Source organism: Streptosporangium sp. NPDC049644 (assembly GCF_040675205.1).
Lineage (GTDB): Bacteria > Actinomycetota > Actinomycetes > Streptosporangiales > Streptosporangiaceae > Streptosporangium > Streptosporangium fukuiense.
Genome location: NZ_JBFAOJ010000075.1, coordinates 1 through 50,034, shown reverse-complemented (window position 1 = coordinate 50,034; position 50,034 = coordinate 1). Strand labels below are relative to the sequence as shown.

The following is a 50,034-nucleotide window of genomic DNA, read 5'->3' as shown; positions in this document are numbered from 1 at the left end:
GGGTTCGGTCGCCAGACGGGCAAGTGCACCCGCACCCCCCGCGCCCGCCGCCCCGGGGGGGGCGGCGCTCTCGGTGTCCCATGGTCGGTCGTCGGCCCCGGTCAGCCGCTCGCCCCGGTGTCGATGTCGCCGTCGGGCGCGGTCGGCGGGGCACCGGGCGTCTCGGGCGCGGAAAGGGGACTCTCCTGCTTGGCGGGCTGGGCGGCCGCCTCGGCCGCGGGGGCCCCGTCGGACAGCAGGCGCTCCAGCCTCGGGCCGCTGAGCCGCAGGAACTTGCGATGCGGCCGGTTCCGGTCCAGGACCGCGACCTCCAGCTGGCTCGCCGGGAAGCGTTCGCCGCCCGGCTCGGTCAGGGCGAACAGTGCCGCCTCCAGGGCCTCGGCCAGCGACAGGCCGTCGCGGTAGTGCTCCTTGAGCCGGCCGGCCACCGCCTCGGCCTGGCCGCCCATGGCCACCAGACCCGCCTCGTCGAAGACCGAGCCGTCGAAGGTCAGCCGGTAGATGTGGTCCTCCTCGGAGGAGTCACCGACTTCGGCGACCACGATCTCCACCTCGAACGGCTTCAGCGACTCGGTGAAGATCTGGCCGAGATTCTGCGCGTAGAGGTTGGCCAGGCCGCGGGCGGTGACGTCGTCACGGGCGTAGGTGTAGCCGTTGATGTCGGCGTAGCGGATGCCGCCGAGGCGCAGTGCCTCGAACTCGTTGTAACGGCCCACCGCGGCGAAGCCGATCTTGTCGTAGATCTCGCTGATCTTGTGCAGGGCGCGGGACGGGTTGGGCGCGACGAACAGGATGCCGTCCTCGTACTGCAGGACGACGACACTACGGCCCCGCGCGATCCCCTTGCGCGCGTAGTCCGCCTTGTCTCGCATCTGCTGCTCGGGCGAGACATATCCAAAAGGCATGGACACCTGGGGTGATCCTCTCGTGTTAACGCAGCGGGGCGATGGGGCCGTCGGGGAAGTTCGTTCTGGCGTCGATCACGGCCCGGGCGAACTCACCCACCTCCTCGTCGGGAAGTCGGCGGTATCCGTCGGCGGTGATCACCGCGACGACGGGCCAGATCTTGCGGATCACATCGGGGCCGCCGGTCGCCGAGTCGTCGTCGGCCGCGTCGTAGAGGGCGTGAATCAGCGTCAGCACGGTGTCCTCGGGCGAGGCGCCCTCGCGGTAGAGCTTCTTCAGCGCACCCCGTGCGAAGATCGAGCCGGACCCGATCGCATGGTGCTGGTGCTGTTCGTAGGGGCCACCGCCCACGTCGTAGCTGAAGATCCGGCCACCGTCGACATCGGGGTCGTAGGCGGCGAAGAGCGGCACGACCGCGAGTCCCTGCATCGCCATCGGCAGGTTGCCGCGGATCATCGTGGCGAGCCGGTTTGCCTTACCCGCCACCGAGAGTGTGCGGCCCTCCCGCTTCTCGTAGTGCTCGAGTTCCACCCGGTAGAGGCGGGCCATCTCGATCCCGGCGCTCGCCACCCCCGCGATGCCCATGCCCGAGTAGTCGTCCGTGCGGAACACCTTCTCCATGTCACGCTGAGAGATGATGTTTCCCGAGGTCGCCCGGCGGTCTCCCGCGATCACCACGCCACCGGCGCATATCGCCGCGACGATCGTGGTGGCATGCGGGATCTGGTCACCCACCGGGGTCGCCAGGGTCTCGTTACGGCCAGGCAACAAGTCCGGCGAATGGGACCTGACGAACTCGGTGAACGAGGAGCTCCCGGTGTCGGTAAAGATATGGTTCACCATGCCGGCGGGCAGGTCCCTGTGCGATCCCACGCGACTCCCTCCAAAGGTGCGGTCCTTTAAGGCCCGACCTTACTCATCTTGCCGTCCTGCTTGCACTTCCCTGGATCAGCTCAGCGCGAACCCACCTCCGCCGGGCTTTTGAATCTTTACGGGCGACTACATCCGTGTAGTGGCCGAGTCTTCGCGACATGCCCGCTCCCCGGCCCGCCTCCGGGCGCGCGGGCGGGCGAACCTTGGTGTCGACGCCGGGCGCGAGCCGCGCGGCCCGCCTCCGGGCGGGCGGGCGGGCCGGAGACCCACCCGGTGCCCGGGCCCCCTCCTCCCGCTGCTCCGCTCTCCCGCCCGGTGGATCGAGCGGAAGCCACCTCGCTCGGCGAACACCCGACCGACGTCGGCCTCGATGACGTCTCTCGGTGATGCCATGGCCCGGTTTCGCCGGTAGCCGCGCTCGCCGCCGTGGTTCTTGACTTCGCCTGCCCTCTTCATCCGGTCGCGACAGGGCCTGCGGTGAGAAGTCAGTCCATCTGGTCGTGCTCGGTCACGGCTGAATTCGGCCTACGGCCTGGCCGCCCGTCATCTCCGGCGATATTCGCGGCCGGTGGAACCCTCCGGCCGCTCCACGCCGGCTTTTCCCGCGCGGCCCCCTACTCTCCGCCCTTTTGCACGTAGCTCCTAACGAATTCCTCCGCGTTCTCCTCAAGAACCTCGTCGATCTCGTCGAGGATCGCGTCGACGTCGTCGGAGAGCTTCTCGTGACGCTCCTGGACGTCGGAGGTCTCCGCCGCGGCGGTCTCCTCGACTTCCTTGTCGGTACGGCCGGTCTGCTTCTGGCCGCCGGTGTCCTTACTTGCCATCTGTGGCACCTCCGCCTGGGGGACGCATCTGACTCATATCTTCCCCGAACCGGACGACATTGCGCGCGGATCGTCCCGCGATCTTTACGGGAGCTCCCCTGCTCCGTCCCGGGGTACCTCCCGCCAGGAAACCTCCCCAGGGGCTCCACGGCAAACCCCCTCCGGCCCGTTCTCCTGGACGAGATGCCGCCCGACTCGGGCAGGCCACCGCCCTGGTCGGCCCTGTGTGACCACCATCACCCTCGAATCGGGGCTTATCCGGCGCCCACGGGAAGGTGGGGAACGTTCCAAGTAGGCCTATCGGATTGAAAACTGCGATCATTGAGGGGTGAGCACCATCATCGCGCGCAGGTACAAGCTCGTCTCCCGCGTCGGCCAGGGGGCGACCGGCGTCGTCTGGCGCGCATACGACCTGCTTCTGGAGCGAGAGGTGGCCCTCAAGGAGATACCCCTGCCACCTGGACCCGCCGCGGCCGAGCAGCGGCGGCGGGTGGTCCGGGAGGCGCGGATGGCGGCACGGCTGAGCCACCGTGGCATCGTGACGGTGCACAACCTGACCGAGGAGGCCGAGCGCCTCTGGATCGTCATGGAGTTCCTGGAAGCCCTCACGCTGCACGACACGCTCGTGCAGGCGGGCCCGCTCCCGGTCGACCTGGTGGCCGCGATGGGGTGCCGCCTGCTTGACGCGCTGCGGCACGCGCATGACGGCGGAGTGATCCACCGCGACATCAAGCCGGCCAACATCATGCTGACCGGTGATCGGGTGGTGCTGGCCGACTTCGGGTTCGCGGCACCGGAGGGCGCGGCCACGACCTCGATGCGGGGCACGCCGGCCTTCATCGCGCCGGAGGCGCTGCAGGGCAGGGGGGGCACCCGCGAGGCGGACATGTGGTCGTTCGGCGCGACGCTCTACATGGCGGTGGAGGGCAGGACCCCGTTCCGTACGGTGAACTCGATGGCGTCGCTGGTGGCGGCGCTGCGGGAGCCGCCGCGCGCACCGAAGCGGGCGGGCGCCCTGGAACCCGTGCTGCGAGGGTTGCTGCGCAAGGATCCACGGGCTCGGCTGAGTGCCGAGCGGACGTCGAAGATGCTGGAGGACGTGCGCTGCTTCAGCGCGGCCTGACGCGTGTCCCGGCGTTTTCCGGCACACCCACCGGCTTCTGGGCAGTTTCTCTGAATACAAAACAGGGATTTAAGGACGCGAAACAAAATTCCACCATGCCTGCGCGACTAAATTGTTACACTTAATCACCATAAGTAGCCATATAGTGCACCGTTCCAGGTGAAAATATGAATCAGCTGAGGGGCCCGGCTTCTATGTGCAACGGGTGATTCATGGGAACAGGCGCAGAGAAGGCACGTCCACTGGGTGATCGTTATCACCTGACCTCGCCGATCGGGCAGGACGGCATGGGCATTGTGTGGCGTGCCCATGATTCCCTGCTCAGGCGGAATGTGGCGATCAAGGAGATCCAGCCGCGGTTCGGCGAATACGGGGCGGACATGCGTGACGCGCGGCGGCGAGCCCTGCGCGAGGCCCGCTCGGCCGGGCGGCTCAACCATCCGGCGGTGATCTCCGTGCATGACCTGCTCGAGGAGGACGGACGGCTCTGGATCGTCATGGAGCTGCTGGAGGCCCTCACGCTCAAGGAGACGGTGCGGCACATGGGCCACCTGCCGATCCACTGGGTGGCGTGGATCGGCTTCCAGTTGCTGGGCGGGCTGCGCCACGCGCACGGGGCCGGCGTCCTGCACCGGTCCATCAACCCGCGCAACATCCTGCTGACCGGTGATCGGGTGGTGCTGGCCGACTTCGGAATCGCGGCGCTGCACCGCGACTCGGGCACCTCCACGACCCTGCCGCTCACCCATGCTCCCGCCTTCATCGCGCCGGAACGGCTACGGGGCGGCCTGCCGACCCCGGCGGGCGACCTGTGGTCGTTCGGGGCGAGCCTGTACTTCGCGGTGGAGGGCCGGCCACCGCGCTCCGGTCACCGCCCGACGCCCCATGGCCCGGCCGCCGGCAGGAACCCGGAGGCGATGGTACGGGCGGGAGCGCTGCGTCCCGTCCTGGAAGGGCTGCTCCGGCGCGACCCGGCGGCCCGCATCAGCATGGGCCAGGCGGGTCGCATGCTGTCGGCGGTCCTGCACGCGGAGGGCGTGGCTCTGGCCCGGCCGCGACTGCCCGCGGCCCGGCTGCCACCGGACGCTTACGCGTAGCGCCTACGCACGCTTCCGGCCAGGATCGCCATCGGGCCGGACCGCCGCTTCCGCATGGACCTCGGATCGAGGGAGAGGCGGCCGGGAGCCTCCCCCTCGCGAAGCGTCACTACTCGCCGGTCAGCGCCGTCACCAGCTCCGCGGCGCTACGGCAGCGGTCGAACAGCTCGCCCACGTGGGCCTTGGTACCGCGCAGCGGCTCAAGGGTGGGCACACGCTGCAGCGACTCGCGGCCGGGGATGTCGAAGATGACCGAATCCCAGGAGGCCGCGGCCACCGACTCGCTGTACTGGCTCAGGCAGCGGCCTCGGAAGTAGGCGCGGGTGTCGTTGGGCGGCACCTCGACAGCCCTCTGGACCTCTTCCTCGGTGACCAGGCGCTGCATGCGCCCCCGGGCGACCAGCCGGTTGTAGAGCCCTCGGTCAGGGCGGATGTCGGAGTACTGAAGGTCGACGAGTTGCAGGCGCGGATGCGACCAGGAAAGACCGTCGCGGGTGCGATAACCCTCCAGGAGCTCCAGCTTGGCCACCCAGTCGAGCTCCCTGGACAGCTGCATCGGGTCGTCCGCCAGGCGGGTGAGAACCGACTCCCAGCGCTCCAGGACGTCCTTGGTGGGCTCGTCCATGCCGTTGACGCTGCGTTCCTCGGCGTACTTGCGCGCGAGTTCCAGGTATTCCATCTGGAGCTGCACCGCCGTCAGCCTGCGGCCGTCGCGCATGGGGATCTCGTACTTGAGCGTCGGATCGTGCGACACCGCGCGCAGCGCCTGGACCGGGTTGTCCACGGTGAGGTCGCGGGTGAAGTACCCGTCCTCGATCATGGCCAGGACGAGCGCGGTGGATCCCAGTTTCAGGTAGGTCGAGATCTCCGACATGTTGGCGTCACCGATGATGACGTGCAGGCGGCGGTACTTCTCCGGGTCGGCGTGCGGCTCGTCCCGGGTGTTGATGATCGGCCGCTTGAGCGTCGTCTCCAGGCCCACCTCGACCTCGAAGAAGTCGGCCCGCTGGCTGATCTGGAAGCCCTCACCCCGGGAGTCCTGGCCGATGCCGACCTTGCCCGCGCCGGTGACGACCTGCCGGGAGACGAAGAACGGCGTCAGGTGCCTGACGATGTCGGCGAACGAGGTCGCCCGGCGCATGAGGTAGTTCTCGTGGCAGCCGTAGGAGGCGCCCTTGTTGTCGGTGTTGTTCTTGTAAAGCTGGATCGGGGCGTTGGCCGGCATCGCCGAGGCGCGAACCGCCGCGTCGTGCATCACCCGCTCGCCTGCCTTGTCCCAGATCACCGCCGCCCGAGGGTTGGTGCACTCGGGCGTGGAGTATTCGGGGTGGGCATGGTCCACGTACAACCGGGCCCCGTTGGTGAGGATCACGTTCGCCAGGCCGAGGTCCTCGTCGGTCAGCTGGCTCTGGTCGGCCACCTCCCGCGCGAGGTCGAACCCCCGCGCGTCGCGCAACGGATTCTCCTCCTCGAAGTCCCATCGCGCGCGCCGCGCTCTGGCCGCCGAGGCCGCCAGATAGGCGTTCACGACCTGAGAGGAGGTCACCATCGCGTTGGCCCCCGGCTGTCCGGGCACGGAGATGCCGTATTCGGTCTCGATGCCCATCACCCGCCGTACCGTCATGCGCACCCTCTGTTCATCAGGGACTGTTTCTCTCCGAGGTATCTATTCCCGACCCTAGACCCTTCACTATGCCCGGTGGTCGGACAGTTATGGCACCGAAGCCTTTTCGCCCGTTGCGAGGGGGATCGAGGAGAACCCGGGAGGCTGTGCGGGCGACGCCTGTCCGGCCTTCCCGCGCCTCCTCGACTTGACGAACTCCTGGAGGGGACGCTCGGCCACCCGGTACACCAGGTAGGAGAACGCCATCGCGGCCAGCACGGTGACCAGAGCGGTCAGCGGCGGTGGCAGCGTGTCCCGCAGGGCCGGGACGATCAGGACGGCGGCCGCGGTGTGGAAGAGGTAGAGCGGGTAGGTGAGCGCTCCCAGGACCACCAGGCCGCGCCAGCGCAGCCGACGCAGCCAGCCGAGCGCCACCATCGCCATGAGTACGTAGAAGCCGACCACCGTGGCGACGACGGCCCAGTCGGGCACGGGCATCGCGGCGTAGCCGACCTTCTCCACCCGCCCGGCCACCCGATCGAGCGCCGCGCTGACGGCCAGGCCGCCGCTGATCCCGGCCAGACACCACAGGACCAGCCTGGGACCGAATCTGGTCATCAGGAAGAACGCCATGCCACCGACGAAGTAGGCCGCGTACTTGGGCATGATCACGAGTTCGACCCACGCCTCATCGCTTCCCGCGAAGAAACCCGCGGCCAGGAGCCAGACGCCCATGAAGGCCAGGCAGCGGTTGAGCGTGACCCCGGTGATCACCAGGATCGAGATCAGCACGTAGAAGCGGAGCTCCACCCAGAGCGACCAGTAGACACCGTTGGCGTCATAGACGCCGAAGGCCCGCTGAAGCATGGTGAGATTGACTCCGTACTCGCCGAGGCTGAGTTTGGGGTCCAGGGCCGTGGCCGCGGTCAGCCCGTAGACCGCGGCGGTCACCACCACGCTGACCCAGTAGGCGGGAAAGAGCCGCACCAGCCGGGAGAGGGCGAACGCCCCCAGCCCCCGGCCCCAGATGCTCATCAGGATCACGAAACCGCTGATCATGAAGAACAGCTCGACACCGAGGATGCCGAGTCCGGAGATCGTGGAGATCGCCGGGAACAACTTGGCGGGACGGTCGCCCCACACCGAGGCGAAGGCGATGAAGTAGTGGAAGGCGAGCACCGCCATGGCGGCGGCGAAGCGCAGGAGGTCGAGTTCGGCGAGGCGGCCGCTTCCCCGAAGCGCCTCGCGAGACCCCGTGCCGGTCACCTGGCGGCCGGGCCGGAATGTTCACGCACGCCACTTGGACGGCGCTTCGATCATTCGGGTTCCCTGTGACGGCTGTTGATTTCCGATCGCTTTCGGGACGGATGTGACCGAAGGTACGGATGGGGACGGATCCGCACCGCCGAATACGAGCAACAAAGGGCAAAAAAGCGACAAAATTCTTTTAAAGCCGCAAAACATAGCAAAGCTGGGCAAAAACCTGGCGAGACGCCGACGGCGCGGCCTCCCGGGGGAGGTCGCGCCGTCGATCGGCACGCGTGCCGCCGTTACAGGTACTGACCGGTGTTGGCCACCGTGTCGATGGAACGCCCGGCCTCGGTGCCCTGCTTGCCCGTCACGAGGGTGCGGATGTAGACGATCCGCTCGCCCTTCTTGCCGGAGATGCGGGCCCAGTCGTCGGGGTTGGTGGTGTTGGGCAGGTCCTCGTTCTCGGAGAACTCGTCCACGCAGGCCGCCAGCAGATGCTGGATCCGCAGACCCTTCTGCCCGGTCTCCAGGAACTGCTTGATCGCCATCTTCTTGCCGCGGTCGACGATGTTCTGGATCATCGCGCCGGAGTTGAAGTCCTTGAAGTACAGGACCTCCTTGTCCCCGTTGGCGTAGGTCACCTCAAGGAAGCGGTTCTCCTCGCTCTCGGTGTACATCCGCTCGACGACCCGCTGGATCATCCCGAAGATGGTCTCCTGGCGGTTCCCGCCGTGCTCGGAGAGGTCCTCGGAGTGGAGCGGGAGCTCCGCGATGAGGTACTTCGAGAAGATGTCCCTGGCCGCCTCGGCGTCCGGCCGCTCAATCTTGATCTTGACGTCCAGGCGGCCGGGCCGCAGGATCGCCGGGTCGATCATGTCCTCACGGTTGGAGGCGCCGATCACGATGACGTTCTCCAGGCCCTCGACGCCGTCGATCTCCGACAGGAGCTGGGGAACGATGGTGTTCTCGACGTCGGAGGAGACGCCCGAGCCTCGGGTCCGGAAGATCGAGTCCATCTCGTCGAAGAACACGATCACCGGGGTGCCCTCGGAGGCCTTCTCCCGGGCCCGCTGGAAGACCAGGCGGATGTGCCGCTCGGTCTCACCGACGTACTTGTTGAGAAGCTCGGGCCCCTTGATGTTGAGGAAGAAGCTCTTTCCGGACTGGCCGGTCTTCTCCGCGACCTGCTTGGCCAGGGAGTTGGCGACGGCCTTGGCGATGAGCGTCTTGCCACAGCCGGGCGGTCCGTAGAGCAGGACGCCCTTGGGTGGGCGGAGCTTGTGCTCACGGAAGAGGTCGGCGTGCAGGTACGGGAGCTCGATGGCGTCCCGGATCTGCTCGATCTGCCGCATCAGCCCGCCGATCTCCTCGTAGGAGATGTCGGGCACCTCCTCCAGGACGAGCTCCTCGACCTCGGACTTGGGGATGCGCTCGTAGACGTAGCCGGAACGGGGTTCGAGCAACAGGGAGTCGCCTGCCCGGATCGGCTGGCCCACCAGCGACTCGGCGAGCTTCACCACCCGCTCCTCGTCGGCATGCGAGATCACCAAGGCGCGCTGGCCATCCTCAAGAAGCTCCTTGAGCATCACGATCTCGCCGAGTTCCTCGAAACCGAGGGCCTCGACCACGTTGAGCGCCTCGTTGAGCATGACCTCCTGGCCGCGCTTCAGCGAGTCGACGTCCACCGCCGGACTGACGTTCACCCTGAGTTTGCGGCCCCCGGTGAAAACCTCCACCGTGCCGTCTTCTCTGGTTTCGAGGAACACGCCGAACCCGGATGGCGGCTGCGCCAACCGGTCTACTTCCTCCTTCAAGGCGACGATCTGGTCTCTGGCCTCCTTGAGGGTGGCCACCAGACGCTCGTTCTGGCCGGTTACGGCCGCGAGGTTCGCCTGCAAGTCATGGAGACGCTCTTCAAGGATCCTGGCCTGCCGGGGAGACTCCGTCAGCTTCCGACGCAACACGGTGATCTCCTCCTGCAGGAAGGAGACCTGTGTTGTGAGGTCAGCGACCTCCCGTTCGCGCTGCGCGGCTCGAGCCTCAGCGTCGTCGCGAGCTGCCACGGCGTCACCTCCTTCCCAGTCGAGACCGACTACTCGAAACCCTACCCATCTAAGGGCTGTCCCTTACCTGGCTGAGCAGTGTTCGTATGACTACATTAAGTGCGCGATGATTAATCCCTTTTGGTGCTTTTAGTACTAGAAGCATAAGAACACGAAGGTCCGCTCTCGTGTCACTCCCTCACGGACCGTCGTGGCCGAATCGTCATCATGTGGCGGAAGACGTGGACTCCTCACCCTGTGCACCCTTCGCCGGACGTCTACGTCGAGGTGGCGGCGTCACCCCGTCGGCCATGCGACGGGCCGTGACCAGGAAGCCGGTGTGGCCGACCATCCTGTGGTCGGGCCGCACAGCCAGCCCCTCGACATGCCAGTCACGAACCAGGGTCTCCCACGCATGGGGCTCGGTGAAACTCCCGTGCTCCCGGAGAGTTTCGACCGTACGCGACAGCTGGGTTGTGGTCGCGACATAACAGCAGATCACACCGCCAGGGGTGAGCGCCTTGGCCGCGGCGTCCACACATTCCCACGGGGCGAGCATGTCGAGGATGATCCGGTCGACGTCACTCTCGTCGAGGTCCGCGACGAAGTCGCCGACCACCAGACGCCACTGCGACATTGGGCCGCCGTAGAACTTCTCCACGTTCTTGGTGGCGATCTCGGCGAAGTCCTGGCGCCGCTCGTAGGAGGTGACGGTGCCCTCGGAACCCACCGCGCGCAGCAGGAAGCAGGTGAGCGCGCCGGAGCCGACCCCCGCCTCCACCACCCGGGCACCCGGGAAGATGTCGGCCATGGCCACGATCTGCGCCGAGTCCTTGGGGTAGATGACCGCCGCGCCGCGCGGCATGGAGAGCGTGTAGTCCTGAAGCAGGTGCCTGAACGCCAGATACTGGGTGCCCCCGGACGAACGCACCACCGAGCCCTCGGGCCGGCCGATCAGCTCACTGTGCGGGATCCCGCCCTTGTGCGTGTGGAACACGCCGTCTTCCTTCAGCGTCACCGTATGACGCTTGTTCTTGGGGTCGGTGAGCTGAACCTGATCCCCGGCCTGAAACGGCCCATGCCTGCGAAAACCCATGACCGCAAGGTTAACGGCGCGCGACCGCGGCCGATCCCGCCTCGATCCGGGAGCGGCGATCGAGCAGGGGGAGAGGGACACGACTGTCCGTAACAGACGGAGAGCTACGATCCGTAAAATAGTTAGCCCCGCTATAGGAGAACTGGTAGCTGTTGTCGCATGTTTCCCCAAGATGTGGTTCCGGCAGGCCCCGTCGTGCTGAGGCCGCTCTCCCCCGCCGATACCGAAGCGATCGTCCGCGCCTGCGCGGACCCGGAGATCGTCCGTTTCCTCCCCCTGGTGCCCGTGCCCTACACCCGGGACGACGCGCTCCAGTACCTGGAGGTGGCCGAGGAGGACTGGAAGGCCGGGGGAGCCGCGTTCGCCATCGCGGACGCGGAGACGGACGAGTGGCTGGGCAACATCGGCCTCAAGCCCTCCCGCCTGCGGAGCACCAACGAGATCGGCTACCTGGTCGCCCCATGGGCGCGGGGCCGGGGGGTGGCCACGGCCGCCGCCGCCGCGCTGGCCGGATGGGCCTTCGGCCACGGGGTGGAACGCGTCGAACTCCTCGCCGACGTGGAGAACCTGGCCAGCCAGCGGGTGGCCCTGGCCGCCGGCTTCCAGCGCGAGGGCGTGCGACGCGGGGCCGAGCAGCAGCGTGACGGCACCCGCCGCGACCTGGTGTCCTTCGCACGCCTGCGGGGCGACTCCGGCGAGCGCGTGGCGCCGCTCCTGCCGGACTTCCCCGGCGGCTCGCTGACCGACGGGGTCGTACGGCTGCGGCCGCTCACTCCCGCCGACGCCGCCGACTACCTGGCGCTGCGCAACCTGCCCGACGTCGTGAGGTACAGCGTCCCGCCCGAGCCCCACAGCGCCGAGGACGTCGAGGAGCGGTGCCGCACGGCGGGCGCGAACCAGCTGGCCGGCCGGGGGGTCGAGGCGGTGATCGCGGACGCCGCGACGGGCGCGTTCGCCGGGGAGATCCAGCTCTCCAACGTGATCCCGCCACTGGGGCAGGCCATGACGGGTTACAGCCTGCTGCCGGCGTTCCGCGGCAGGGGTTTCACCACCAGGGCGGTGAACCTGCTGGTCGACTGGACCTTCGAGCACACCTCCCTGAGCCGGATCATCGCGGGCACCTCCCCCGCCAACATCGCCTCGCAGCGCGTGCTGGAGCGCGCGGGCTTCACCCGCGAGGCACTGCTGCGCGGGCTGCTGCCCGGCCCCGACGGCACCCGCCTGGACGACCTGCAGTGGTACCGGCTGCGGGACGCCCCACGCTAGGGGCCGCGTTCAGTCGGCGCCGAAGTGGGCCCTGAGCCTGGCGTAGGCGGCGTCGGTGCCCTGCAGCACCCGGTCGATGTCGGCGTCGGTGTGGGCCGCGGACAGGAACCAGTTGTGCCACGGGTGGAGGTAGACGCCCTCCTGCAGGCAGGCCGCCGCCCAGAACATGCCCTTGTCCAGGGTCGCGTCCCCCTCGAAGGAGAGCCAGGGGATCTGCACCGGGCCGGTCTGGTTGACCGTGAAGCCGTGGGAGGCGGCCTGGGCGGCGAGGCCCTCACGCAGGCGGGTGCCCGCGCGCTCCATCAGGGCGATGCCGTCGATGTCGCGCAGCGTCTCGATGGTGGCCTTGGCCGCGGCCATCGGAGCGGCGTTGAACCAGAAGGAACCCGTGGAGTAGAGCGTCTGGGCGGGTCCCCGCAGGGCGTCCACCCCGGTGACGGCGGCGATCGGGTGGCCGTTGGCCATGGCCTTGCTGAAGGCGTACAGGTCGGGGCGCACGCCCAGCGGCTCCCAGGAGCCGCCGAGGTCGATCCGCCAGCCACCGCGCACGTCGTCGATCACCAGGGCGGCGCCGATCCGGTCGGCCAGCGCCCGCACCCCCCGGGCGAACTCCGCGGCGACGAGTTCCTGGTCCTCGAACGAGTCGTGCTTGAACGGCGTCACGATGATCGCGGCGACATCGCCCTCCGCCTGCGCCGCGGCGGCCTCGACGCTGGCGAGGTCGTTGTAGGTGAACTCGACCAGGTCCGCGCGCTCGCTGGGGGTGGTCCCCGCCGTACTGGGCGTGCACCACGGGTCGGCCCCGTGGTAGGCGCCGTGCGCCATGAGGACCTTAGTCCTGCCGGTGGCGGCGCGGGCCACCATCAGGGCCTGGGTGGTGGCATCGGTGCCGTTTTTGGAGAACATCGCCCAGTCGGCCTGCGGGACGGTGTCCACCAGGAGTTCGGCGAGCTCCACATAGACGGGGCCGGGGCCGTTGAGGCAGTCGCCCACGGCGAGCTGGGCCGTGACGGCGGCCTCGACCGCGGGGTGGCGGTGGCCGAGCACGACGGGACCCCAGGAGCACATGAGGTCGACGTACTCGCGCCCGTCGGCGTCCCGCTGGCGGCAACCCTCGCCGCCGACGAAGAACTGCGGGTAGGCGGGGCCGTGCAGGGCCGCGTTGAGGTGGCCGTACATGCCGCCGGGGACGACCTTGGCGGCCCGCTCCCTGAGTCTGGCGTCGATGGACATGCGGCGTCCTTTCAGATCCGGATCGGTTCGTGCGCTTCGCTGCCGTACCCGGCCGCGAGCGGCGGGATCACTTCTCCTCACGTAGTGCGCGCGCCCCGTCCAGGCCGGCGTCCGACCCCAGGCCGCCCGCGACGCGGGCGGCCAGCTCGGTGCCGAGCCGTGCCGCGCCGGCCACGTCACGGCCGTCGACCAGACCGGCGATGAACCCGGCGCAGTAGGCGTCACCGCACCCCGTGGTGTCGACCACTTCGACGTCGAGGGCGGGAACGCGGGTGACGCCCTCCGCCTCGGCTATCAGACTTCCGTCCGCACCGAGCGTGACCAGGACCGCCGAGGGCCCCTCCCCCAGCAGGGCCAGCGCGGCCTCCTCCGCACTGCCCGCGCCGCTCATCAGCAGTGCCTGCTCCTCGTTGGGCAGAAGGTAGTCGACGTGCGGGAGAAAGCTCCGAACCCCCTGCATGAGGTCCGGCATATTAGACAGAAGGTCCATTGTGATGATCGTGCCCGCCGCGCGCGCCTCGTCGAGCAGCGCGAAGAAGGCGGGGTCGTACAGACCCCAGGTCACGTCCATGCCCCCCAGGTGCACGACGCGCGCGCCGAGGATCCGCTCGCGTCCGACGTCGGCGACCACCAGGCCCAGGTTGGCTCCGGGGACGTGGAAGGACGGGCGCCCGCCGTCCGGGCGGATGGGCAGGATCGAGGCGGCCGTCTGCTCTCCCCGCCTGCGGACCACCCCGGTCACGTCGACGCCGCGCCGCCCCATCATCATGACGAGCAGGTCTCCGAGCTCGTCGTCGCCGACCGCCCCCACCGAGGCCACCGGGACACCGAGCGCGGCCAGGTCGACGGCGGTCGCGGCCGCGGCACCCGCGGCCGTGACGCGGATCTGCTCCAGCAGGTGGGTGTCCTGCCCGGCGGGAATCGACTCCACCGGCCTGGCGAGCACGTCCACGATGTGCACCCCGAGGGCTACGACGGTCATAGCGAGTCCTCCTCATGTCTTCAGCGGATAATAGACGGGCGACCGACTACAATGTCAACGGATTCCGTTCGGGAGGGAACCGAGTTGCCAAAGATCGTCGATCATGGGGAGCGTCGCGAGGAGGTCATCGAGGCCGCTCGCCGCATCATCCTGCGCGAGGGCATCGAGGCCGCCACGACCAGGGCGATCGCCAAGGAGGCCGGCTACTCCAACGGCGTGCTGACCCACTACTTCGCCGACAAGGACGACATCATGCTGTCGGCGCTGCGCTCCTCGCACCGGCGCATCGTGGAGCGCCTGCGCGGCAAGCTGGCCGGCCTCACCGGGCTGGCGGCGCTACGCGAGCTCCTCCTCGACAACCTGCCACTGGACGAGGAGCGCACCCGGGAGAGCGGGCTGGAGGTCGGCTTCTGGGGTCGCAGCATGACCAGCCCGGCGATGCTGGAGGCGCAACGCGCCGAGGCCGAGGAGCTGCGCTACCTGGTGCGCAGCCTGCTCGGCGCCGCGGTCGCCGGTGGGGAGATCTCCACCACCGAAGACCTCGACGACGTGACCGAGCGGCTACTCGCCCTGGTCGACGGGCTGAGCGTGCACCGCCTGCTCTATCCGGACAGGGTCGGCACCGCGCGCCTGGAGCGAGTGCTCAACGCCGAACTGGACCGCCTGCGTCCCACCGGCGCGTAGCGCCCGGTCCCGTACCCGCTCGCCCCCCGTGCCCGCTCGGCTCCCGGCACGTACGCTCAGGGAGCCGAGGTCCCGGTCCGGGGCACGGGCGGAAGCTCAGGCCAGCAGGGCGTAGAGCCGGTCGGCCACCCCTCTCGCGGTGGGCCGCTTGGCCACGTCGCCGAGGCATGCCTGGACCAGATCCGACAACTCGGGCTCCAACCCCGGATCGATCGACGGCGGCGTGCTGTACACCTTTCGCAGGGTCAGCAGCGGGTCGTGGGTGGGCAGTTCCCCGTAAAGCCCGACGCCGCTCACCGCCCAGTGCAGCGTCGCGCCCAGCGACCACACGTCGCCCGCGGGGGTGGGCGTCTCCCCCTGCAGCAGCGTGGGGTCGGTGAACTCCACCGAACCGATGTCCCCCATCCCGGTCACCGTCACGCCCGGCGTCAGCACCTGCGACAGGCCCAGGTCGGAGAGCTTGCCCCCGCCGTCGGCGAGCAGCACGTTGCCGGGGCGGATGTCGCGGTGGACGATGCCCTCCTCATGCAGTGCCTGCGCCGCGTGGGCGACGCAGGCGATCGAGCGCAGCACCCGCTCACGCGACGGCCGCTCCGCAGGATGCGCCAGCGAGCCGTCCGGCAGGTACTCCATCGAGTAATAGAACACCCCGCCCTGCTGGCCGGCGTCGTAGAGCCGCACCAGATACGGGGAGCGCACCGCGGCGAACGCCTTCAACTCTCTCGTGGCCCGGCGGAAGGCGTCGTTCCCCGTACCCCCCACCACCTTCACCGCGACCAGATCCACCTCGATGGGTAACCGCTCGGGCCTTTTCGCCAAGTAGAACTCACCGTGATTACCGGCTCCCAGTGACCGGATGAACTCGTAATCGGCGATACCTTCCACAACGGTCTCCCTCCATGCCTGCGCAACGTTCGCGACGACATCCCACACACGGTAACGTCGCCTTCGCCATTCTCGGGGCTTTTCTTTGCATACGGAAAGCGTGCTCGCAAGTGCTGCACATGGATCTGCTCCTGCTCGACCTTGTCATCGTCCTCGCGGCCGCGCGGCTCTTCGGAGCGCTGGCCAGATGGCTCGGCCAACCTCCGGTCATCGGCGAGATCGTGGCCGGCATCCTGCTGGGCCCCACCCTGCTGGGCCCCCTGATCGGCGACGAACTGTTCGGTTCCGAGATGCGGCCCCCGTTACAGGCCCTGGCCAACGTCGGCCTGGTGCTGTTCATGTTCGTCGTCGGCCTGGAACTGGACCAGAAGCTGGTCAGGGGCAAGGGACGGATCGCGATGACCGTGGCGCTCGGCTCGACCGTGGTGCCGTTCGTCCTGGGCTGCGTGCTCGCGCTGGCCATCGCGGGTGAGCACGTGGGAGGCGACAAGACCCTGCCGTTCGTGCTGTTCATGGGCGCGGCGATGGCCGCCACCGCCTTCCCGGTGCTGGCGCGGGTCCTCACCGACCGGGGAATGCAGCGGATCACGCTCGGCGGCCTCGCCCTGGCCTCGGCGGCCGTCATCGACGTGCTCGCCTGGACCGTCCTGGCGGTGGTGGTGGGCATCGCGGGGGCCGGAGAGTCCGAGGGGCAGTGGAAGGTCCTGCTCGCCCTGCCGTACGCCCTGGTGATGTTCCTGGTCGTCAAGCCCCTGCTGGCCCGGCTGGTGCCCGCGTACGAGAAGGCCGGGCGGCTGACGCCCGGCCTGCTCTCCCTGGTGCTCCTCGGCCTGATCGGATCGGCCTGGGCCACCGAGTGGATGCACGTCCACTTCATCTTCGGCGCGTTCGTGTTCGGCGCGGTGATGCCCCGCGAGGGGGCGGAACGGCTCAACCACGAGATCCTGGAGCGGCTGGAACAACTCGCCGTGCTGCTGTTGTTGCCGATGTTCTTCGTGGTGGCGGGGCTCAACGTCAACCTGCGCGAACTCGACCTGTCCAGCCTCGGCACGCTTTCCGCGATCCTGGTCGTCGCGATCGGCGGCAAGCTGCTCGGCTCCTACGCCGCCGCGCGGACCCAGCGGCTGCCCAACCGGCAGTCCTGGGCACTGGCCTCCCTACTCAACACCCGAGGGCTCACCGAGATCGTCATCCTCACCGTCGGCCTGCAGAAGGGCGTGCTCGACGACGAGCTCTACTCGCTGATGGTGGTCATGGCCCTCGTCACGACCGCGATGACCGGCCCGCTGGTGCGCAGGATCTACCCCGACAGGCGGGTGGCCCGCGACATCGCCGAGGCCGAACGTGCCGCCCTCGGCGTGACCGCCGCCCACCGGATACTGGTGATCGTGCCCGATCCGCCCGCCGAGCAGGCCCCGTTGGTCGGCCTGGCCACCACCCTGGCCCTGTCCAGATCGCCGTCCGAGGTGGTCCTGGGCCACCTGCGCCCCTACCCGGCAGGCCGCCTGGAGGTCGGCAGCGGCCTCTCCTCGGAGCTGGCCGAACTGGCCGAGACCCTCCACGACCTGGAGGCGCTGGCCGGCGGTGCCCGCGAGCGCGGCTCGGAGACCAGGGTGGTGAGCCGGTTCAGCGCGGATGTGGCAGGTGAGTCGCCGGAGCTGGCCGCCGGCGCCCGAGCCGACCTGCTGGTGCTGCCCGCCGGTGTCCCCGGCTATGCCGCCGTGCGTGACGGCGCGCTCTGCCGCGTGGTGACCGTGTCCTTGCCCGTGCCGGAACAGTCCGAGCCCGGTTCCGAGCCGGGGCCGGTCGCGGTACGTTACGGCTCCGGTGACGACGCGGCCGCGCACGTGGCGCTCATCCTCGCGATGCTGTGGAACCGGCCACTGGTCGTCACCGGCGGGAACCGGGCCTCAGCCCTGGCCCAGCGGCTGTCCAAGCTCGGCGTCGCGGCCGCCGCGGGTGCGATCCCCGGGAACGCGCTGGTCGTGGCCGCCGACACCGGGACCGCCCCGGAGGGCGCGCACCTGCTGGTCCGCGCCGAGCAGGACCCAGACCCGGTCGACTGGGCCGAGGCCGTCTCCGCCCTGCGCGCCCCGGCCCCGCGGCTCTGAGCGCGAGCGGCACGGCAAAAGAGCCGGGTGGTACGGCCCTGGCCGCACCACCCGGAAACCACTCGGAAGGCGTTCTCAGCCGTTGCGGTGTGACTCGTAGCGCATGGTGCGTGAGACGCCGATCCGCACGGTGGTGCCGGGCATGATGGTAACCGGCTCGTTCGGCGGGATGTCGTAGAAGTTGGGGTCGCCGGGCGGCTGGATCTGGGTGCCGTTGACAGATCCCAGATCGACCAGATTGACGTCCCAGCCGTCCAGCGCCACCCGCAGATGCCGGCGGGAGACCGAACCGTCGGGGCTGGTGACCTTGGCCGGGCGCACAGAGCCGTCGGCCACCTCGGGTGCCCGCTCAGGGTCGCGGCCCACCAGATAGTCGGTGTCGAGCCGCAGCGTGAGACCGTCGTCCAGGAGCAGGACCCCCAGCGGCGGGCGCGGTCCCTTGTAGGGAACGAGGGTGCGCTGGACCAGTGCGATACCGCAGACCGCGCAGTAGGGCACGCGAGGGTCGTTGAAGTGGTCGTTCTTGCAGTCGACCCCGTAGACCAGCGGCCGTGCCTCGGGTTCGGCCCCGGAGCTCGGCGCGGGCCCCGGCGGCTCGGCCGCGCCGGGCGTCAGCAACTCATACTCGAACGGCTGGTCGCGGACGTCGACGGGATCCCCGCCCATCCCGCTGGCCCTGGCCGTGTCGATGTCCTCGTGACGGACCTCTTCATGGTGGACCATCGCGGGGGCGGGTCCGGCGGAGGGCATCTGCCCCTGCGGTGAGGCCCCGGGGGGCGGCTCGGAGTGCCACGCCTGCGGCTGCGGCTCCATCGGCGGCGGGGCGGTGACCGGCGGGTAGGGATCCGCCGGGCCCATCGGATAGGGCTCGGCCGGGCCCAGCGGGTAGGGCGCCGGCGGGGCGCCCTCCGGTGGGGCCGACCACTCGGGGGAGGCCGGCCGCTCGGGGGGCGCGGGCATCGGGGTGGGCGCGGGGGCCACGGGCTCCATCCGGGGCGCCTGGTGGGCCTGTGACGCGGCGGGCTCCATCCGCGGCATGGCCTGCGGGGCGGCCCCCACCTCCGTCAGGTCGCACCAGACGCCGCCCGCGACGATCACTCCGGCGTCCAGCCGGGACAGCGGGTGCGCGGCCCCGGCGTCGGGCAGGCTCAGCTCCACCCGGGTCACCGGGCCGGGGACCAAGCGGTCGGACCAGGTGAGCGCGTCACGCCCGGCGAGCTGGATCTCACCGGCCGCGCCGGTCACCGCCGCGAATGCCGGACCGCTGACCAGGACGGCCACTCCCCCGTTGACCGGACCGGCGACGGCACACGCCACCGGCTCGCCTATCACGACGGCGAGGATCTGGGCGACACGGCGGGCCAGCGACCGGCCGTCGCCGCCCGAGGCCGCGGTCTCCCGCAGCGCCCCCAGCAGATCCTCAACGACGGCCTCGGCCGCGTCGCACACCAGCAGCAGGCCGCCCACATAGGCCACCAGCCCGTTGCCCGGAAGCGGACGCACCACTCCGAAGCCCTGGTCGGTCACAGAACTCTCCCTCCCCGGAAACGCCACCGGATGAACGGCACCCGCATGGGGCCGTTCGTCACCAGCCAGATGCATACCCAGACGACGGTGAAGTGCGTCCAGAAGGCGGCCGGCGGGACCGGATCGATAACATCGACTGCACCGGACCGTAGCAAAAAGTACAGCACAAGGCCTTCGGGCACGAGCGTCAGCAGACCGAAGAGGGTCGGCCAGTCCTTCTCCCATCTGAACTGCATCAGGAAGTGATATATCAGCTCCCAGACGATCCCCAGCACACCTACCGCCGCGAGGACCAGAAAACCGTTGAGGTAGCGCTCGGAGAGCGGCCCGGAGGAGCCGGGAAGCACCGGAACGATCAGCAGGGTGATGATCGCGCCAACGGTGGCGAGCATGAAGAGGCGCGTCTGAATACGGCCCCACAGAGTCGGAACCACGGGGGACTACTCCTTATACCGACGAGTTGAAGGCCCACTTGAACCACTGCGAGGTCGAGCGCAGCGGTCCCATCTTCTTGACGAACCCTCGCCTTGCCAGGTCGTCGGCTATCTCCTGAGCCGCGATCTGCAGGCCGAGGAAGGTGTCGACGCCCGGGAAGTAACCTCCGAGCGTGGCCGATCCCGAGGCGTAGAGGGCGCCGTCACCGTTGGCCGTCCCCTTCACCTCGAAGTGGCGCTCCACCTCGAGCCTGCCCACCGGATTGCGGAACGCCCCGCCGTGCTGGAGCAGGTCCGCGAAGATCCGATGCTCGGCGATGTCGGCCTCCAGGCCGGTGCAGTCGATGATGTAGTCGGAGACCGGCTCGCGGACGATGCCGTCGCTGCTGCGCACGTAGCTGACCAGCCGCCCGTCCTGGCCGTGCTCCACACGGTCCACGGTGCCCTGCACGGGGTGGTAGTAGCCGCCACTGCGCCCCGCGCGCATCTGCTCCTGCCAGCGCCGCCGGTAGGGGGTGTTGGTGCCGCCCATCTGCTTGTACTTCTTCGCCCGGTCGGCACCCTCGAGCTTGCGCATCTGCGCCTTGAGCTGACCGCCCCACACCGACTTGGGGTAGTTGAAGCCCTGGTAGGCCCAGCCGTCCCCGCCCTTGCGGCGTGACCAGATGTGCGGGCCGTGGGAGCCGCTGACGAACGTGCGGAAGATGTGGATGATCTGGGTCTGCAGGCCGTACCGCTCCCGGTCGTCGAACAGCCGCTGGAGCACCCGGGAGGCGACGATGCCGCCGCCGCGAATGACCACGGTGCCCGGCCTGGTCTTCAGGAACTCGTAGACCTGCTCGTGCGGCTCGTAGGCGTTGACGACGTGCTGGTAGTCACCGTGCTTGGTCCGGAACTCCTGCAGGTCGGGCAGGAACTTCAGGCCCGGGTAGCCGATCGCGATGTGCACGAAGCGCGAACGGAAGATGATGCGCTTGGTCGCCGCCGCGCCGTCCGGCGGGGTGACCACCGTGAAGTAGCCGCCCCCGGCCCGGCGGCGGACCATCCGCACCTGTCCCTTGACCAGCATGTCCCAGTAGTTGATGCGTTTGGCCTCGCGCTCCAGGTTCTCGAAGACCGTGCCCGCGCGCGGGGTCCAGTAGTCGTTCAGGAGCGGCTCGGTGAGGATCTGCCACAGGTACGACGGTTTCTTCTCCTTCCACGCCTCTTCCAGGGCGTAGGAGGGGAACCCCCACAGATTGTCCGGGCGGGAGGAGGAGTCGGAGCGGATCCGCTCCCCACGGGGGATCTGCGAGCACCTGGTGAGGAACTCGTAGGTCTGCCATGGGTGGTCGATATTGGAGACCACCCGCATCTGCGAGGTGGGGACGCCGTAAATCCTCAGATAGTCGAGCGTCACGAAGGAGCCCATGCCGCCACCGACCGTGAGGAACGGGATGTCGTACATGGGTATGCCCGCGGCGGCGACCATCTGGTCGGTCCACTCGGGCGCGCCGAGAAGATCCGGCGTCAGATCGCCGGCCGGAGCCGGCGTGTGGGGGGGTGCCAATTGACGTCCCTTAAGCTACATGGCCAGCCAGTTCACTAGCCAAAACCCTAGTCCTGGTACGAGCCGAAAACGAGTAGGACAAACAGGGATGATTTTCCCTGGTCGTCCTGTCTTCGGCGAGTATTCAGTGAGACGCCTGCAAGTGACATGTGGTTCGCTTAAACTCCGCTGAACACTCGATTCACGTCAGACGTCGCGAGCACACCGAAGATCTCGCCACCGCGCTCCACCAGGAGATACTCACCCGCCGGGGACTCGCGCATGGCGTCGATCAACGGCTCCCCCTCCAGGTCGGCGGCCAGTACCAGCGACGGTTCGAGGCTGCGCGAGAGCGAGCCCGTCGTCACCCAGGGGCGGCGGCTCTCCGGGGTGGCCTCCACCGCGACCTCGTTGACGATGCCCGTGGGGTGGCCCTCGTGGTCGACGACCACCATCGCCCCCGCCTGTGCCTCCGCCGCCCGGCGCAGGGCCTCGGCCAGCGGCACGTCACCGGTGACCGCGATGGCCCTCCTGGCCAGGGCACGGGCGTTGACCTTGGGGATGCGGGCGCGCACCCGGGCGCCGCGCAGCGCCTGGGTGGCACCGAACCAGATGAAGGCGGCCAGCAGCACCGACCAGGCGAACGTCATGTCCGGCGCCGACCCGGTCGCCAGCGCCAGCCCGATGGGGATCGCGACCAGGGCCACGGCCAGCCCCCGGCCCGCCCAGGCCGCGGCGACCGTGCCCGTACCGGGCTTGCGGGTGATTTTCCAGACGCCCGCGCGGAGCATGCGCCCCCCGTCGAGCGGCAACCCCGGCAGCATGTTGAAGACACCGACGATCAGGTTGGCGAACCAGAGCTGGAAGACCAGGACGCCGGGGATCGTGCCGGGGTCGATGATCCGGGAGGCGGCGAAACCGAGCGCGGCCAGGCCGAGCGAGAGCAGGGGGCCCGCGAAGGCCACCATGAACTCCCTGCCGGGCGTCTCCGGCTCGCGCTCGATCTCCGAGACGCCGCCGAGCAGGTAGAGCGTGATGCGCCGGACCGGCAGGCCGTACATCCTGGCGACCACGCAGTGCGCCAGCTCGTGCAGGAGCACCGAGACGTAGAGCAGCACCGCGAAGACGAACGCGACGACGTACGTGATCGGGATGCTCAGCTCGGGCAGCCAGAAGGCCACCACGCCCTGGAACGAGTAGGTGATGAACGCCGCCACGATGAGCCAGGTCGGCGAGACGTAGACCGGAATGCCGAACGGCCGGCCCATCCGCAGCCCTGAACTGTCCCGGCGTGGGCTGTCGCTGCTCACCGCTGGCTCACCACTCCTCGTTCAACCCGTGTTCAATCCACCCTCAAGCCTCGATGGTACGCGCCGCCGGCCCACTGGCAGACGCCACGAGGGCACCTCGGGCACAAACTGTCGTCACTGTGACCTACAGTGCGGTCATGTCGCTGACCGAGCCCACGATCATCGGAGCCCTGTCGCCGTCGCGGGCGGGTGACTTCATGACGTGCCCGCTGCTCTACCGTTTCCGGGTGGTCGACAGGCTCCCCGAACCTCCGTCGCCGGCCGCCGTGCGCGGCACGATGGTCCATTCCGTGCTGGAACGGCTGTACGACCTGCCCGCCCCCGGCCGCACGGTCGCCGCGGCCCAGGACCTGCTGGAGCCACAGTGGCACAGGCTGCAGCAGGAGGATCCTTCGTATGCCGACATGTTCACCGGCGACGACGACCGCGCCGAGTGGCTGGCCCAGGCCCGGGTCATGCTGGAAAGTTACTTCACCCTTGAGGACCCCACCTGCCTGGAGCCCGCCGAACGGGAACTCTACGTGGAGGCGGTGCTCGGCAGCGGCCTGATGCTGCGGGGCTACATCGACAGGCTGGACGTGGCCCCCGGCGGCGAGGTCCGCGTCGTCGACTACAAGACCGGCAGCGCCCCGGGGCCCGCCTTCGAGGCCAAGGCGCTGTTCCAGATGAAGTTCTACGCGCTGGTGCTGTGGCGGCTGCGCGGCTCGGTGCCCCGCCTGCTCCAGCTGATGTATCTGGGAGGTGGCGGCGAGGTCCTGCGCTACGCACCCGACGAGGCCGACCTGCTGGCCACCGAGAGGAAGGTCCAGGCCCTGTGGCAGGCCATCGAGCGGGCGCTGGAGACGGGCGAGTGGCGTGCCAGGCCCAGCAGGCTGTGCGGCTGGTGCAGCTACAAGGACCTGTGCCCGGAGTTCGGCGGCACTCCCCCGCCGGTGCCCGAGCGCCAGCCCGGCGACACCGTCCGCAGCAACCGCCGCCCCGCCAAGACCTCAAGGGCCGCCACCGACGAGCTGTAGCGGCTGTGTCGATCGCGCCACCGCGCGTCACGGCGAGGACGCCTGGACCCGCCCCAGGAAGAATCCTTGGGACGCGCCGGCGTCGCCAATGGCCCGTGAGGCCGCGCCGGGGACTGGACTGAGGAGGGCGGGGTCGTGAGGAACGAACGGCCCCGCCCGACGAGGGAAGGAGCCGGACAAGAGCGGCCGAACCGCGACGCGTTAGCGTCGCCGGCAACCGGCGCCGCAATCGAACACTGTCCTACGTGGGGATGAGGAGGATATCCGCCTGTGGCAGGGTGGCCGGGCAGGAAGGGCACCTAAGTTGGTTGTGTGCGCAACACCATCGGTAGCCTGCGGGCCTGGTTCCGCGAGCATCCGCTGATCCCTGATCTGTTCCTCGGGGGGGCGCTGGCGGCCGCCTCGGTTCCCTTCGCCCACGTCTCCCAGGTTTTCGGCGACCCGGCCCGGCTCGGGGAGCCGGACGCGATGAGCCTCGGACTGATCGTGATCGGTTGCCTGTCGGTGGCGCTGCGCCGCCACTGGCCTTTTCTGCTGCTCTGTCTGGTCTGCCTGATCGAGATCACGCTGGCCGCGGCGGGCCGGAACCCCTCCCTGCTCTGGCTCGCCGCCCTGGTGCTGGTCTACACGATCGCCGTCCGGCGCGGCCTGGCGGTCAGTCTCTGCGCTCCCGCACTGGCCCTGACCGGCCACTTCCTGTCCGCGGCGGTCGGCGGCGGGCTTGGCGAGTGGAGTACCCACCTGCTGATGGTCGTCTTCGCCGTCTCCCTGTGGATCGCCGGCCGGAACGTGCGGCTACGCCGGGCCTACCAGGCGGAGCTGCACGACCGGGCACGGCGCATGGAGCATATCCGGGAGGCCGACACCCGGGCGGCCAGAGCCGAGGAGCGCTCCCGCATCGCCCGTGAGCTGCACGACGTGGTGGCCCATCACGTGAGCGTGATGACCGTCCAGGCAGCCGCGGCACGCCGGGTGCTGGCCGGGAACCCCGAGGGGGCCCGGGAGGCCCTGTCCGCGATCGAGGAGCTGGGCCGGACCGCGATGTCGGAGATGCGCAGCCTCGTGGGCGTGCTCAGGACCGACGCGGCGCCCGCCGAGCGCAGTCCGCAGCCGGGGATGCGTGAGATTCCCGCCCTGGTCGACCAGATGCGCGAGGCGGGGCTGCCGACACAGCTGTGGATCGAGGACGAGCGCGGGACCACGGGGGCGCTGCCGCCCGGGGTCGACCTGGCCGCGTACCGGCTGGTGCAGGAGGCCCTGACCAACAGCCTGCGGCACGCGGGGCCGCGGGCACGAGCCTGGGTGACGGTGCGGCACGAGTCGGGTGAGCTGGCCGTGCGGGTCACCGACGACGGCCTCGGCCAGGAAGCGGGTGAACCGAGCGAGAGGGTGACCGGTCACGGCCTGGTGGGCATCCGCGAGCGCGTTGCCCTCTATGGTGGACTTCTGAGGATCGGCCCACGTCCCGAGGGCGGATTCGAGGTTGATGCCCGGTTCCCCCTCAAGGACACATGATGACGATCAGAGTGCTGCTGGTGGACGACCAGCCACTTCTGCGCACCGGTTTCCGCCTGATCCTCGAGGCCGAACCCGACCTCACCGTGGTCGGCGAGGCGGGGGACGGCAAGACCGCGCAGGACCAGTCGCGGGCACTGCTGCCCGACGTGGTGCTGATGGACATCCGGATGCCCGGCGTGGACGGCATCGAGGCGACCCGCCGGATCGTACGGGAGGCCGCCGGAGGTACGCACGTGCCCCGGGTGCTGGTGCTGACGACCTTCGACCTGGACGAGTACATCGTGGAGGCGCTGCGTGCCGGAGCCAGCGGCTTCCTGTTGAAGGACGTCCCGCCGGAGGAACTGGTGCAGGCCATCCGGGTGGTGGCGGCCGGTGACGCCATCGTCGCGCCGAGCATCACCAGGCGGCTGCTGGACAGGTTCGGCGCACACCTGCCGACCCACCGGCAGTCCACCCCCACTCGCCTGGAGCGGCTGACCGAGCGTGAGCTGGAGGTGCTCAAGCTGATCGCCAAGGGCATGTCCAACGCGGAGATCGCCGCCGAGCTGGTGGTGAGCGAGACGACGGTCAAGACCCACGTCGGCAACGTGCTCACCAAGCTGAGCCTGCGCGACCGCGTCCAGGCCGTCGTCCTCGCCTACGAGACCGGCCTGATCACCCCCGGCTCGCCTCCCTGACCCGATACCCGGCGCGAACGGGCGCGTCCGCGCACCGGCCGGTCACCACGGCGAGTGCGCGGGCCCGGGCCGGGGATCGATCAGTCCGAGACGGCCTGCAGAGGCGGCTGCTCCTTGGGGGCGTTCTCCGGGAAGTGACAGGCCACCTGGTGGCCCGCCGCCAGCTCTGCCAGCGGCGGTTCCACGGTCTTGCAGATCTCCTGGGCCTTCCAGCACCGGGTGTGGAAGCGGCAGGCGGGCGGCGGGTTGAGCGGGCTGGGCACGTCACCCTGGAGGCGGATGCGCTCGCGCCCCTCACGCCGCTTGACGTCCGGGATGGGGACCGCGGACATCAGCGCGGTGGTGTAGGGGTGCATGGGCGACTCGTACAGGTTCTTACGATCCGCCAGCTCGACGATCTTGCCGAGATACATGACCGCGACCCGGTCGCTGATGTGCCGGACCACCGACAGGTCGTGCGCGATGACCACGTAGGTCAGGTCGAGCTCGTTCTGCAGGTCCTCCAGCAGGTTGACGACCTGGGCCTGGATCGACACGTCCAGCGCGGACACCGGCTCGTCGGCGACGATGAGCTTGGGCTTGAGCGCGAGCGTACGGGCGATGCCGATGCGCTGGCGCTGGCCACCGGAGAACTCGTGTGGGTAACGGTTGTAGTGCTCGGGGTTGAGACCGACCAGGGCGAGGATGTCCTGGACCTCCTTCTTGATCCCCTGTTCGGTCTTGATCCCCTGGATACGGAACGGCGCGCCGACGATGGCACCGACCGTGTGGCGGGGGTTGAGCGAGGAGTAGGGGTCCTGGAAGATGATCTGCACGTCGCGCCGGAGTGGCCGGATCTTGGACTGCGACATGTGAGTGATGTCGTGGCCCTCGAAGACCACCTTCCCGCCGGTCGGCTCGATGAGCCTGGTGATCATGCGGCCCGTCGTGGTCTTGCCACAGCCGGACTCGCCCACCAGGCCGAGGGTCTCCCCCTTGAGGACGTCGAAGCTGATCCCGTCGACCGCTTTGACCGCACCGACCTGGCGTTTGAGCAGGCCCTTGGTGACGGGGAAGTGCTTCTCCAGCCCTTGCACTGACAGAATTGGCTCGGTCACAGACTTTCCGTTCGTCGAACGCGCGTCCGGAGCAACAGGCTTGTCGGCTCGCTCGCTCACGAGGGCTCCAGGTTCACTTTGATCTCGTTCTCCCAGATGTCCCGTTTGACCTCGTGGGACAGGTGGCACCGGACCAGATGGCCGCCGTCGCTCTCGAGCAGCTCGGGCACCTCGGTGCTCGACCTCCCGTCGGTGCGGTCGGCATAGGCGCAGCGCGGGTGGAAGGCACACCCGGTGGGCACGTTGATCAGCGAGGGAGGACTGCCCTTGATCGGCAGCAGCCGTTCGGTCCGTTCCCGGTCCAGGCGGGGCATCGATCCCAGCAGGCCCCACGTGTAGGGGTGTTCGGGCCGCTCGAAGATGTCCTCCGCGGTGCCGTACTCAATGCCCTTTCCGCCGTACATCACCAGGATGTCGTCCGACAGCTCCGCGACGACACCCAGGTCATGGGTGATGACGATCAGCGCGGCGTTGAAGTCACGCTGCAGGTCGCGCATCAGGTCCAGGATCTGCGCCTGGACCGTCACGTCGAGAGCCGTGGTCGGCTCGTCCGCGATCAGCAGTTCCGGGTCGCAGGAGAGCGCCATGGCGATCATCGCACGCTGGCGCATGCCGCCGGAGAACTCGTGCGGATAGCTGTCGACGCGCTTTTCCGGCTGCGGGATACCCACCCGGCCCAGCATGTCGATGGCGTGCTTGCGCGCGACCTTCTTGCTGACCTGGTTGTGGATCCGGTACGCCTCCACGATCTGCGCGCCCACCGTGTAGAAGGGGTGCATCGCCGAGAGCGGATCCTGGAAGATCATCGCCATCTTCTTGCCGCGCAATGTCCGGACGTGATCCGCGGAGGCGGTGACGAGTTCCTCGCCGCCCAGCCAGATCTCGCCGGAGATCTTCGCCCGGCCGCCCTTGTGCAGGCCGAGGATGCCCAGCGAGGTGACGCTCTTGCCGGAGCCGGACTCGCCCACGATCCCGAGCGTCTTGCCGCGCTCCAGCTGGAAGGAGAGCCCGTCGACGGACTTGACCAGGCCGTCGTCCGTCGGAAAGTGGATCCGCAGGTCCCTCAGTTCGAGAAAGCTCGACGGAGCGCTCATCCCAGCCTCACCCTCGGGTCGACCACCGCGTACAGCAGGTCGACGATCAGACTGGCCAGCACGACGAAGAGCGCCGCGACCATGGTGACACCCATGATCTTCGGAAGGTCGTTCGTCACGATGGCCTGAACGGCGTAGTCGCCGAGGCCCTTCAGCGAGAACGTGCTCTCGGTGAGCACCGCGCCACCGAGCAGCAGGCCGAGGTCCAGGCCGAAGATCGTCAGGATGGGGGTCAGCGCGGCGCGCAGGCCGTGTTTGACGACCACCCTGGACTCCTGCATGCCCTTGGCCCTGGCCGTGCGGATGTAGTCCTCGCTCATGGTCTCCAGCATTCCCGCCCTGGTCAGGCGCGCGTAGGCGGCGGCAGAAAGGAATGCGAGGGTGATCCATGGCAGCAGGAGATTGTAGGCCCACTCCACCGGATTCTCCAGGAACGGCGTGAAGCTGCCGCCCGGCGCGGTGATGCCCAACCCGTAGCTGAAGATGACGAGGGAGACGATGCCGGTGAAGAAGATCGGCAGGGAGACCCCGGCGAGCGCGATGCTCATCGCCGCCCGGTCGAAGATCGTGCCTTTTCGCAGTGCGGACAGCACACCTGTCGCGACGCCGCCGAGCAGCCAGATGACCGACGCGCCCAGGGCGAGCGAGAGGGTCACCGGGATGCGATCCACCAGGTCGGGCCAGACCGGCTGCCTCTTGATGAAGGAGTAGCCGAAACAGGGAGCGGGGCACTCCTCGACGGTGGCGCCGGTGTCGAACTCCGAGCCGACGAAGACACCTGAGATCCAGCGGCCGTACTGCACGGGAATCGGGTCGTTGAACCCGAGTTTTTCCGCCGTGACCGCGATCATCTCCGCGTCGGCGGATCTGCCCATGTAACGGCTGGCGAAGTCCTCAGACGTGGCGCCCGCGATACGGGGAACCACAAAGAAGATCGAGAACGTGACCATGCTCACGATGACGAGCATGAGCACCGCGCCGATCAGGCGCCGGATGATGTAAGTGACCACAGTCCCCCCGGCTCCAGGGACCGGCCTTGTGGGCCGGTCCCTTCAAGCCTCGACTAACTGAACAGGTTTTCGACGGTTACTGGACGCCCAGGTTCAGGTAGTCGTACATGTCGAACGCACCGGTGACGAAGACGTTCGTCGCACCCAGGGGACGAACGAGGACGCCCTTGGACCAGACCGAGGGCAGCACGTAGGCCTGCTCCATGACCCTCTGGTCGATCTCGCCCCAGAGCGCGTCACGCTTGGCGACATCGGTCTCCGTGAAGATCTGGTCGATCTTCGCGTCGATTTCCTTGTCCTTGATGCTGATGTTGTAGTTACCACCCGACTCACGGATGGTGCGGCTGTCGACGATCTGCGACATGAAGCCGAAACCGTCGTTCCAGTCGGCGCCCCAGCCGTTGGTGGCCAGGCCGATGCCGTTCTTCTTCACGAAGTCCGGCTTGCCGGCGTAGAGCGCGAAGTAGTCACCGGTCGGGTAACCCTTGAGCTCCAGCTTGATGCCGACCTTGGCCAGCGCCTGCTGAAGCGACTCGGCGGTCGCCTTCTCCTTGGGACGGTCGGCGCGGTAGGCCATGATGGTCTCGAAGCCGTCAGGCTTGCCACAGGCGGCGAGTGCGGCCTTGGCCTTCTCCACGTCGCCGGTGCCGGTCGGGTAGAGGTCCAGCTTCTTCCAGCCGCCGATCGACGGCGGCATCAGGCCGGTCGCGATGTCACCGCCGGCGAACTCGCCGCCGTAGGCGTTCTGCAGACCTACCCGGTCGGCGCCGTAGATGACCGCCTTGCGGCACTCCACGTTGTCCAGCGGGGCCACGTCGGAGACGATCGAGGTGTACCAGGTGCGGGCGCCGGTGGGGTTGTCCGCCCGGGCCTTCAGCGCCGGGTCGCCCAGCACGCGACCGAGCGCGGCGGGCTGGACGCCCGAGCCGGCGAGGTCGATGTGCAGGTCGCCGGAGAGGATCCGGTTGTCCAGGTCATCGGCGTTGACGCCGAGGGAGATCTCGTAGCTGTCCGGCAGCGCCTTGCGGATCGGGTCGGTCGCCGGGTCCCAGTGCTCGTTGCGGACCAGGGTGTACTGCTTGCCGGCCTCGACCTTGTCGAACTTGTAGGGACCGGAGGCGACCGGGTGCTCGCGGTACTTGACGCCGGTGTCCTTGTCCTTGGGGACCGGGATCGTGCCGGGCAGGGCCGCGAAGTTGTCGAAGCCGCCGTAGGCCTTCTTCAGGTGGAAGACGATCGTCTGGTCGTCCGGCGTCTCGATCGCGGAGTCGGTGTTGACGTCCGGGGTCTTGTAGACGCTCTTGAAGTCCTTCGGCAGGTCCAGCCAGTCGTTGAAGTACGTCGGGCCGTTGACCAGCGTCTCCTTGTCCATGGAGCGCAGGACCGCGTACTTGACGTCCTTGGACGTGATCGGGGTGCCGTCCTCGAACTTCAGACCGGCGCGGAGCTTGTAGGTCCAGGTCTTGCCGCCGTCGCTGGACTCGCCCAGGTTCTCGGCCAGGTCGGGAGAGAGCTTGCGGCCCTCGGCGCCGGGGGCCGGGGTGTAGGTCACCAACGAACGACCGTAGATCCTGACAAGGTTCCAGGAGAGGGCGTAGTAGGTGTCACCGGGGTCGATCGAGTCCCAGTCCTCGGAGATCGCCATCTTCAGGACACCCCCCTTCTTGTCAGAAGGGTTGAACACCGCCTCGAGTCCGGCGTTGAACGCGTCCGCGGCCGCCGGCGCGGCCGACGAACCATCGGCCGGCTTCGTCTCGCTGCCGCCGCCGCCACAGGCGGAGAGCCCCAGAGAGAGAGCGGCACCCGCGGCCGCGAAGGCCAGTGCGGATCTCTTGTTCATTTACTTGCACCCCTTGTTAATTCCAGGAGAACGGGAGGTTGAGGGTCAGCGGGACGATTTCGGGTCGAGGGCATCGCGCAGCCCGTCGCCGAAGAGATTGAAGGCCAGCACCGTGATGAAAATCGCCATACCGGGGAAGAACATGAAATGCGGCACGTTGTAGAACTTCACCGCCTGCGAGAGCATGCCCCCCCAGGTCGCCGTGGGCGCCTGGATACCGACTCCCAGGAACGAGAGCGCCGCCTCGAACAGGACATTGGTCGGAATGAGCAACGTCGCGTAGATGAGAATCGGCGCGATCAGATTCGGCAGGATCTCACGGAACAGGATGTACGGCCCGCGGGCACCCAGGCTGCGGGCGGCGTCGACGAATTCGCGTTCCCGCAGTGACAATGTCTGGCCGCGAATGATCCTGCCGATGTACGGCCAGTTGAAGAAGCCGATCACGAAGATCAGCAGACCGATGCGCAGCGTGTCGCCCGTCACCCCGAGATCCTTCTCGAACTGGCCGAGGACACCGACCAGGGCCATCGCGAAGACAAGGAGGGGGAAGGCTAGGAAGACGTCCATCGTGCGGCTGATCAGCGTGTCGACCCAGCCGCCGAAGTAACCGGCCATGACCCCCATGACGGTGCCGATGACCACCGAGAGCAGGGTGGCGAGAACCGCGATCAGCAGCGAGATCCGCGCTCCGTAGATGACCCTGCTGAAAAGGTCACGACCGTTGACCGGCTCCACCCCGAACAGGAACTCCCCGCTGATGCCCGTGCCGCCCTTGGGCGTCATGGTGGAGGTGTCGATCATCTCCTGGTGGAACTCGTTCGGCGGGTGGCCGAGCAGACCCACGATCAGCGGGGCGAAGATCGCAATGACGATCAGCAGAACGATCACGCCGGCACCGACGAGCGCGACCTTGTCGCGCTTCAGGTGCATCCACGCGATCTGCCCGAGCGAGCGGCCCTGGATCGCCTTCACGCCCGCTCCCGCGAGCACTGCCTCCGGTGAGACCTCGGTGGTCTTACCGGGGGCGTCGAGCGGTGCGGTCATACAGTTGGCCCCCTGGATCCCAGACGACGTTGTCCGTCAACGCGTTTCCCGGGTCGGGTAGCGCGCCGTAAGTCTACGGGCCAGTAGTTCGTGGCCCCGTGCGCAGAATCTATGGGCTGAACTGCGCTGACCAGCCCTCTGGGGCGCTATGTGGCTTAACTGTGATTCACGTGAAATTCATTCGTTCTGATCTTGGAGCTAATGTCCGGAAGCCGTTCCGCTTCTGTCTTGGATTCGTGACACGGGAATGAGTCGATTACCCAGCGTCACCCGATCCCGCGACGCTTGAGGATGTCCTCGATATCGGAGAAGTCGTCGTCGGCGGCCGGCTTCGCGGCGGGCCTGGCCGCGGCGGACCCGGAGGCGGGCGCGGGCGCGGCCTTGCGCTTGGGCAACGGCTGCGTGGCGGCCGTCGCGGCCCCGTCCCGCCCGCCAGGGCCCGCGGCGGCCACAGCGGGCGCAGTGGGCGCCAGGGGCGACGAGGATGCGGCGGCCCTGAGGCGGCGGCCACGCATGAACCCGGAGACCAGGAAGAGCAGCACGGCGAGTCCGGTCACCGCCACCCCGGACCACACCACGGGGTTGAACACCAGACCTGTGAGGAAACCGATGATCGCCGTGCCGATCTGCCACAGGGTGGGAAGCGCACCGGTCAGGAAGGCGGCGACGGGTAGCAGTGACCAGGCCGCGGCACGCAGTCCCGCCGCGACGCCACGGCGCCGCATCAGCAGGAAACTCAGCACCAGCCCCACGCCGGTGACCCCGGCGCAGAGCGGCAACCACGCGATCTGATTGAACGACACAGTGGACCGCCCCTCATGTTGACCTATCCGACATCCATCCTGGCACGTCGGATCGGGACGGGCCCTCCTTCTCAAGGAGGGATCACCCCCTAGGGGGATACGGTCAGGATCGTATGAAAGATCAGGGAGGATCCCCCACCACGTACTCTCACGAAAGGAACGTACCGGCGTCTGTCACGCCGTCCGCCGGATGACAGGGCCGCTCAGAGAGAACCTGCGGACAGTGAGCGCAGGATCTCCACGTCGATCTCGTGCAGCGACCCGACGACAAGACGGCCGGGCGCGCCGGGAATCGGCAGCACGCTCGGCACCGCCACCACCCGGCAGCCCGCCGAGGTAGCCGATGTCACCCCGTTCGGGGAATCCTCCAGCGCGACACAGCGGGCCGGGTCCACGCCCAGCAGGCGGGCAGCCGTCAGGTAGGGCTCGGGATCGGGCTTGGTCCTCGCGACGTCGTCACCGGTGACCACGTGGTCGAAGTGGTGCCTGCCGATGCTCCGCAGGCACGTCTCGGCGATCGGCCGCGCCGAGGAGGTGACCAGGGCGGCGGCCAGGCCCTCCCGGTGCACCCCCGCCAGTAGTTCGGCGGCGCCCGGCATCATCTCCACACCACCGGCGAGCCTGGAGATCATGCCTTCCATCATCCAGTTCTCCACCTCCTCGGGGGCGGCGCTGCCGCCGGAGACCTGGAGCATGTACGCCACGGCCACCGACATCGAGCCGCCCACCATGTTCTCCTGGTGGGCGACCCCCCACTCGCCGCCGAGCCGCTCCATCACCTCGGTCTCGACCTGAAACCAGATCTTCTCGCTGTCGACGAGAAGCCCGTCCATGTCGAAGAGAACCGCTTCCATACCCTTGTAGCCCTTCCGGCAGACGGTCACACGTTGAAGTAGTTGGCCTCAGGGTGATGGACGATCAGCGCGGACGTCGACTGCTCGGGGTGGAGCTGGAACTCCTCGGACAGTTCGACACCGATCCTGGAGGGGTCGAGCAACCCCATCAGCTGAACCTGATCCTCCAGGTTGGGACAGGCCGGGTAGCCGAAGGAGTAGCGGCAGCCCATGACGTTGACCTTGAGCATGTCCTCCAGGGACTCGTCACCGCCGATGCCCAGTTCGGTGCGCACCCGCGCGTGCCAGTACTCGGCCAGGGCCTCGGTCAGCTGCACCGACAGGCCGTGCAGCTCCAGGTAGTCGCGGTAGGCGTCCTTGGCGAACAGCTCGGCCGCCGCCTCGGAGACCCGGTTGCCCATCGTCGCGACCTGGAAGGCGACGACGTCGACCTCGCCGGAGTCCTTGGAGCGGAAGAAGTCGGACAGGCACAGGTGCCGGTCGCGGCGCTGGCGCGGGAAGGTGAACCGGGTGCGCTCGTTGCCCCCCTCGTCCAGGATGATCAGCGAGTCGCCGTCGCTGACGCACGGGAAGTAGCCGTAGACGACCGCTGCCTCCAGCAGGCCCTCGGTCTGCATCCGCTCCAGCCACATCCGCAGGCGCGGCCTGCCCTCGGTCTCGACCAGTTCCTCGTAGGAGGGCCCGTCACCGCCGCGGGCGGCCTTGAGGCCCCACTGCCCCATGAACGTCGCCCGCTCGTCAAGGAACGCGGCGTACTCCGCGAGCGGTACGCCCTTGATGACGCGCTCGCCGAGGAAGGGCGCCGTCGGCACCGCGTTGCCGACGGCCACGTCGGAGCGGGCCGGCAGTTCCTCCGTCGGCGTCCTGACCAGCGTGGCCCCGGTCTTGACCCGGCGCTCGCGCAGCGGTGGCAGGCTCGCGCCCTTCTCCCCTCGCTTGACCGCCATGAAGGCGTCCATCAGGCGCAGTCCCTCGAAGGCGTCGCGGGCATAGCGGACCTCACCCTGGAACAGTTCCGCGAGGTCCTGCTCGACGTAGGCACGGGTCAGCGCGGCACCGCCGAGCAACACGGGGAACCTGTCGGAGATGCCCCTGGAGTTCATCTCCTCCAGGTTCTCCTTCATGACGACCGTGGACTTCACCAGCAGCCCGGACATGCCGATGACGTCGGCCCTCTTCTCCTCCGCGGCCTCCAGGATGACCGACACCGGCTGCTTGATGCCGAGGTTGACGACCTCGTAGCCGTTGTTGGAGAGGATGATGTCGACCAGGTTCTTACCGATGTCGTGCACGTCGCCCTTGACCGTGGCGAGCACGATGCGGCCCTTGGTCTCGCCCTCGACCCGGTCCATGTGCGGCTCCAGGTAGGCGACCGAGGTCTTCATCACCTCGGCCGACTGGAGCACGAACGGCAGCTGCATCTGGCCGGAGCCGAACAGCTCGCCGACGGTCTTCATGCCGTCGAGCAGCACGTCGTTGACGATCTCCAGGGCGGGGCGCTGGGCGAGGGCCTCGTCGAGGTCTGCCTCCAGGCCCTTGCGCTCGCCGTCGACGATCCGGCGCTTGAGCCGCTCCCACAGCGGCAGCGCGGCGAGTTCCTCGGCCTTGCTCGCTTTGAGAGCCGCGGCGTCGACGCCCTCGAACAGCTCCATGAACCGCTGCAGCGGGTCGTACCCCTCCCTGCGCCGGTCGTAGACCATGTCCAGGGCGACCTGGCGCTGCTCCTCGGGGATGCGCGCCATCGGCAGGATCTTGGAGGCGTGCACGATCGCCGCGTCGAGGCCGGCGTTGACGCACTCGTTGAGGAAGACCGAGTTGAGCATGATGCGGGCAGCGGGGTTGAGACCGAACGACACGTTCGACAGGCCCAGGACCGTCTGCACCCCGGGGTGGTGTCGCTTGATCTCCCTGATCGCCTCGATCGACTCCAGCGCGTCGCGCCTGGTCTCCTCCTGGCCGGTGGCGATGGGGAAGGTGAGCACGTCGACGAGGATGTCCTCGACGTTCATGCCCCACTTCGTGGTCAGGTCCTCGATGAGGCGCAGCGCGATCCGGACCTTCCAGTCGGCGGTGCGCGCCTGGCCCTCCTCGTCGATGGTCAGGGCCACCACGGCCGCGCCGTACTCGCGGACCAGCTTCATATTCCTGTGGAAGCGCGACTCGACGCCGTCGCCCTCCTCGTAGTTGACCGAGTTGACGACCGCGCGCCCGCCGAGCATCTGCAGCCCGGCCTCCAGCACGGCGGGCTCGGTGGAGTCGAGAACGATCGGCAGCGTGGAGGCGGTGGCGAAGCGGAAGGCCAGCTCCTTCATGTCGGCCACGCCGTCGCGCCCCACGTAGTCGACGCAGAGGTCGAGCATGTGCGCGCCGTCGCGGGCCTGCGCCCGCGCGATCTCCACGCACTCCTCCCAGTCCTGGGCGAGCATCGCCTCCCGGAAGGCCTTGGAACCGACGGCGTTGGTGCGCTCGCCGATGGCCATGTACGAGATGTCCTGGCGGAAGGGGACGCTCTGGTAGAGGGAGGCGGCGCCGGCCTCGGGGCGGGGCCGGCGCGAGGCCGTCTGGAGCCCGCGTACCCTCTCGACGACCCGGCGCAGGTGCTCGGGCGTGGTGCCGCAGCAGCCGCCGACGAGGGAGAGGCCGTAGTCGCGGGTGAAGTTCTCGTGCGCCGAGGCCAGCTCCTCGGGGGTCAGCGGGTAGTAGGCGCCGTCGGAGGTCAGCACGGGCAGTCCGGCGTTGGGCATGCACGAGAGGCGGACCCGGGCGTGGCGGGCCAGGTAGCGGAGGTGCTCGCTCATCTCGGCCGGACCGGTCGCGCAGTTCAGGCCGATCACGTCGACGCCGAGCGGCTCGATCGCGGTCAGTGCCGCGCCGATCTCCGAGCCCAGCAGCATCGCGCCGTTGGTCTCGATGGTCACCTGGGCGATGATCGGCACGTCCCGACCGGCGTCGGCGATGGCCCGGCGTGCGCCGATCACCGCCGCCTTGACCTGGAGCAGGTCCTGGGAGGTTTCGATGATCAGGGCGTCGGCGCCACCGCCGACCAGCCCCGCGGCGTTGTCGTAGTAGGCGTCGCGCAGCACGGCGTACGGCTTGTGCCCGAGAGTCGGGAGCTTGGTGCCGGGGCCGATGGAGCCGAGCACGAAGCGCGGCCGCTCGGGGGTGGACCAGGCGTCGGCCGCCTGCCGGGCGACGCGGGCACCGGCCTCCGAGTACTCGAAGACCCGCTCGGAGATGTCGTATTCACCGAGAGCCGAAAGGTTGGCCCCGAAGGTGTTGGTCTCGACACAGTCGACCCCCACCTCGAAGTAGGCCTCGTGCACGGCACGGACGATGTCGGGGCGGGTGACATTGAGCACCTCGTTGCAGCCCTCGTGACCCTGGAAGTCGTCCATGGTGACGTCGTGGGCCTGCAGCATCGTCCCCATGGCCCCGTCGGCGACCATTACGCGCTCGGCCAGGACTTCACGGAAAGACGGGGTGCTTGTCATGAGACAAGAGTACTGGGATCCACATGGCCGTTATTGTTGTCGACAGCAATTGAACTTCTTGTCCAATTAATACGGTCACCCCTGTGAGGTACCGATGGCGACCTACCGCACCATCCTTGTCGGCACCGACGGCTCCACCTCCTCCCTCGGCGCGGTCTCCTCGGCCGCCTCCCTCGCCGCGGCCACCGGCGCCGACCTGATCCTGGCCTGCGCCTACTCCCCCATGCGCGAACGCGACCGCAACGCCGCCGCCGACGTCCTCGGCGACCTCTCCTACAAGGTGACCGGCTCCACCCCGGCGGACGACGCCCTGCGCGCCGCCCGGGAGCGCGCGGTCGCCGCGGGCGCCCGGACGATCGAACTGGCCGCCGAGGAGGGTGACGCGGTGGACGTGCTGGTCTCGCTCGCAGGCAGGCGCGGGGCCGATCTCGTGGTCGTCGGCAACCGGGGGCTCAACAGCCTGGCGGGGCGGCTGCTCGGCTCGGTGCCGTCCGGCGTGTCCCAGCGCGCGGGCTGCGACGTCCTGATCGTCCACACCACATCCGGAAGGTGACGTGAAGGCCCCCTCACGGCATAGGCTTAGCCGGATAGGACGGTGCGGTGAGAAGGAGGGGGCGCGTGATCGAGATCGAAGGTCTGCCCGAGCTCGTCGACCCGGTGATGATCGCCGCGTTCGAGGGGTGGAACGACGCGGGCGAGGCCTCGAGCGGAGTGATCGCGCACCTCGAGGGCGAGTGGAAGGCGACCCCGCTGGTCTCCCTGGACCCCGAGGAGTACTACGACTTCCAGGTGACCCGCCCGATCGTCGAGATGGGCGAGGGGCTGACACGCTCCATCACCTGGCCGACCACGAAGCTGTCGGTGGCCAGACCACCGGGCGTCGACCGCGACGTGGTGCTGCTCCGCGGCATCGAGCCCAACATGCGCTGGCGCGCTTTCTGCGAGGAGATCGTCCTGGTCTGCCGGGAGCTGGGGGTCGAGCTGGCGGTTCTGCTCGGCGCGCTGCTCAACGACTCTCCGCACACCCGTCCGGTGCCGATCGTGGGCTCGGCGACCGACGAGGGGCTGGCCAGGGCGATCAACCTGGAGCTGAGCCGCTACGAGGGACCGACCGGCATCGTCGGCGTGCTCCAGCAGTCCCTGGGCGCGGCCGGGCTGCACGCCGTGTCGCTGTGGGCCTCGGTGCCGCACTACGTGGCCCAGCCCCCCAACCCGAAGGCCACCATGGCACTGCTCAGCCGGATGGAGGACCTGCTCGACATCCCGATGCCGCTGGGCGAGCTGGCCGAGGAGGCCCGGGCCTGGGAGCACGGCGTCGACGAGCTGGCCTCCCAGGACAGCGAGGTCGCCGAGTACGTCAAGGAGCTGGAGGAGCGCAAGGACGCCGCCGAGCTGCCCGAGGCCAGCGGTGACGCCATCGCCGCCGAGTTCGAGCGCTACCTGCGCCGGCGCGACCGCGACTCCGACGGCTGAGCCCGCGGCCGACGGTCACCACCGGCCGTTCCGCTCCTTCAGGACCGGGTGCGCGGAGACCAGGCGCCTCCGGTCCGAGTCCGAGGTCACCGGCGCCTGGCAGGCCTGGTCGAACCGGGCCCACACCAGCGCGGCCAGGTCGGCGTCCACTCCCAGGGGGGCGGCGACCAGGTCGGCACCGGACGCCTCCAGGCGGTCCTGGAAGAAGCCCGGGGCCAGGAGGTAGGAGGCGAGCGCGATCCGCGGCGCGGGTCCTGAACGCAGCCGTTCCAGGGCCTCGGCGATCGACGGGGCGCCCGTGGCGGCGAAGGCCGCGGTGACCGGGCGGGAGATCCGGACCGAAAGCAGCCGGGCCGCCGCCCGCACGCCGGCCAGCGCCGCGGGGTCGGACGACCCCGCGGCTCCCAGGATCACCGAGTCCGCCGCCCTCAGCCCCGCGGCGGCCAGACGTCTGGCGAGCACGGCCGCGAGCAGCGGATGCGGCCCCAGCGGGGCCGTCACCGTGGCGTCCGGCCTGGCCGCGGCCACCACCGCGGGCAGGTCGATGTGAACGTGGTAGCCGCCCGCCAGCAGCAGCGGGACCACCACGAGGGGGCCGGGCACCTCGACAAGCACGTCGGCCAGCGGGGGTGAGCTGATCTCCAGGAACGCCTGCTCGACGCGCGTTCCCCGGCGGCCCTCGCGTACCAGGTCGCGCAGTCCGGCCAGGGTCTCCTCCCCCCGCGCGCTGCGCGTCCCGTGCCCGGCGAGGATCAGCGTCGTCACAGACCTTCGCCCCGGTCGCAGGCCAGGCGGTAACCGCGTTTGACGACCGTCTCGACGATTCCCGAGGGGCCGAGCGCCCGGCGCAGGCGGGTGATGGCCATCTCGACCGCGTGCTCGGCCGAGTCGCGCGACGGGCCGCCGGGAAGTACTGTCCGCAGGTCGGAGCGGGCCACCACGTGCCCAGGTTTGTCGGCCAGGCGCTTGAGCACCGCCATCGGCGCCGGCGGCAGTGGCTTCAGCTCGCCGTCCACCGCGACGGCGTGACCGCGGATCTCCAGCCGGTGGCCGCCCGCGACCAGGCGGGTGACGCTGTGTTCGGGCAGGTGCCTGGCGAGGGTACGGGCCAGCGTGCCCAGGCGGGAGCGCTCGGGTTGCACGGTGGGCACCCCGCGCGCCTCCAGGGGCCCGGCGGTGACCGAGCCCACGCAGGCGGCGACTACCGGCCCCGCGAAGGCCGCGATCAGTGCGTCCTCCAGGCCGTCCGCGCGGGCCGAGTTGAGCATGGCCAGCACGGCCGGGGCACTGGTGAAGGCCACCGCGTCCACCCCGCCGGAGATCGCCTGGCTGACCAGGCGGCGCAGCGGCGACACGTCCCGGTAGGGCAGCCACCGGTAGACCGGCACCTCGATGACCTCCGCGCCGGCTTCGCGCAGTGCGACGACGAAGTCGGTCAGCGGCTCCCCGTGCAGTTGCACGGCGATGCGGCGACCGCGCAGGTCCTGGGCCAGGAGGTGCTGCTTGACCTCCTCGCACGACTCCGTGGACGGGGTCCAGTGGTCGTTCAGCCCGGCGGCCCTGACCGCGCCGCGGGCCTTGGGCCCGCGGGTCAGCAGCCGCGCGGAGGCCAGGTGCTCGGCGAGGTCGCCCGCCAGCCCCCAGCCCTCGGCGGCGGCCATCCATCCCCGGAAGCCGACTCCGGTGGTGACCACCACGTCGTCGATCGGGGCGGACAGGCCGGCGCGCGTCGCGGCCAGCAGGTCGGCGTCCTCGGCCAGGGGTACCAGGCGGATCGCGGGAGCGCGCACCACCCTGGCGCCCCTGCGTTCCAGCAGCGCGCAGAACTCCTCGCGCCGCCGGGTGGCGGTGACCCCGATCGTGAACCCGGCCAGCGCGTCGGGCGCGGTCTCGGGAGAGTCGGCGGGGCTGTCCAGAACGGCGATGCTCATCTGTCGTTCACCACTCCTCGCTTGATCTTCTTCAGGTGTCCGGCCGCCTGCGGGCTCACCCCGTGCCCACCTCCACCGTTTCGCCGGTGAGGCGGACCGGGTAGGTGGGCACGGCCGTCTCGGGGTCGTCCAGGCACACCCCCGTCACAAGGGAGAAAGCCTGTTTGTGCATGGGGGAGGCCACCACTGGCTCGCCGGCCCTGGTGCCCATGATCCCGCGGGACAGAACGTGGGCGCCGCTGAACGGGTCGCGGTTGCCGATCGCGAACAGGGTGCCGTCGAAGGCGCGGAACAGCGCGATCTGGCGACCGCCGACGAGCGCGCACACGCCGCGCTCGGGCAGCAGATCGGTGTAGGAGCAGACCGGCGTCCAGCCGGCCTGCTCCAGCTCTTCGCTCAGGACGGTCATCGGTGAGTGCCTCTCCTCGGGATGTCGGCGGTGGCGGGCCGGAGCGGGCCTCCCAACGCGCCGCGGGAAATGTGGGACATGGGGCGGCCGGTCAGGAACGGACCGCCTCCAGTGGGATGAGGACCGGTTTCACCTGGTCACGCTGGGTTTCGAAGGCGATCGAGGGGTCCGGCGTCCCGGGGGCGTTGATGAAGGAGACGAACCGCCGTAGCTTCTCCGGGTCCTCGATCGTGGCGCGCCACTCGTCGGCGTAGCCGGCCACGTGCCGCTCCATCTGCGCCTCCAGGTCGGCACAGATCCCGAGGGAGTCCTCCAGGACGACCTCCCTGACGTAGGCCGTCCCCTGCGCCTCCAGCCAGGCGGAGGTGCGCTGCAGGCGGTCGGCGGTACGGATGTAGAACATCAGGAACCGGTCGATGACCCGGACCAGTTCCTCGGTGCCCAGATCGGAGGCGAACAGGTCGGCGTGGCGCGGGCTGAAGCCGCCGTTGCCGCCCACGTAGAGGTTCCAGCCACGCTCGGTGGCGATGACGCCGAAGTCCTTGCCCCTGGCCTCGGCGCACTCGCGGGCGCAGCCGGAGACCGCCGACTTCAGCTTGTGCGGCGAGCGCAGCCCCCGGTAGCGCAGCTCCAGCGCGATGGCCAGGCCGACGGCGTCCTGCACGCCGTACCGGCACCAGGTCGACCCCACGCAGGACTTCACGGTGCGCAGCGCCTTGCCGTACGCGTGCCCGGACTCGAAGCCCGCGTCCACCAGTCGCTTCCAGATCAGCGGAAGTTGCTCGACCCGGGCCCCGAACAGGTCGATCCGCTGCCCACCAGTGATCTTGGTGTACAGGCCGAAGTCGCGGGCCACCTCGCCGATCGCGATGAGCCCGTCCGGGGTGATCTCCCCACCGGGGACGCGCGGCACCACCGAGTAGGTGCCGTTGCGCTGGATGTTGGCCAGGAAGTGATCGTTGGTGTCCTGCAGGGCGGCCTGCTCTCCGTCGAGGATGTGGCCGCCGCCGAGCGAGGCGAGGATCGAGGCGACCACCGGCTTGCACACGTCACAACCGCGCCCGGTGCCGTGCTCGGCGATCAGCCGGGAGAAGGTCGTGATGGCGCGCACCCGGACGATGTCGAACAGCTCCGCCCTGCTGTACGCGAAGTGCTCGCACAGAGCCTTGGAGGGTTCGACGCCCGATTTGACGAGGATCCGGTTGAGCATCGGGACGCAGCTGCCGCAGGTGGTGCCCGCGCGGGTGCACCCCTTGATCCCGGCCACGTCGGTGAGGCCGTGGTCGGCTACGGCGGCGCGCACCTGGCCCTTGGTGACGTTGTTGCAGGAGCAGACCTGCGCGTCGTCGGGAAGCTCCATGCTCGCCGGGCCGCCGCTGAACAACAGCTCGCTCGGCGATCCCGGCAGGTCGCGGCCGACGAAGGGCTTCAAGGTGTTGTACGGGGTGGCGTCGCCGACGCAGATCCCGCCGAGCAGGGTGCGCGCGTCGTCGCTGACGAACAGCTTCTGGTAGACCCCGCCCACCGGATCCATGAAGGTCACGTCCAGCGCGCCGTCCATGGCGCCGAACTGGGCGACCTCCACACCGAGCAGTTTGAGCTTGGTGGAGAGATCCGCCCGGGTGAAGGCCGCCCCGCCGCCGAGGATGCGGTCGGCGGCGACCTCCGCCATCGTGAAGCACGGGCCGACCAGCCCGTAGACCATGCCCTCGTGCGACGCGCACTCGCCGATCGCGTAGATCGCCGGGTCGGCGGTGCGCATCCGGTCGTCCACGACGATCCCGCCGCGCCCGCCGACCTCCAGGCCGGCCTGCCTGGCCAGCTCGTCACGGGGCCTGACCCCGGCGGAGAAGACCACGATCTGCGCCTCGACGGTCTCCCCGTCCGGCTTGACCAGACCCGCCACCCGCCCGTCCGGGCCCGCGACGATCTCCCGCACCCCCGCCTCGGTGTGCACCCTCAGACCGAGCGCCTCCACATGACCGCGCAGGACCGCGCCGCCGCCCTCGTCGACCTGCCGGGGCATGAGCCAGCCGCCCATCTCCACCACGTGCGTCGACAGGCCCAGACCACGCAGGGCGTCGGCGGCCTCCAGCCCCAGCAACCCGCCGCCGACCACGACGCCGCTCGTGGCGGCCGAGGCGGCCTCCCTGATCGCGTCGAGATCGTCGATCGTGCGGTAGGTGAAACAGCCGTCCAGTTCCCTGCCCGGTACCGGCGGCACGAACGGGCTGGACCCGGTGGCCAGCACCAGCACGTCGTACGGCTCGCGACGGCCGTCCGCGGTGATGACCTCCCTCTTCCGCCTGTCGATGTCGACGACCCTGGACGACAGGCGCAGCACGACCTCCTCCGGCACCGGGTAGGTGAGATCCTCGACGCTTCTGCCCGCCAGGTAGGAGGTCAGCGCCACCCGGTCGTAGGCCGCTCGGGGCTCCTCCCCCAGCACCGTGATCCGGCCCGCGAACCCCTTGGCGACCAGGGCCTCGACCAGCCGGTGCGATGTCGGTCCGTTTCCCACCACGACAAGTCGTGACATGATCGCGCTCGTCCTTCCGTCCGCTCCGTCTGCCCGTCCCCGATGGATCGCTCCGCTCACCGGGCGGGGCGGCTCCGTGTCCGCCCGGCGCCCGGCCGTTCCCCCGCCTCCAGCGCCGGTCACGCCGAGACCCCTTCCTGCTCGCAGAGCCAGCCGACGATGCCCTCGACCGCGTCGCGGCAGCCGCCACAGCCGGTGGTGGCGCGGGTGGCGGCGGCCACGGCCGTGACGTCCCTGGCACCCGACTCCCAGCAGGCCCTGATCTGTCCCTTGGTCACGTCGTTGCACTGGCAGACCTTCGCCGCGTCCGGCATCCTGACCGGGCTCTCGGCGACCACGTTGCCCTGCAGACCGGGGAAGAGCAGGCCGGCCCGGTCTCCCGGCAGCGGCCCTCCCCGGTCGAACAACTGGGTGAGGTTGCCCACCGCCGACGTCTCACCGAGGAGGATCACGCCGACCAGGCGGCCGTCTCGGATGACGAGCTTGCGGTAGGTGCCCGCCGCCCGGTGGCTGAACCGCACGACCTCTGCGTCGTCCTCGGTCAGATGCGTCTCGCCCATCGCGGCCAGCTCCACGCTCCTGGCCTTCAACCGGGTCACCAGCCGCGACCCCCGGTATCGGGCGGCCTTGTCGGCCCCCGTGACGATGTCGGCGACCACCGCGGCCTGCTCCCAGGCCGGCGCGACCAGCCCGTAGACCCTGCCCCGGTGCTCGGCGCACTCGCCGATCGCGAAGATCGACGGATCGTCGGTGCGCATCTCGTCGTCGACGACGATCCCGCGCGCCACCTCCAGCCCGGCCTCGCGAGCCAACCCGGTCACCGGGCGGACCCCGCAGGCGAGCACCACCAGATCGGCCTCGACCGTCTCGTCTCCGGCGAGCCGCACACCGCCGTCGAGGATCTCCTCGACCACGACACCGGTCCTGGTCCTCACCCCCAGCCCGCCCAGGGTCTGGCCGAGCACCAGCCCGGCCTCGGCGTCCAGTTGACGGTCCATCAGGTGCCCGGCCAGGTGCAGCAGCGTCACCGGCAGCCCGCGCCCGGCCAGGCCGCGCGCCGCCTCGACTCCGAGCAGACCACCTCCGATCACCACGGCGTGCCGCGCCGCGCCGGCGGCCCGCAGGATCCTCCTGCAGTCGTCCATCGTGCGGAACGCGACGGCCCTGTCCGCGCCCGGTACCGGCGGCACGACCGCCTCGCTGCCCGTCGCCAGCACGAGGACGTCGTACGGCTCGCGCCTGCCCGTGGCGGTGAGCACGGCCCGGTTCTCCCGGTCCACGGCGGTCACCTCGACCCCGGGCAGCGCCGTCACCGAATGGTCGGCGTACCAGGCCGGGTCGAGTAGTCGCACCTGGTCGGGCGGCATCGTCCCGGCCACGACGTTCGACAGCAGCACGCGGTTGTAGGGCTGCGACTCCTCGGCCCCGAACACGGTCAGCCCGACGTACCGGTCACGGGCCCGGATCTCGCTCACCAGGCGGGCGCCCGCCATCCCATTGCCCACGACCACGATACGGGTCATCCGGCACGCTCCACTCTGACCGCGCAGACCTTGAACTCCGGCATCCTCGACACCGGGTCCAGCGCGGGGTTGGTGAGCAGGTTGACGCCCGGCCAGTGGAACGGCATGAACACGGTGTCCTGCCGGATCGCCGGGTTGACCCTGGCCGGCGCCTCGGTCGCGCCACGCCGGCTGACCACCCGCAGCGTCTCCCCCGGGGCCACGCCCAGGTGCTCGGCGAGGTCGGGATGGAGTTCCACGAACGCCTCGGGTGCCGCCATGTTCAGTGTGGCGATCCGCCGGGTCTGCGCACCGCTCTGGTAGTGCGCGAGCACCCGTCCCGTCGTGAGGTGGAGCGGATATTCCGGGTCGACCTCCTCCTCGGGCGGACGATGCTCGACCGGTACGAACCGGGCGCGCCCGTCGGGCGTGGCGAAGCCGTCCAGGAAAGGCCGGGGAGTACCCGGGTGATCCTCGGCCGGGCAGGGCCAGAACACCCCGGTCTCGGCGGCGATCCGCTCATAGGTGATGCCGGCGTAGTCGGCGGTCCCGCCCGCCGAGGCCCTGCGGAGCTCGTCGAAGACCTCGCGCGGATCGGTGGGGAAACCCTCGGCTCCGGCTGTCCCGCGCAGTCTCGTGGCGAGCCCCCGGAGAATCTCAAGGTCGCTCCGCACCCCTGACGGCGGAGCGGCCGCTTGGCGGCGGAGCAGCACCCGGCCTTCCAGATTCGTCATGGTGCCGCTCTCCTCGGCCCACTGGGTGGTGGGCAGCACGACGTCGGCCATCGCGGCCGTCTCCGACAGGACCAGGTCCGAGACCACGAGCAGGTCCAGTGAGCCGAGCCGCTCGGCGACGTGCCCGGCACGCGGCGCGGAGACCAGCGGGTTGGAGCCGAACAGCAGCAGTGCCCGGGGGCCGCCGCCGGTGCCGAGCGCGTCCAGCAGTTCGTAGCCGGAGCGGCCGGGTCCCGGTAGGTCACCGGGGTCGACGCCCCACACGGCGGCGACGTGGGCGCGGGCCGCCGGATCATCGATCCTGCGGTAGCCGGGAAGCTGGTCGGCCTTCTGTCCGTGCTCACGGCCTCCCTGCCCGTTGCCCTGCCCGGTGACACAGCCGTAACCCGACCCCTCGCGCCCTGGCAGCCCGAGGGCGAGCGCGAGATTGACGAACGCGCTGACGGTGTCGGTGCCCTTGGCGTGCTGCTCGGCGCCGCGCCCGGTGAGGATCGCCGCCCGGTTCGCGCCCACGAGGATCGCGACCGCGGCGCGCATCCGGGCGACCGGCACACCGGTGATCCGTTCCACTCGCTCGGGCCACCAGGCCGCGACCGAGGTGCGGACCGCGTCGAACCCGCTCGTCCTGGCGGCCACGTAGTCCTCGTCGACATCGCCTTCGGCGACCACGATGTGCAGCAGGCCCAGGGCCAACGCCAGGTCGGTGCCGGGGGTCGGCTGCAGGTGCAGGTCGGCCTGCCGGGCGGTCGCGGTGACCCGCGGGTCGATGACGATCAGCCGGCCGCCCGCCGCGCGCATCGCGGTGAGGTGACGGACGAACGGCGGCATGGTCTCGGCCACGTTCCCGCCCGCGATCAGGACTGCGTCGGCGCGGGCGAGATCGGTGATCGGGAAGGGCAGGCCGCGGTCCATCCCGAAGGCTCGGTTGGTGGCCGCGGCGGCCGAGGACATGCAGAACCGGCCGTTGTAGTCGATCTGGCTGGTCCGCAACACCAGCCGGGCGAACTTGCCGAGCTGGTACGCCTTCTCGTTGGTGAGGCCGCCGCCGCCGAACACGGCCACGCCGTCGGGGCCGTGTTCGGCCTGGACGGCGCGTATCCGGTCGGCGACAAAGCCGAGCGCCTCGTCCCAGCCGACCTCCTCGCCGCGCAACAGCGGGGCGGTCAGCCGCTCGCCGGTGAGGAGCTCACCGGCGGTCCAGCCCTTCTGACACAGTCCTCCCGCATTGGCCGGGACGTCATGACGCGGAGTGATCGTGACGGTCTCGTCCACCGCGACGTTCATGCCGCACTGCAGGGCGCAGTAGGGACAGTGCGTCGCCGTCCCACCCTTCACAGGTGTCTGGGGGGAAAGTGAGACCGGCATGGATCCGATGGTGCTTTCAGGCGGTTTCACCGCGAGGTCTCCCCTGTTACCGATGTGCTACAAGCCACTAACCGTGTTCACATTCGCAATGAGGTGGATGTGAGTCATCCGTCGGCCAGGCCGGTGCCGGGTGTGAGCAGGGCGGGCGCCGGGCCTGGCCGCGGCGCTCACACCCGGGCCGCCGCCAGGCTCGGCGCACCGCCCGCGGCGCGCAGGTAACAGGCCCAGGTGATGGCCGCGCACACCAGGTAGAAGCAGGCGAAGGAGGCCAGCGCGGCTCCCGCCCCGCCGGTCGCGGCGATGGAGCTGCCGAATCCGCGATTGATGAAGAACCCGCCGAAGGCACCGATCGCGGAGATGATTCCGATGGCCGCGGAGGCGTCCCGCCTCCCGGCGGCCACGGCGGCGTCGTGGGCGGCCGTGCCCGGGATGACGCCCGCGAGCGCCCTGGCCCGGAAGATCGCCGGAATCATCCGGTAGGTGGAGCCGTTGCCGATGCCGGTGGTGGCGACCAGGAGCATGTAGGCGCAGAAGAACAGCGCGAAGCCGCGCTGGGACAGCCCCTGCCAGACCAGCACCGCCGAGCCCGCCATCGCGGCGAAGTTGACGAACGTCACCCGCGCCCCGCCGAGCCGGTCCGACAGCCAGCCGCCCGCCGGGCGGACCAGGGAGCCGAGCAGCGGTCCGAGGAAGGCCAGCCAGACCAGCGAGGCCTGCTCGGGAAACTGGCTCTTGATGAGCAGCGGAAACGCGGTGGAGTAGCCGATGAAGGAGCCGAACGTACCGATGTACAGGACCGACATGATCCAGGTCTGGACCCGGCCGACGACCTTCAGCTGGTCCGCGGGACTGGCCTTGGCCGAGGTCAGGTTGTCCATGAAGAAGTAGGCGCCCACCGCGGCGGCCAGGATGAAGGGGATCCAGAACAGCCCCGCGGCGGCCAGCCCGAACGCCCCGATCACCAACGGCATGAGGAGCTGGACGGAGCTGACCCCGATGTTGCCGCCGGCCGCGTTGAGCCCGAGTGCGGCCCCCTGCCTGTCCCGAGGGTAGAAGTGGGTGATGTTGGCCATGCTGGAGGCGAAGTTGCCGCCGCCCAGCCCCGCCGTGGCCGCGATGAGCAGGAACACCCAGTAGGGGGTAGCGGGATCGCCGACCGCGACGGCCAGCAGCACCGCGGGCACGAGCAGGAGCAGAGCGCTGACCACCGTGAAGTTCCGGCCGCCGAACCTGGCCGGGGCGAAGGTGTACGGGATGCGCAGCGCCGAGCCGACCAGGTTGGGCAGGGCGACGATCCAGAAGAGCTGGTCGGTGGAGAAGTCGTAGGAGCCGAGTTGCACGGCCACGATGCTCCAGACGGTCCACAGCGTGAACCCGAGGTGCTCGGCGAAGATGGAGAAGAGCAGGTTCCGCCTGGCCACCTTCCGGCCGTGCTTCTGCCAGAAATCCGGATCGTCGGGCCGCCAGTCACTGATCCAGGGCCTCATCGTCTGTCCTCCTGTGGTTTCGGGGGGCTTCGATCCCCGAAACTAGAAGGGCGGCGTTACGCACATTCACCGTCTGTGATGGTGCGCCGGTTACGCGTGACTAACCCTGGAAATACGCAATGCACACGCCGCACACTCGCAACATTCCGGAAACCCGGGGAGTGTGGGGCCGGCGACCGTTCCGTCACGCTCCGGCGTCACCAGGGTAGCGGTGCGGCCGGCTCCTGGGGTGCTGATCGCACTGACGATCGCGCTGCCCAGAGGCGCGGGAAGACGCCGAGCGCTCGTGGAGCCGAGGTGAGACCGGGCCGGGCGACCGGCCTGAAGCGGGAGAACGCTCATGCCGTGAGACGCGGGCCGGTCGGAGCGCGCTCACCGGGCCGCATTCACCGGCAACGGCGATGGTTGAGCCGGTGCGGCAACGGGAACCGTCACCGGTGCCGATTCATCCGCCTACGGGAGTGCGCGTGGCCGTCCAGCCGATCCGACTGTTCGACGATCCCGTGCTGCGCACGGTGGCCGAGCCGGTGACCACCTTCGACCGCGCGTTGCGCGTCCTGGTGAAGTCACTCCAGGCCACGATGCGCGCCGGCACGGGCCGCGCGGGGCTCGCCGCCCCGCAGATCGGCGTTCCGCTCAGGGTCGTCGTCTACGAGCTGGACGGCAAGTCCGGCCACCTGGTCAACCCGCGCCTGGAGCTGTCCGAGCGGAGGATCGTGGCCGACGAGGCGTGCCTGTCCGCCCCCGGCCACTGGTGGCCGCTGGAACGCTCCTACATGGTCACGGCCCGCGGCCGCGACATGTTCGGCAAGCCCGTCACCGTCCGGGCCCTGGGCATGCTGGCCCGCGTCCTCCAGCACGAGGCCGACCACCTCGACGGCACCCTCTTCATCGATCGCCTCCCCGAGGAGGAGCGGGAACGCTTCCTCGCTTCGATCTCTTGACTTGCACACCTCACAAATGTCCGATAGAGTGTTGTGGTTGCAGTCGTAATTCTCAACTTAGCCTTATCATCTCAAGTGCTTATGAGAAGTCCGCCGACAGCGGACGTTACAGTTTCTCCGGATGGTTTCCGCGGGTGCATGGTAGGGTCCGCAACGCAGCCCCGTGCCGCCGACCTGGTGGTTCGGTGAGGCTCCCAATGAGGAGAAGTAGTTTTGTCTGAGGGCACCGTTAAGTGGTTCAACGCCGAAAAGGGCTTCGGATTCATCGCACCGGATGACGGCACCGCCGATGTCTTCGTGCACTACTCGGCTATCAACTCCAGCGGCTACCGCATCGAACTTCCAGCCCGCCTTGCCTGTACTTCCGAGCTCAGCGAACGACACCACGCTGAGCGTCTCTCCACCTGCCGTGTAGCCGGTGCCCGACA

At 69.4% G+C, this 50,034-nt stretch carries 41 protein-coding genes; 12 read left to right on the top strand and 29 right to left on the bottom strand.

The window, feature by feature from the left end; translation table 11 throughout:
* Window positions 1–101 precede the first annotated feature (101 nt).
* The 3 genes from prcA to AB0J58_RS32185 all read right to left on the bottom strand — a co-directional run bounded on the left by prcA (window position 102) and on the right by AB0J58_RS32185 (window position 2,603).
* Window positions 102–905 (bottom strand): proteasome subunit alpha, encoded by an 804-nt coding sequence (prcA, locus tag AB0J58_RS32195; protein ID WP_364222919.1) that lies wholly within the window; start codon window positions 903–905, stop codon window positions 102–104.
* A gap of 25 nt (window positions 906–930) precedes the next feature.
* On the bottom strand, window positions 931–1,749 hold the full coding sequence (prcB, locus tag AB0J58_RS32190) for a proteasome subunit beta (protein ID WP_364222931.1): 819 nt from the start codon (window positions 1,747–1,749) through the stop codon (window positions 931–933).
* Between the two features lie 644 nt (window positions 1,750–2,393).
* A complete protein-coding gene (locus AB0J58_RS32185; protein WP_030904562.1) occupies window positions 2,394–2,603 on the bottom strand; it encodes a ubiquitin-like protein Pup in 210 nt (69 codons plus the stop codon).
* 328 nt (window positions 2,604–2,931) lie between these two features.
* On the opposite strand from AB0J58_RS32185, the gene AB0J58_RS32180 reads away from it, so the two are divergent.
* Together AB0J58_RS32180 and AB0J58_RS32175 are read left to right on the top strand one after the other, a co-directional pair.
* Complete coding sequence (locus AB0J58_RS32180; RefSeq protein WP_030904564.1) at window positions 2,932–3,726, top strand: serine/threonine-protein kinase; 795 nt, start codon at window positions 2,932–2,934, stop codon at window positions 3,724–3,726.
* Window positions 3,727–3,938: 212 nt separating this feature from the next.
* Complete coding sequence (locus AB0J58_RS32175) at window positions 3,939–4,823, top strand: serine/threonine-protein kinase (protein WP_364222916.1); 885 nt, start codon at window positions 3,939–3,941, stop codon at window positions 4,821–4,823.
* A gap of 109 nt (window positions 4,824–4,932) precedes the next feature.
* Here AB0J58_RS32175 and dop read toward each other — a convergent pair whose 3' ends face one another.
* From dop to AB0J58_RS32155, 4 genes are all read right to left on the bottom strand, one after another.
* Window positions 4,933–6,447: a depupylase/deamidase Dop gene (gene dop, locus AB0J58_RS32170; protein WP_343961180.1), complete on the bottom strand. Its 1,515-nt coding sequence runs from the start codon at window positions 6,445–6,447 to the stop codon at window positions 4,933–4,935.
* 87 nt (window positions 6,448–6,534) lie between these two features.
* Window positions 6,535–7,692, bottom strand: coding sequence for an acyltransferase (locus tag AB0J58_RS32165; protein ID WP_364151536.1), 1,158 nt, complete (start codon window positions 7,690–7,692; stop codon window positions 6,535–6,537).
* A 284-nt stretch (window positions 7,693–7,976) separates the two neighbouring features.
* Window positions 7,977–9,740: a proteasome ATPase gene (arc, locus tag AB0J58_RS32160; protein ID WP_030904572.1), complete on the bottom strand. Its 1,764-nt coding sequence runs from the start codon at window positions 9,738–9,740 to the stop codon at window positions 7,977–7,979.
* A gap of 205 nt (window positions 9,741–9,945) precedes the next feature.
* The gene (locus AB0J58_RS32155) at window positions 9,946–10,815 is read right to left on the bottom strand and encodes a tRNA (adenine-N1)-methyltransferase (RefSeq protein ID WP_350919231.1); all 870 of its coding nucleotides are present in this window, start codon (window positions 10,813–10,815) and stop codon (window positions 9,946–9,948) included.
* A 159-nt stretch (window positions 10,816–10,974) separates the two neighbouring features.
* Between AB0J58_RS32155 and AB0J58_RS32150 the strand changes: the two genes are divergently transcribed.
* Window positions 10,975–12,081: a GNAT family N-acetyltransferase gene (locus AB0J58_RS32150; protein WP_364222913.1), complete on the top strand. Its 1,107-nt coding sequence runs from the start codon at window positions 10,975–10,977 to the stop codon at window positions 12,079–12,081.
* 9 nt (window positions 12,082–12,090) lie between these two features.
* On the opposite strand, the gene AB0J58_RS32145 is transcribed toward AB0J58_RS32150, so the two are convergent.
* Together AB0J58_RS32145 and AB0J58_RS32140 are read right to left on the bottom strand one after the other, a co-directional pair.
* The gene (locus tag AB0J58_RS32145) at window positions 12,091–13,314 is read right to left on the bottom strand and encodes an aminotransferase class III-fold pyridoxal phosphate-dependent enzyme (RefSeq protein WP_364222911.1); all 1,224 of its coding nucleotides are present in this window, start codon (window positions 13,312–13,314) and stop codon (window positions 12,091–12,093) included.
* Between the two features lie 67 nt (window positions 13,315–13,381).
* Window positions 13,382–14,296, bottom strand: a complete 915-nt coding sequence (locus tag AB0J58_RS32140) for a PfkB family carbohydrate kinase (RefSeq protein ID WP_364222908.1) — start codon at window positions 14,294–14,296, stop codon at window positions 13,382–13,384.
* An 84-nt stretch (window positions 14,297–14,380) separates the two neighbouring features.
* On the opposite strand from AB0J58_RS32140, the gene AB0J58_RS32135 reads away from it, so the two are divergent.
* On the top strand, window positions 14,381–14,980 hold the full coding sequence (locus AB0J58_RS32135; RefSeq protein ID WP_364222905.1) for a TetR family transcriptional regulator C-terminal domain-containing protein: 600 nt from the start codon (window positions 14,381–14,383) through the stop codon (window positions 14,978–14,980).
* Window positions 14,981–15,076: 96 nt separating this feature from the next.
* On the opposite strand, the gene AB0J58_RS32130 is transcribed toward AB0J58_RS32135, so the two are convergent.
* Complete coding sequence (locus tag AB0J58_RS32130; RefSeq protein ID WP_364222902.1) at window positions 15,077–15,865, bottom strand: serine/threonine-protein kinase; 789 nt, start codon at window positions 15,863–15,865, stop codon at window positions 15,077–15,079.
* 119 nt (window positions 15,866–15,984) lie between these two features.
* On the opposite strand from AB0J58_RS32130, the gene AB0J58_RS32125 reads away from it, so the two are divergent.
* Entirely contained in the window at window positions 15,985–17,976 is a 1,992-nt protein-coding gene (locus AB0J58_RS32125; protein ID WP_364222928.1) for a cation:proton antiporter, read from the top strand.
* 75 nt (window positions 17,977–18,051) lie between these two features.
* Here AB0J58_RS32125 and AB0J58_RS32120 read toward each other — a convergent pair whose 3' ends face one another.
* The 4 genes from AB0J58_RS32120 to AB0J58_RS32105 form a co-directional block, all read right to left on the bottom strand.
* Window positions 18,052–19,503: an FHA domain-containing protein gene (locus AB0J58_RS32120; protein WP_364222899.1), complete on the bottom strand. Its 1,452-nt coding sequence runs from the start codon at window positions 19,501–19,503 to the stop codon at window positions 18,052–18,054.
* Window positions 19,500–19,937 (bottom strand): hypothetical protein, encoded by a 438-nt coding sequence (locus AB0J58_RS32115; RefSeq protein WP_343961159.1) that lies wholly within the window; start codon window positions 19,935–19,937, stop codon window positions 19,500–19,502. Before AB0J58_RS32115 ends, AB0J58_RS32120 begins: the two co-directional genes overlap by 4 nt.
* A gap of 13 nt (window positions 19,938–19,950) precedes the next feature.
* Window positions 19,951–21,486 (bottom strand): hypothetical protein, encoded by a 1,536-nt coding sequence (locus tag AB0J58_RS32110; protein ID WP_364222896.1) that lies wholly within the window; start codon window positions 21,484–21,486, stop codon window positions 19,951–19,953.
* A gap of 158 nt (window positions 21,487–21,644) precedes the next feature.
* Window positions 21,645–22,733 (bottom strand): site-2 protease family protein, encoded by a 1,089-nt coding sequence (locus AB0J58_RS32105; protein ID WP_364222925.1) that lies wholly within the window; start codon window positions 22,731–22,733, stop codon window positions 21,645–21,647.
* A gap of 179 nt (window positions 22,734–22,912) precedes the next feature.
* Between AB0J58_RS32105 and AB0J58_RS32100 the strand changes: the two genes are divergently transcribed.
* The 3 genes from AB0J58_RS32100 to AB0J58_RS32090 all read left to right on the top strand — a co-directional run bounded on the left by AB0J58_RS32100 (window position 22,913) and on the right by AB0J58_RS32090 (window position 25,986).
* Window positions 22,913–23,791, top strand: coding sequence for a RecB family exonuclease (locus tag AB0J58_RS32100; protein WP_364222893.1), 879 nt, complete (start codon window positions 22,913–22,915; stop codon window positions 23,789–23,791).
* Between the two features lie 312 nt (window positions 23,792–24,103).
* Window positions 24,104–25,306: a sensor histidine kinase gene (locus tag AB0J58_RS32095; RefSeq protein WP_364222890.1), complete on the top strand. Its 1,203-nt coding sequence runs from the start codon at window positions 24,104–24,106 to the stop codon at window positions 25,304–25,306.
* Entirely contained in the window at window positions 25,306–25,986 is a 681-nt protein-coding gene (locus AB0J58_RS32090; RefSeq protein ID WP_364222922.1) for a response regulator transcription factor, read from the top strand. The genes AB0J58_RS32095 and AB0J58_RS32090 overlap by 1 nt, the downstream gene beginning before the upstream one ends.
* Before the next feature lie 80 nt (window positions 25,987–26,066).
* Here the strand turns inward: AB0J58_RS32090 and AB0J58_RS32085 are convergent, their stop codons facing one another.
* From AB0J58_RS32085 to metH, 8 genes are all read right to left on the bottom strand, one after another.
* Window positions 26,067–27,083 (bottom strand): dipeptide ABC transporter ATP-binding protein, encoded by a 1,017-nt coding sequence (locus tag AB0J58_RS32085; protein WP_364222887.1) that lies wholly within the window; start codon window positions 27,081–27,083, stop codon window positions 26,067–26,069.
* A 56-nt stretch (window positions 27,084–27,139) separates the two neighbouring features.
* Window positions 27,140–28,177, bottom strand: a complete 1,038-nt coding sequence (locus tag AB0J58_RS32080; RefSeq protein ID WP_364222884.1) for an ABC transporter ATP-binding protein — start codon at window positions 28,175–28,177, stop codon at window positions 27,140–27,142.
* Window positions 28,174–29,187: an ABC transporter permease gene (locus AB0J58_RS32075; protein ID WP_364222881.1), complete on the bottom strand. Its 1,014-nt coding sequence runs from the start codon at window positions 29,185–29,187 to the stop codon at window positions 28,174–28,176. The genes AB0J58_RS32080 and AB0J58_RS32075 overlap by 4 nt, the downstream gene beginning before the upstream one ends.
* Before the next feature lie 76 nt (window positions 29,188–29,263).
* On the bottom strand, window positions 29,264–31,027 hold the full coding sequence (locus AB0J58_RS32070) for an ABC transporter substrate-binding protein (RefSeq protein ID WP_364222878.1): 1,764 nt from the start codon (window positions 31,025–31,027) through the stop codon (window positions 29,264–29,266).
* A 45-nt stretch (window positions 31,028–31,072) separates the two neighbouring features.
* Window positions 31,073–32,074 (bottom strand): ABC transporter permease, encoded by a 1,002-nt coding sequence (locus tag AB0J58_RS32065; RefSeq protein WP_364222875.1) that lies wholly within the window; start codon window positions 32,072–32,074, stop codon window positions 31,073–31,075.
* A 266-nt stretch (window positions 32,075–32,340) separates the two neighbouring features.
* Window positions 32,341–32,877 (bottom strand): cellulose synthase, encoded by a 537-nt coding sequence (locus tag AB0J58_RS32060; RefSeq protein WP_364222872.1) that lies wholly within the window; start codon window positions 32,875–32,877, stop codon window positions 32,341–32,343.
* 203 nt (window positions 32,878–33,080) lie between these two features.
* The gene (locus tag AB0J58_RS32055; protein WP_364222869.1) at window positions 33,081–33,731 is read right to left on the bottom strand and encodes an HAD family phosphatase; all 651 of its coding nucleotides are present in this window, start codon (window positions 33,729–33,731) and stop codon (window positions 33,081–33,083) included.
* 26 nt (window positions 33,732–33,757) lie between these two features.
* Entirely contained in the window at window positions 33,758–37,222 is a 3,465-nt protein-coding gene (gene metH, locus AB0J58_RS32050; protein ID WP_364222866.1) for a methionine synthase, read from the bottom strand.
* A 94-nt stretch (window positions 37,223–37,316) separates the two neighbouring features.
* Between metH and AB0J58_RS32045 the strand changes: the two genes are divergently transcribed.
* Window positions 37,317–37,775, top strand: a complete 459-nt coding sequence (locus AB0J58_RS32045; protein WP_364222863.1) for a universal stress protein — start codon at window positions 37,317–37,319, stop codon at window positions 37,773–37,775.
* A gap of 65 nt (window positions 37,776–37,840) precedes the next feature.
* Window positions 37,841–38,695, top strand: a complete 855-nt coding sequence (locus AB0J58_RS32040; RefSeq protein ID WP_030904623.1) for a PAC2 family protein — start codon at window positions 37,841–37,843, stop codon at window positions 38,693–38,695.
* Between the two features lie 15 nt (window positions 38,696–38,710).
* Here AB0J58_RS32040 and AB0J58_RS32035 read toward each other — a convergent pair whose 3' ends face one another.
* The 7 genes from AB0J58_RS32035 to AB0J58_RS32005 all read right to left on the bottom strand — a co-directional run bounded on the left by AB0J58_RS32035 (window position 38,711) and on the right by AB0J58_RS32005 (window position 48,662).
* Window positions 38,711–39,460, bottom strand: coding sequence for a CbiX/SirB N-terminal domain-containing protein (locus AB0J58_RS32035; RefSeq protein ID WP_364222860.1), 750 nt, complete (start codon window positions 39,458–39,460; stop codon window positions 38,711–38,713).
* Entirely contained in the window at window positions 39,457–40,626 is a 1,170-nt protein-coding gene (locus AB0J58_RS32030) for a uroporphyrinogen-III synthase (RefSeq protein WP_364222857.1), read from the bottom strand. Before AB0J58_RS32030 ends, AB0J58_RS32035 begins: the two co-directional genes overlap by 4 nt.
* Window positions 40,627–40,681: 55 nt before the next feature.
* A complete protein-coding gene (gene nirD / locus AB0J58_RS32025) occupies window positions 40,682–41,035 on the bottom strand; it encodes a nitrite reductase small subunit NirD (RefSeq protein ID WP_364222854.1) in 354 nt (117 codons plus the stop codon).
* Window positions 41,036–41,126: 91 nt separating this feature from the next.
* Entirely contained in the window at window positions 41,127–43,574 is a 2,448-nt protein-coding gene (gene nirB, locus AB0J58_RS32020) for a nitrite reductase large subunit NirB (RefSeq protein ID WP_364222851.1), read from the bottom strand.
* A 119-nt stretch (window positions 43,575–43,693) separates the two neighbouring features.
* Entirely contained in the window at window positions 43,694–45,097 is a 1,404-nt protein-coding gene (locus tag AB0J58_RS32015; RefSeq protein WP_343961117.1) for an FAD-dependent oxidoreductase, read from the bottom strand.
* A complete protein-coding gene (locus AB0J58_RS32010; RefSeq protein ID WP_364222848.1) occupies window positions 45,094–47,175 on the bottom strand; it encodes a molybdopterin-dependent oxidoreductase in 2,082 nt (693 codons plus the stop codon). Before AB0J58_RS32010 ends, AB0J58_RS32015 begins: the two co-directional genes overlap by 4 nt.
* 167 nt (window positions 47,176–47,342) lie before the next feature.
* Window positions 47,343–48,662, bottom strand: a complete 1,320-nt coding sequence (locus tag AB0J58_RS32005; RefSeq protein ID WP_364222846.1) for an MFS transporter — start codon at window positions 48,660–48,662, stop codon at window positions 47,343–47,345.
* Between the two features lie 467 nt (window positions 48,663–49,129).
* Here AB0J58_RS32005 and def point away from each other — a divergent pair, with 467 nt between their 5' ends.
* The gene (gene def / locus AB0J58_RS32000) at window positions 49,130–49,606 is read left to right on the top strand and encodes a peptide deformylase (protein WP_343961111.1); all 477 of its coding nucleotides are present in this window, start codon (window positions 49,130–49,132) and stop codon (window positions 49,604–49,606) included.
* A 213-nt stretch (window positions 49,607–49,819) separates the two neighbouring features.
* Window positions 49,820–50,034 (top strand): cold-shock protein (locus AB0J58_RS31995; RefSeq protein WP_364222843.1); only part of this gene is annotated, 215 nt, incomplete at its 3' end.

Coding starts and splice junctions, on each gene's coding strand:
- AB0J58_RS32125 (WP_364222928.1), top strand. CDS start 15,985: ATGGATCTGCTCCTGCTCGACCTTGTCATCGTCCTCGCGGCCGCGCGG.
- nirB (WP_364222851.1), bottom strand. CDS start 43,574: ATGTCACGACTTGTCGTGGTGGGAAACGGACCGACATCGCACCGGCTG.
- AB0J58_RS32185 (WP_030904562.1), bottom strand. CDS start 2,603: ATGGCAAGTAAGGACACCGGCGGCCAGAAGCAGACCGGCCGTACCGAC.
- prcA (WP_364222919.1), bottom strand. CDS start 905: ATGCCTTTTGGATATGTCTCGCCCGAGCAGCAGATGCGAGACAAGGCG.
- AB0J58_RS32080 (WP_364222884.1), bottom strand. CDS start 28,177: ATGAGCGCTCCGTCGAGCTTTCTCGAACTGAGGGACCTGCGGATCCAC.
- AB0J58_RS32150 (WP_364222913.1), top strand. CDS start 10,975: ATGTTTCCCCAAGATGTGGTTCCGGCAGGCCCCGTCGTGCTGAGGCCG.
- dop (WP_343961180.1), bottom strand. CDS start 6,447: ATGACGGTACGGCGGGTGATGGGCATCGAGACCGAATACGGCATCTCC.
- AB0J58_RS32045 (WP_364222863.1), top strand. CDS start 37,317: ATGGCGACCTACCGCACCATCCTTGTCGGCACCGACGGCTCCACCTCC.
- AB0J58_RS32145 (WP_364222911.1), bottom strand. CDS start 13,314: ATGTCCATCGACGCCAGACTCAGGGAGCGGGCCGCCAAGGTCGTCCCC.
- AB0J58_RS32070 (WP_364222878.1), bottom strand. CDS start 31,027: ATGAACAAGAGATCCGCACTGGCCTTCGCGGCCGCGGGTGCCGCTCTC.
- nirD (WP_364222854.1), bottom strand. CDS start 41,035: ATGACCGTCCTGAGCGAAGAGCTGGAGCAGGCCGGCTGGACGCCGGTC.
- metH (WP_364222866.1), bottom strand. CDS start 37,222: ATGACAAGCACCCCGTCTTTCCGTGAAGTCCTGGCCGAGCGCGTAATG.
- AB0J58_RS32105 (WP_364222925.1), bottom strand. CDS start 22,733: ATGGGCCGGCCGTTCGGCATTCCGGTCTACGTCTCGCCGACCTGGCTC.
- AB0J58_RS32030 (WP_364222857.1), bottom strand. CDS start 40,626: ATGAGCATCGCCGTTCTGGACAGCCCCGCCGACTCTCCCGAGACCGCG.
- AB0J58_RS32005 (WP_364222846.1), bottom strand. CDS start 48,662: ATGAGGCCCTGGATCAGTGACTGGCGGCCCGACGATCCGGATTTCTGG.
- AB0J58_RS32155 (WP_350919231.1), bottom strand. CDS start 10,815: ATGGGTTTTCGCAGGCATGGGCCGTTTCAGGCCGGGGATCAGGTTCAG.
- AB0J58_RS32175 (WP_364222916.1), top strand. CDS start 3,939: ATGGGAACAGGCGCAGAGAAGGCACGTCCACTGGGTGATCGTTATCAC.
- AB0J58_RS32140 (WP_364222908.1), bottom strand. CDS start 14,296: ATGACCGTCGTAGCCCTCGGGGTGCACATCGTGGACGTGCTCGCCAGG.
- AB0J58_RS32055 (WP_364222869.1), bottom strand. CDS start 33,731: ATGGAAGCGGTTCTCTTCGACATGGACGGGCTTCTCGTCGACAGCGAG.
- AB0J58_RS32015 (WP_343961117.1), bottom strand. CDS start 45,097: ATGACCCGTATCGTGGTCGTGGGCAATGGGATGGCGGGCGCCCGCCTG.
- AB0J58_RS32010 (WP_364222848.1), bottom strand. CDS start 47,175: ATGCCGGTCTCACTTTCCCCCCAGACACCTGTGAAGGGTGGGACGGCG.
- AB0J58_RS32065 (WP_364222875.1), bottom strand. CDS start 32,074: ATGACCGCACCGCTCGACGCCCCCGGTAAGACCACCGAGGTCTCACCG.
- prcB (WP_364222931.1), bottom strand. CDS start 1,749: ATGGTGAACCATATCTTTACCGACACCGGGAGCTCCTCGTTCACCGAG.
- AB0J58_RS32090 (WP_364222922.1), top strand. CDS start 25,306: ATGACGATCAGAGTGCTGCTGGTGGACGACCAGCCACTTCTGCGCACC.
- AB0J58_RS32100 (WP_364222893.1), top strand. CDS start 22,913: ATGTCGCTGACCGAGCCCACGATCATCGGAGCCCTGTCGCCGTCGCGG.